This window comes from Acidobacteriota bacterium (genome assembly GCA_039030395.1).
Lineage (GTDB): Bacteria > Acidobacteriota > Thermoanaerobaculia > Multivoradales > JBCCEF01 > JBCCEF01.
In genome coordinates this window covers 114,188-171,262 of record JBCCEF010000006.1, presented here as the reverse complement: position 1 = coordinate 171,262, position 57,075 = coordinate 114,188, and the positions used below count along the sequence as shown (strand labels likewise).

Annotated in this window: 54 protein-coding genes, 1 tRNA gene and 1 other RNA gene (2 of these 56 only partly in view); 19 read left to right on the top strand and 37 right to left on the bottom strand. The window is 65.7% G+C overall.

The window, feature by feature from the left end; all coding sequences use genetic code 11:
* The 7 genes from AAF481_08615 to AAF481_08585 all read right to left on the bottom strand — a co-directional run.
* Positions 1-1,094: the 5' portion of an aldehyde dehydrogenase family protein gene (locus AAF481_08615; GenBank protein MEM7481221.1), read on the bottom strand. Its footprint begins 367 nt before the window's first position; 1,094 of the gene's 1,461 nt are visible here — the first part of the coding sequence; it begins with the start codon at positions 1,092-1,094; its stop codon lies off the left edge, out of view.
* Complete coding sequence (locus tag AAF481_08610) at positions 1,094-2,200, bottom strand: hypothetical protein (GenBank protein ID MEM7481220.1); 1,107 nt, start codon at positions 2,198-2,200, stop codon at positions 1,094-1,096. The genes AAF481_08615 and AAF481_08610 overlap by 1 nt, the downstream gene beginning before the upstream one ends.
* On the bottom strand, positions 2,197-3,732 hold the full coding sequence (locus AAF481_08605; protein MEM7481219.1) for a PQQ-binding-like beta-propeller repeat protein: 1,536 nt from the start codon (positions 3,730-3,732) through the stop codon (positions 2,197-2,199). Before AAF481_08605 ends, AAF481_08610 begins: the two co-directional genes overlap by 4 nt.
* Positions 3,733-3,737: 5 nt before the next feature.
* Positions 3,738-6,008, bottom strand: coding sequence for a PQQ-binding-like beta-propeller repeat protein (locus AAF481_08600; protein ID MEM7481218.1), 2,271 nt, complete (start codon positions 6,006-6,008; stop codon positions 3,738-3,740).
* A 166-nt stretch (positions 6,009-6,174) separates the two neighbouring features.
* Positions 6,175-6,711: a hypothetical protein gene (locus AAF481_08595; protein ID MEM7481217.1), complete on the bottom strand. Its 537-nt coding sequence runs from the start codon at positions 6,709-6,711 to the stop codon at positions 6,175-6,177.
* A gap of 5 nt (positions 6,712-6,716) precedes the next feature.
* A complete protein-coding gene (locus AAF481_08590) occupies positions 6,717-7,907 on the bottom strand; it encodes a DUF1579 family protein (GenBank protein ID MEM7481216.1) in 1,191 nt (396 codons plus the stop codon).
* Positions 7,908-7,947: 40 nt separating this feature from the next.
* The gene (locus AAF481_08585) at positions 7,948-9,174 is read right to left on the bottom strand and encodes a PQQ-binding-like beta-propeller repeat protein (protein MEM7481215.1); all 1,227 of its coding nucleotides are present in this window, start codon (positions 9,172-9,174) and stop codon (positions 7,948-7,950) included.
* A gap of 145 nt (positions 9,175-9,319) precedes the next feature.
* Here AAF481_08585 and pssA point away from each other — a divergent pair, with 145 nt between their 5' ends.
* Complete coding sequence (gene pssA, locus AAF481_08580) at positions 9,320-10,015, top strand: CDP-diacylglycerol--serine O-phosphatidyltransferase (GenBank protein ID MEM7481214.1); 696 nt, start codon at positions 9,320-9,322, stop codon at positions 10,013-10,015.
* Positions 10,016-10,126: 111 nt separating this feature from the next.
* Positions 10,127-10,735, top strand: coding sequence for a DUF1579 family protein (locus tag AAF481_08575; GenBank protein ID MEM7481213.1), 609 nt, complete (start codon positions 10,127-10,129; stop codon positions 10,733-10,735).
* 424 nt (positions 10,736-11,159) lie between these two features.
* Here AAF481_08575 and AAF481_08570 read toward each other — a convergent pair whose 3' ends face one another.
* The 4 genes from AAF481_08570 to AAF481_08555 all read right to left on the bottom strand — a co-directional run bounded on the left by AAF481_08570 (position 11,160) and on the right by AAF481_08555 (position 19,690).
* A complete protein-coding gene (locus tag AAF481_08570) occupies positions 11,160-12,275 on the bottom strand; it encodes a deoxyhypusine synthase family protein (GenBank protein MEM7481212.1) in 1,116 nt (371 codons plus the stop codon).
* Between the two features lie 1,692 nt (positions 12,276-13,967).
* Positions 13,968-15,356 (bottom strand): sodium-dependent transporter, encoded by a 1,389-nt coding sequence (locus AAF481_08565; protein ID MEM7481211.1) that lies wholly within the window; start codon positions 15,354-15,356, stop codon positions 13,968-13,970.
* Between the two features lie 174 nt (positions 15,357-15,530).
* The gene (locus tag AAF481_08560) at positions 15,531-17,165 is read right to left on the bottom strand and encodes a VWA domain-containing protein (GenBank protein MEM7481210.1); all 1,635 of its coding nucleotides are present in this window, start codon (positions 17,163-17,165) and stop codon (positions 15,531-15,533) included.
* A gap of 41 nt (positions 17,166-17,206) precedes the next feature.
* The gene (locus tag AAF481_08555; GenBank protein MEM7481209.1) at positions 17,207-19,690 is read right to left on the bottom strand and encodes an EAL domain-containing protein; all 2,484 of its coding nucleotides are present in this window, start codon (positions 19,688-19,690) and stop codon (positions 17,207-17,209) included.
* 260 nt (positions 19,691-19,950) lie between these two features.
* On the opposite strand from AAF481_08555, the gene AAF481_08550 reads away from it, so the two are divergent.
* A complete protein-coding gene (locus AAF481_08550; protein MEM7481208.1) occupies positions 19,951-21,816 on the top strand; it encodes an SDR family oxidoreductase in 1,866 nt (621 codons plus the stop codon).
* Between the two features lie 6 nt (positions 21,817-21,822).
* Here the strand turns inward: AAF481_08550 and AAF481_08545 are convergent, their stop codons facing one another.
* The 3 genes from AAF481_08545 to tsaD all read right to left on the bottom strand — a co-directional run bounded on the left by AAF481_08545 (position 21,823) and on the right by tsaD (position 24,012).
* Positions 21,823-22,137: a CD225/dispanin family protein gene (locus AAF481_08545; protein MEM7481207.1), complete on the bottom strand. Its 315-nt coding sequence runs from the start codon at positions 22,135-22,137 to the stop codon at positions 21,823-21,825.
* A 60-nt stretch (positions 22,138-22,197) separates the two neighbouring features.
* Positions 22,198-22,680, bottom strand: a complete 483-nt coding sequence (locus AAF481_08540) for a type II secretion system protein GspG (GenBank protein ID MEM7481206.1) — start codon at positions 22,678-22,680, stop codon at positions 22,198-22,200.
* 240 nt (positions 22,681-22,920) lie between these two features.
* Positions 22,921-24,012, bottom strand: a complete 1,092-nt coding sequence (tsaD, locus tag AAF481_08535) for a tRNA (adenosine(37)-N6)-threonylcarbamoyltransferase complex transferase subunit TsaD (GenBank protein MEM7481205.1) — start codon at positions 24,010-24,012, stop codon at positions 22,921-22,923.
* Positions 24,013-24,130: 118 nt separating this feature from the next.
* Between tsaD and AAF481_08530 the strand changes: the two genes are divergently transcribed.
* From AAF481_08530 to AAF481_08505, 6 genes are all read left to right on the top strand, one after another.
* Complete coding sequence (locus AAF481_08530) at positions 24,131-25,153, top strand: glyceraldehyde 3-phosphate dehydrogenase NAD-binding domain-containing protein (GenBank protein MEM7481204.1); 1,023 nt, start codon at positions 24,131-24,133, stop codon at positions 25,151-25,153.
* A gap of 33 nt (positions 25,154-25,186) precedes the next feature.
* Entirely contained in the window at positions 25,187-26,383 is a 1,197-nt protein-coding gene (locus tag AAF481_08525) for a phosphoglycerate kinase (protein MEM7481203.1), read from the top strand.
* The gene (gene tpiA, locus AAF481_08520) at positions 26,383-27,192 is read left to right on the top strand and encodes a triose-phosphate isomerase (GenBank protein ID MEM7481202.1); all 810 of its coding nucleotides are present in this window, start codon (positions 26,383-26,385) and stop codon (positions 27,190-27,192) included. The genes AAF481_08525 and tpiA overlap by 1 nt, the downstream gene beginning before the upstream one ends.
* Positions 27,193-27,237: 45 nt before the next feature.
* The gene (secG, locus tag AAF481_08515) at positions 27,238-27,696 is read left to right on the top strand and encodes a preprotein translocase subunit SecG (GenBank protein MEM7481201.1); all 459 of its coding nucleotides are present in this window, start codon (positions 27,238-27,240) and stop codon (positions 27,694-27,696) included.
* Positions 27,697-27,767: 71 nt separating this feature from the next.
* Positions 27,768-27,852 (top strand) — tRNA-Leu (locus tag AAF481_08510).
* A gap of 732 nt (positions 27,853-28,584) precedes the next feature.
* Entirely contained in the window at positions 28,585-28,791 is a 207-nt protein-coding gene (locus tag AAF481_08505; protein ID MEM7481200.1) for a cold shock domain-containing protein, read from the top strand.
* 49 nt (positions 28,792-28,840) lie between these two features.
* Here AAF481_08505 and AAF481_08500 read toward each other — a convergent pair whose 3' ends face one another.
* The 13 genes from AAF481_08500 to AAF481_08440 form a co-directional block, all read right to left on the bottom strand.
* Complete coding sequence (locus tag AAF481_08500) at positions 28,841-29,443, bottom strand: peptidylprolyl isomerase (protein ID MEM7481199.1); 603 nt, start codon at positions 29,441-29,443, stop codon at positions 28,841-28,843.
* Between the two features lie 102 nt (positions 29,444-29,545).
* Entirely contained in the window at positions 29,546-29,881 is a 336-nt protein-coding gene (locus AAF481_08495; protein MEM7481198.1) for a DUF971 domain-containing protein, read from the bottom strand.
* A 47-nt stretch (positions 29,882-29,928) separates the two neighbouring features.
* Positions 29,929-32,187 (bottom strand): diguanylate cyclase, encoded by a 2,259-nt coding sequence (locus tag AAF481_08490; GenBank protein ID MEM7481197.1) that lies wholly within the window; start codon positions 32,185-32,187, stop codon positions 29,929-29,931.
* Positions 32,188-32,276: 89 nt separating this feature from the next.
* Complete coding sequence (gene yidD, locus AAF481_08485; protein ID MEM7481196.1) at positions 32,277-32,639, bottom strand: membrane protein insertion efficiency factor YidD; 363 nt, start codon at positions 32,637-32,639, stop codon at positions 32,277-32,279.
* 4 nt (positions 32,640-32,643) lie between these two features.
* Positions 32,644-33,027, bottom strand: coding sequence for a DUF2752 domain-containing protein (locus AAF481_08480; GenBank protein ID MEM7481195.1), 384 nt, complete (start codon positions 33,025-33,027; stop codon positions 32,644-32,646).
* Complete coding sequence (locus tag AAF481_08475; protein MEM7481194.1) at positions 33,024-33,758, bottom strand: YIP1 family protein; 735 nt, start codon at positions 33,756-33,758, stop codon at positions 33,024-33,026. Before AAF481_08475 ends, AAF481_08480 begins: the two co-directional genes overlap by 4 nt.
* A 68-nt stretch (positions 33,759-33,826) precedes the next feature.
* On the bottom strand, positions 33,827-34,183 hold the full coding sequence (locus tag AAF481_08470; protein ID MEM7481193.1) for a DUF2752 domain-containing protein: 357 nt from the start codon (positions 34,181-34,183) through the stop codon (positions 33,827-33,829).
* 231 nt (positions 34,184-34,414) lie between these two features.
* Complete coding sequence (locus AAF481_08465; GenBank protein ID MEM7481192.1) at positions 34,415-34,849, bottom strand: hypothetical protein; 435 nt, start codon at positions 34,847-34,849, stop codon at positions 34,415-34,417.
* A gap of 288 nt (positions 34,850-35,137) precedes the next feature.
* Positions 35,138-35,737: a YigZ family protein gene (locus AAF481_08460; protein MEM7481191.1), complete on the bottom strand. Its 600-nt coding sequence runs from the start codon at positions 35,735-35,737 to the stop codon at positions 35,138-35,140.
* Complete coding sequence (bshA, locus tag AAF481_08455) at positions 35,734-36,906, bottom strand: N-acetyl-alpha-D-glucosaminyl L-malate synthase BshA (protein ID MEM7481190.1); 1,173 nt, start codon at positions 36,904-36,906, stop codon at positions 35,734-35,736. The genes AAF481_08460 and bshA overlap by 4 nt, the downstream gene beginning before the upstream one ends.
* Positions 36,906-37,664, bottom strand: a complete 759-nt coding sequence (bshB1, locus tag AAF481_08450) for a bacillithiol biosynthesis deacetylase BshB1 (protein MEM7481189.1) — start codon at positions 37,662-37,664, stop codon at positions 36,906-36,908. The genes bshA and bshB1 overlap by 1 nt, the downstream gene beginning before the upstream one ends.
* 13 nt (positions 37,665-37,677) lie before the next feature.
* Complete coding sequence (gene bshC / locus AAF481_08445) at positions 37,678-39,321, bottom strand: bacillithiol biosynthesis cysteine-adding enzyme BshC (protein MEM7481188.1); 1,644 nt, start codon at positions 39,319-39,321, stop codon at positions 37,678-37,680.
* The gene (locus tag AAF481_08440) at positions 39,278-39,997 is read right to left on the bottom strand and encodes a class I SAM-dependent methyltransferase (protein ID MEM7481187.1); all 720 of its coding nucleotides are present in this window, start codon (positions 39,995-39,997) and stop codon (positions 39,278-39,280) included. Before AAF481_08440 ends, bshC begins: the two co-directional genes overlap by 44 nt.
* A gap of 155 nt (positions 39,998-40,152) precedes the next feature.
* Between AAF481_08440 and AAF481_08435 the strand changes: the two genes are divergently transcribed.
* The 5 genes from AAF481_08435 to ssrA all read left to right on the top strand — a co-directional run bounded on the left by AAF481_08435 (position 40,153) and on the right by ssrA (position 43,996).
* On the top strand, positions 40,153-40,425 hold the full coding sequence (locus tag AAF481_08435) for a hypothetical protein (GenBank protein ID MEM7481186.1): 273 nt from the start codon (positions 40,153-40,155) through the stop codon (positions 40,423-40,425).
* A gap of 225 nt (positions 40,426-40,650) precedes the next feature.
* Positions 40,651-41,976, top strand: coding sequence for a tetratricopeptide repeat protein (locus tag AAF481_08430; GenBank protein MEM7481185.1), 1,326 nt, complete (start codon positions 40,651-40,653; stop codon positions 41,974-41,976).
* A gap of 143 nt (positions 41,977-42,119) precedes the next feature.
* Entirely contained in the window at positions 42,120-43,103 is a 984-nt protein-coding gene (gene dusB, locus AAF481_08425; protein ID MEM7481184.1) for a tRNA dihydrouridine synthase DusB, read from the top strand.
* The gene (locus AAF481_08420) at positions 43,100-43,627 is read left to right on the top strand and encodes a hypothetical protein (GenBank protein ID MEM7481183.1); all 528 of its coding nucleotides are present in this window, start codon (positions 43,100-43,102) and stop codon (positions 43,625-43,627) included. The genes dusB and AAF481_08420 overlap by 4 nt, the downstream gene beginning before the upstream one ends.
* 22 nt (positions 43,628-43,649) lie before the next feature.
* Positions 43,650-43,996, top strand: a transfer-messenger RNA (tmRNA) gene (gene ssrA, locus AAF481_08415).
* A 213-nt stretch (positions 43,997-44,209) separates the two neighbouring features.
* Here ssrA and mtnA read toward each other — a convergent pair.
* Positions 44,210-45,286, bottom strand: a complete 1,077-nt coding sequence (gene mtnA, locus AAF481_08410; GenBank protein ID MEM7481182.1) for an S-methyl-5-thioribose-1-phosphate isomerase — start codon at positions 45,284-45,286, stop codon at positions 44,210-44,212.
* 162 nt (positions 45,287-45,448) lie between these two features.
* On the opposite strand from mtnA, the gene AAF481_08405 reads away from it, so the two are divergent.
* Entirely contained in the window at positions 45,449-46,603 is a 1,155-nt protein-coding gene (locus AAF481_08405; protein MEM7481181.1) for a PLP-dependent aspartate aminotransferase family protein, read from the top strand.
* A 210-nt stretch (positions 46,604-46,813) separates the two neighbouring features.
* Here AAF481_08405 and cutA read toward each other — a convergent pair whose 3' ends face one another.
* From cutA to AAF481_08390, 3 genes are all read right to left on the bottom strand, one after another.
* Complete coding sequence (cutA, locus tag AAF481_08400; GenBank protein ID MEM7481180.1) at positions 46,814-47,197, bottom strand: divalent-cation tolerance protein CutA; 384 nt, start codon at positions 47,195-47,197, stop codon at positions 46,814-46,816.
* An 89-nt stretch (positions 47,198-47,286) separates the two neighbouring features.
* The gene (locus AAF481_08395) at positions 47,287-47,892 is read right to left on the bottom strand and encodes a GspH/FimT family pseudopilin (protein ID MEM7481179.1); all 606 of its coding nucleotides are present in this window, start codon (positions 47,890-47,892) and stop codon (positions 47,287-47,289) included.
* Positions 47,893-48,040: 148 nt separating this feature from the next.
* On the bottom strand, positions 48,041-48,400 hold the full coding sequence (locus AAF481_08390) for a helix-hairpin-helix domain-containing protein (GenBank protein ID MEM7481178.1): 360 nt from the start codon (positions 48,398-48,400) through the stop codon (positions 48,041-48,043).
* Between the two features lie 484 nt (positions 48,401-48,884).
* Between AAF481_08390 and lepB (AAF481_08385) the strand changes: the two genes are divergently transcribed.
* The 3 genes from lepB (AAF481_08385) to AAF481_08375 all read left to right on the top strand — a co-directional run bounded on the left by lepB (AAF481_08385) (position 48,885) and on the right by AAF481_08375 (position 50,823).
* Positions 48,885-49,556: a signal peptidase I gene (lepB, locus tag AAF481_08385; GenBank protein ID MEM7481177.1), complete on the top strand. Its 672-nt coding sequence runs from the start codon at positions 48,885-48,887 to the stop codon at positions 49,554-49,556.
* A 178-nt stretch (positions 49,557-49,734) separates the two neighbouring features.
* Positions 49,735-50,427, top strand: coding sequence for a signal peptidase I (gene lepB / locus AAF481_08380; protein MEM7481176.1), 693 nt, complete (start codon positions 49,735-49,737; stop codon positions 50,425-50,427).
* A gap of 12 nt (positions 50,428-50,439) precedes the next feature.
* Positions 50,440-50,823 (top strand): hypothetical protein, encoded by a 384-nt coding sequence (locus AAF481_08375; GenBank protein MEM7481175.1) that lies wholly within the window; start codon positions 50,440-50,442, stop codon positions 50,821-50,823.
* Between the two features lie 225 nt (positions 50,824-51,048).
* Here the strand turns inward: AAF481_08375 and pyrF are convergent, their stop codons facing one another.
* Positions 51,049-51,759, bottom strand: a complete 711-nt coding sequence (pyrF, locus tag AAF481_08370; GenBank protein MEM7481174.1) for an orotidine-5'-phosphate decarboxylase — start codon at positions 51,757-51,759, stop codon at positions 51,049-51,051.
* A gap of 112 nt (positions 51,760-51,871) precedes the next feature.
* On the opposite strand from pyrF, the gene AAF481_08365 reads away from it, so the two are divergent.
* Entirely contained in the window at positions 51,872-53,710 is a 1,839-nt protein-coding gene (locus AAF481_08365) for an alkaline phosphatase family protein (protein ID MEM7481173.1), read from the top strand.
* 50 nt (positions 53,711-53,760) lie between these two features.
* On the opposite strand, the gene AAF481_08360 is transcribed toward AAF481_08365, so the two are convergent.
* The 5 genes from AAF481_08360 to AAF481_08340 form a co-directional block, all read right to left on the bottom strand.
* Positions 53,761-54,180, bottom strand: coding sequence for a polymer-forming cytoskeletal protein (locus tag AAF481_08360; protein MEM7481172.1), 420 nt, complete (start codon positions 54,178-54,180; stop codon positions 53,761-53,763).
* On the bottom strand, positions 54,177-55,046 hold the full coding sequence (locus AAF481_08355; GenBank protein ID MEM7481171.1) for a ParB/RepB/Spo0J family partition protein: 870 nt from the start codon (positions 55,044-55,046) through the stop codon (positions 54,177-54,179). Before AAF481_08355 ends, AAF481_08360 begins: the two co-directional genes overlap by 4 nt.
* On the bottom strand, positions 55,043-55,801 hold the full coding sequence (locus AAF481_08350) for a ParA family protein (protein ID MEM7481170.1): 759 nt from the start codon (positions 55,799-55,801) through the stop codon (positions 55,043-55,045). The genes AAF481_08355 and AAF481_08350 overlap by 4 nt, the downstream gene beginning before the upstream one ends.
* A gap of 26 nt (positions 55,802-55,827) precedes the next feature.
* Positions 55,828-56,475 carry an RsmG family class I SAM-dependent methyltransferase gene (locus AAF481_08345; GenBank protein ID MEM7481169.1) on the bottom strand — a complete coding sequence of 216 codons (648 nt, stop codon included), beginning with the start codon at positions 56,473-56,475 and terminating at the stop codon, positions 55,828-55,830.
* 104 nt (positions 56,476-56,579) lie between these two features.
* Positions 56,580-57,075, bottom strand: partial view of a R3H domain-containing nucleic acid-binding protein gene (locus tag AAF481_08340; protein MEM7481168.1) — the end only. 509 nt of this gene lie beyond the right edge of the window; the window shows 496 of its 1,005 coding nt (coding positions 510-1,005); the start codon falls outside the window, past its right edge; the stop codon is at positions 56,580-56,582.

Below are 57,075 nucleotides of genomic sequence, written 5' to 3'. Positions count from 1 at the left end.
TCCTCGGCGCCGCCGGTGGCGAGGTGCTGGTCGACCATCCGGCTCATCGCTTCCGCTACCCGCCGGTCGCCGAAGCCGGCAAGGGCGGCCTGCGGATGATCGAGGGGGCGGGCTTCGATGCCCGCCAGGCGCTCGGCCAATGCCGCGGCGAACTCGCGTCCCCTTGCCGCGGCGCGGTCCACCCACACGCCCGAAGCGTTGACGCAGGAGCGGCCGCCGTTCGAGGCGACGGATTCGGCCACCACATCGAGGATCGCTCCCTCGTCGTGCGCTGAGAAGGCATCCGCCGCCAGCAGCACCTTGCTCCAGCCGGGGCCGTGGAGCTGCACCCGGTGGTCGTTCTTCCAGGGACGCACCGTGTGCTGATCGCCAAACAGCATCGAGCGGCCGCAGCCGAGCAGGATCTCGGCGCCACCGGAGTGGCTGGTGGGGTAGAAGGCCACCGCCTCCGGCGGGCAACCGGCGGCAAGGAATGCTTGGCAGGCGCGGAGGGGCGTCCAGGGCTCGCGCGAGCCGGGCTTCAAGGTCACCGGCGTCTTCAAGGCGATCGACGGCAGCCACAGGGAGTGCACGCCGGGCGAGTTGCTCGGCAGAATGATCCCCAGGGAATCCGCCTGGGCCAGATAGCTGACGGTGCGGCCGTCCTCCTCGATGAAGCCACGATCGAGAGCTTCCGGATCGAGGCCGCGGGACAGCCCGGCCAAGACCCGCTCCATCTCGGCGAAGACGAATTCGAGCTTCGCCATGTTGGCCCGGCACAGAGCCTCGGGCATGCCGGTGGTGGACGAAAGCTGCCGCACGTAATCCGCCGGCGACTGCCTCTCGCCGTCGATGCCGCAGGGCAGTTCGCCCTCCACGAAGAGCTTCGCCGCCCGGCCGCAGATCGCCAGCAGCTCCCGGCCGCTGAGTCCTTCGAGCACCCGCCGCCGCTCGGCGGAACGGGCCAGATCGCGGGCGATCAGGCCGGGATTGGCCTGGCTCACCTCCGCCACCGGTTTTCCGGTGACGACGTGCGGCAGCACCTCGACATTCAGGCTGCGGTAGGGCGCATCGCCCTGACCGACACCGCCGCGCAGGATGGGCAGGTGCAGCATCAATACACCCCCACCGAGACGGTTTCGCGCAGCGGCGCCCACAGGCGCAGATCCGACACGCCGTCCCAGGGGTAGAGCGGGATGGGCTCCGCCCGCTCCGCCTCATCGCGCTCCAGGAAGCGCGGCATGAAGAACTCGCGGGTGAGGGTGGTAAGCATCACCCGGCCGGTCTCGCCGTAGCCGACGGTACGGGTGGTGTCGTCCGGATCGACCAGCTCGATCACCGCCCGCGGCTGCGGCGGGTAGTAGACGATCGAGTAGTCCCCCACCGCCGGATCGAAGGGCCGCGAGTGGGCAAGTCCCATCAAGGTGTTGCCGTAGGTCGGCACAAAGTCCACGCCGGGCACCAATTCCTCGCGGGCAAAGCGGTGGAACTGGGCGTTCATCTCGGTGCCGCCGCAGAAGATTCCTTGGATGCCGGCCTTCACCAGGTCGATCTTCTGGCACAGCGCTTCGAGCAATTTAGGGGTAGTGAACAGGCAGCGGATATCGTGCGCCCGCAGCACCGTCAGGGCCTGGGAGATGACGTGGTCCTTGTAGGCCTCTAGCTCGCGCAGGCGGCCGTCCCCGACCAGCCGGTTGACCCAGCGCGGATCGAGGTCGACGAAAAAGCACACCCCGCCGCGGTGCTGCGCCAGGTGCTCGATGGCGAGGCGCAAGCGTCGCGGCCCGGTGGGACCGAGCATCAGCCAGTCGCCACCGCGCGGAAAGGTCTCGTCGGACAGGCTGTCCGAGAACTGCTCGTAGTCGATGCGGAAGTCCTCGATGTTCACCCGGCTCTTCGGCACCCCGGTGGTGCCACCGGTTTCGAACACCGAGATCGGTTGACCGGCGAGCCCCTTCGGCACCCAGCGGCGCACCGGGCCGCCGCGCAGCCATTCATCCTGGAAGTGGCCGAGGTGGACGAGGTCGGCGTAGCCTCCGATCTCGTCCTTCGGATCGAAGTCCAGGCCGTGGGCCCACTCCAGCCAGAAGGGCGAACCGGTGGCCTCGTCGAAGTGCCAGGCGACCATCTCGCGCACGTGGGCGTCGAGACGGTCGCGGGCCTCCGCGGCGGCCGCTTCGAGGTCCGCCGTCTTCGGGTTCGGGGCGTCGGCGGCGATCACTCCTCGCCGCCCCCACCAGCGTCACCGTCACCGCCGCTGTCCTTCTTCGCCGGCTTCTCAGCGGGCTTCGCCTCGACGCCGTCTTCGAGGGCGAAGAGGCGATTGCGGGCCATCACGTAGAGCACCCCGTCCTTCGCCACCGGGGTGGTGTAGACGGCGCTCCCCATGTTGATCTCGTGCAGCACTTCGAGTTTCTTGCCGGCTTTCAAAACGGCGATGTCGCCGTCCTCGTCGCCCAGGTAGACGCGGCCATCGGCGACGTAGGGCGAGCCCCAAATGGCGGCAAAGGCGTCGTAGGTCCAGTGGTGCTCGCCGGTGTCCGCGTCCAGGCAGTAGAGGCGGCCGGCGAGATCCGCGGCGTAGAGCAGGCCATCGTGGATGGCGACCGTTGAGATGGTGCGGCCGTACTCTTCGCCGCCGCGGTGCCAGACCACGCCGCTCTCGGTAATGTCGCCGTTGCCGGTAGCGTCGATCACCCACAGGTTGCCGGGGCCCTCGCCGTGCTCCGGATCCTGGCCAACGCCGATGTAGACGCGGTCCTTGTAGACCACCGGCGTGCCCACCAGATTGTTGCGGGTACCGGAACCGCCGAGCTCCCAGATGGAGTCCTTGGGGTTGGTGTCGAACTTCCACAGCAGCTCGCCGGTCTTCGGCGCAAAGGAGTACATCCAGCCATCGCCGCCGGGGAAGACGATCTGCGGCCGGCCGGCGATCACCCCGTAGGCGGGGTTCGACCACTGACCGTGCAGGATCTTGCCGCGCGGCGCGTCGTTCTCCCAAACCAGCTCGCCGGTGTTCTTGTTGACGGCGATGAAGCTCGGCGCCAGCGGCGTGGGAATGTTGATGTGCCCTTCGTCCACCCCGTTGCCGGTGACCGTGAAGAGGAGGTCGCCGACCACCACCGGATTGCCGGCGGCCAGGTTATGGGGAAAGACGTCCAGCTCGCCGATCATGTCGAGGCGCCAGAGGATGTCCTCGTTCTGCTCGCCCTTCAGGGCCTCGTCCTTGACGGCACCGTCGTTCTCACCGTCCCGGAACCCCTCCGTGTCGGCGGCGATCACCTCTGCTCGGTTCGACACGTAGTACATACGATCTCCTTCGACGTAGGGCGCCGAGCAGATGCCCTGCAGCGGCCAGTCGTTCACCCGGCCGGCGGTGAGCTTGTCGTGCACCCCCTGCCACAGGAACTCGCCGTCTTCGACCGCGAAGGCCATCATCACGCCCTTGTCGCCGACGATGTCCGGATTGCGCTGACCTTCGTTGTTGGTTCCCACGAAGACCTTGCCGCCGGCGATGGACGGACCGCCGTAGCTCTGGGAGCCGAGAGGTTGGCTCCAGCGGACATTGCGGCCGGTCTTGGGATCCCAAGACTCCGGCAGGCCGGTTTCGTCGGAGACCATGTTGCGCGACGGCGTGCCGCCGAACATGGCGACGTCTTTGGAGTCCTGGGCCTGGACCGGCGCCCCGACGAGGGCGACGCCCAGGGAGAAAACCGCCAGGGCGGTCGCTACTGTGGAAGGGGGGGTTCGCATATCCATCATCGGTTCTCCGTCACCTCGACATTGTCGTAATAGAGCGGGGTCGGCGAGTAGGCGATCAGTCCCGGGCTGCCGCTACGAATGGGCAGCGGGTCCTCGACGGTGATCGACCAGTCGGCCGGCTCCTCTTCATCCTTCTTCCACACTTTGCCCTGGATCCGCGCCGTGTCGCCGGAGGCGTCGACGCGCATCTTCATGGTGTACCAGACGCCCGGTACCCACCCGAAATCGGACTGCTGGGCCATGCGCAGGGCGGACGGCCAGGAGCGCACCTCCAGGCGCTGGTGGGCGCCCATCAGATCCAGGGTGTAGCCGCCATTGATCAGGCCGATGTCCGGCAACCGACGGCCGGTGCGGGTGCCGAGGATGTCCGCCTGGATGGTGTAGCCGCTCCAGGAAGGCGGTCCCAGGAAGGTCAGGTGGCGGTCGAGCTTGCGCGGCGAGGGATTCTTCGCCAGCACCTTGTTGCCGTCCCGGTCTTCGACCGCCCAGGCGGCCAAGTAAGCCATCTGAGAGGTCGGTTTGCCGCCGACCTCCAGGTCGTCGAAGTCGAAGCGCATCGGCAGCGGAGCGACCACTCGTATCCGCGCCTCGCCCATCACGTCGCCGACCTTGGCGACGATCTTGCCGGCTTGATAGGGCACCTCACGAGCCGCCGTGAAGCGGCCCGCAGCCATCGTGCCCTTGAGGTTCTCGACGGACCAGGAGGCCTTGCGGCTGGCACCCAGGAAGTTGCCCTTCGCATCGAAGGAGCGCACTTCCAGCTCCACCGCCTCGCCGGGCGTCAGCACGACCTCACCGGGCACCACCAACAGCTTGGCCGTCGAGCCCGAAACGGGCAACGAAGTCGGCGCGGACGAGGTGCCACCCTTTTCGTCAGCGGACGAGATGCCACCCTTTTCGTCGGCGCCCGCCATCGAACCACTCGCCGACGACGACGAGGTACCACCCTTTTCGCGGCCCAGGCAATACAGGCCCTCTTCGGTGGAGAAGAAGATCCGCCCGTCGGCGATGGCGACAGAGCCGTAGATCTCGGCATCGCGGTCCCCGATGGAGAGTTTCTCTACGTCCAGACTGGTCGCGCCGTCGGCAGCGATCTTCACGATATGCATCTTGCCGTTGACTTCCGTCACGTAGATCTTGCCGTCCGCCCACACCGGCGACGCCTTGCCGACGGTGCCGAGGGAAAACTCCCACAGCTCCTCCCCGGTGGCGGCGTCGAGGGCGTGGAGATCGGCCTTGTTGTCCACCACGTAGAGACGGCCGTCGTGCAGGGTCGGGGAGGCGAAGCCGACGCCCAGAGCTGCCCGCCACTTCTCGTGGGTGGCGGTGATGTCGCCGCTGCCGGTGCCGTCGATGGCGACCACTCGGCCCAGGGTCGGCTCATCCAAGTTCTCCTCACCGTGGGCGGCGTAGACGATGGTGCCGTCCACCAACACCGAGGTGTTGATGCCGCGCTTCGAGAGCTGGAAGCCCCAGACCTTCTCGCCGGTGCGGGCCTGTACCGCGAAGATGCCACCGCCGCCGTTGCCCTGGATCACCAGCCGCTGGCCGTCGATCTCGGCGATGGCCGGAGTGGACTGGGTGTTCTTGTCGGACATCGAGTCCGCCGGGGTCGACACCCAGATCAGGTCGCCGGTTTTCTTGTCGAAGGCGTGCATGCGGTGCAGCGGCCTCGACTGGGCGCCCCAGTTGGTGCTGGCGAAGGTGATGATCACCCGGTCCTCGTCGACCACCGGCGTCTGGGTGCGGCCACCGTAGCCTTCCATAAAGCCGTGCTCCTCAATCAACGACTTCTTCCACACCACGTCGCCGGTGGCCGAATCGAAGCAAAAGAACAATCCGCCCACGCCCTGGGCGTAGAGGTAGCCGGTCTCAGGATCGAGGGTGGGATTGGCCCAGCCCACGCGGGTCCAGGGGACCGTCGTGTGGTAAACATTCCAGCGCTTCTCCCACAGCTTTTCGCCGCTTTCGACGTCGAAGCAAGCGGCCATCTCCTGGCGCTCGATACCGTCGCCGACGCGACCCGTGGCGCACACTCGGCCATCGGCCACCACCGGGGTCGACCGGCCGACGAAGTCGACCCGCCAGAGCAGGTTTTCACCGTCCTTGGACCACTGGTCGATCAGCCCTGTCTCGTCGGACACACCGGTGCCCTGCGGCCCTCGCCAGTGAGCCCACTCGCCGGCCATCGCCGCAGCGGACCAGAGCATGGAAGTCAGTAGAGTGATAGCCAGCACGGCCACGGGCGTTGCTGGAGTCTTGAGCACTGATCTTGTTCCCAACATTTTTCGTGAATCTCCGGGGGGATTTTGAAAGCCGTCCGGCCATCCTACTACGGCTGTACGAAGTTTCTGGGCCGTATGTTTTTGTAGAACAGAGCTGGGCGTTCAGATATTCGATCCGAGGACGCGAGGGAGGGCTCGGGAAGAAAACCTAGGGTACTGCGGGAGGCGAGGGCTCCCGAAAGGTCCATACCGGACCGGCCTCGCCGCGCGGCAGGGAAGCCGTCTCCTCGGCCTCTCCGGCAGCCGTGCGGTGGAGGCTGAGAATGAGACCCGGCAGAGCGCGCGAGGGGGACACCTGAATCGTCTCTACGCCTTCCGGCGCCACTCCCCGCAGGATCACCCGGTCGCCCAACTCAGCTCCCGCAAGGTCCGGCAAGAGCACCTCCGGATTCGCCACTTCGCCATCGAGCCGCAGGCGCAGGCGCCGCTCCAAGAGCGCTTCTAGTCGCTCGATGGCAGCGGACCGCTGATCCGCCGAAAGGGCGGCAAACTCCCGACGGGCCTCCCCGCCGCCATGCCCCGGCGGCCGACCGGTCGCCAGAGGATAGAGGTCGAGCTTGACCTCCAGGTGATAGGCGTTCTCCGGCCCAAGGGTGAGCCGGGCCGGCACCGGCGCCGACTCGTGGGCGACGGCCGGCGTGATGGCCGCGCAGAGCAAGACCGAGGCCGACAGGGCTCGGAGCAAAACCCTCACTCTCGGCTGTAGGTTAAGCGTACGTTGTGGAACCAGTTCTCGCCACCGTCCGTCGACACCGAAAGATCCACCTGGAAGCCGTCGTCGGTCACCTCATAGAGCGACGCCCGCTGGTAAATCGGCGATCCCTTGCCGAGAGCCGTTCCCGTCTCCAGGTTGTCCGTCACGATGCGCTGGTCCTCGCCGCGTGTACCCCGCAGGATGTCCAGCAGACTGCTGAAGTTGTCGAAGCGGGTCCACTGGTAGGTCTCCCGAAAACGGTCCCAGGTCAGGGTGTTGAGGTGGTCGATCGCGCGACCCCCAAGCTGTAGGACAATCCGCTCTTCCAGCCGCGAACCGCCGAAGGACGACGTGATGGTGGAGGTCGTCTCCGCCTCGGCCCAGGCTGCTCCCGGGTAGGGGCGGGTTTCGACCTTCACCTGCCAGTCGCCGGCGAGAGAGGCCAGATCCTCCATCGGTGCGAGCAACGGCAGGTCGAAGACGGCGGGATCGATCGACGGATTGGCGACGGCCTTCGCCACTTCCATCACCCGGTGGCGCATGAAGAACTCTTCCTCCACCCGGTGAGGAATCATCACCCCGCCCACCGGCCGGAAGTCCGAGAAATACAGCCGCCCCTGGTGCCCGCTGCCAAAGTCGACCCGTGGAACCACCGCGCCGGCCTCCAAGAAGCTCGTGGCATCGAGAAACCAGGATTCGGCTCGCTCATCGCCTTCGCCATCGCCGTCACGGCGTAGATCAATGCGCCAGGAGTCCACTCCATCGAAGTCCTCGCGCCCGGCGAGCTCCAACTCGTAGCCTTGGTCGGCATGGCCCACCAACGGAGTGGTGAGATCCGAAAAAGCACGCAGCGACGCCCGCTCCGGCGGCAGCATGGGAGCCGGCCACTCCACGCCGGACAGCTCGTTGAAGGCCCAGCCCTCGGAGCCGTCGAAGACTTCGACCACCGGCTTTTCGAGCATCGAATACTCGAAGCGCACCGCCGACCGATCATCTCCCCGCCAGCGCAAGAGGGTAAAGGGAGCGGGCACACTAAACGCCGTGTAGTTGCCTTCGAGGTGCAACCCTTCGAGGTTCGCCAGGGCTTCGGCCCCTCCCTTGGCGGCGATGTGCTTCGCCAGCAGTTCGGCGAGCGAGGGGTCTTGCGAAAAGGCTGGCACCTCGACGGCGAGACAGGCAACGAGCACGATCGCCAGAGCAATCGGGCCTCTACGGCCGGCCTGGCGCCTAACCACGTTCACCCACCTCCAGGCAGAGAATCTCCGCCTGATCGCGCAGTAGCAGTCTGCCATCGGTCAGTGCCGGTGAACTCCAGGTCTTCGATTCAAAGGCGGTCATCGAACCCAGCTCCTTGTAGGCCTCCGGCGTCGCCTCGACCAGGGCGAGCTGCCCGCGGTCGCCGAGAACGACCAATTTGCCGTCGGCGGCAATCAACGAACCCTTGCCGAAGCCGCGCTTGGCCCAACACTGCTCGCCGGTGGCGGCATCGAGGCACTTTAAAGTTCCGTTGTCAAAGCCGTAGATCTCCCCACCCAAAACCAGGGAGGAACTGAAGTGGTTTTTGAGTAGCCGGTTGCGCCACACCTCCGTGGCGGCGAACTCGCCGTCCTGGCGAGCGATTTCCAACAGCACCGCACCGACATCCGCGGTGGCCGAGACCAGCACCCGATTCGGCGGCACGAACACCGGCATGGCGATGGTGCCCGGCGGCCATTCGTGTTTCCACAGGCTCTTGCCTTTGAGATCCACCCCTTCGATGAAGGGCACCGTCGAATGAGCGAAAATCAGCTGCTCGACCCCGTCGATGGTCGCCACCACCGGCGTCGAATAGCCGGTGCGGTACTCGCCGTGGCTCCAGCGGGCCTTGCCGTTGGCCTTGTCCAAGGCGACGATGCCGCGGCCTTCGGAACCCCCGATCTCGAGGATCAGCAGATCGCCCACCACCAGCGGCGAAGGGCAGAAGCCGCGCTGGGGCACCTTGGCCCCCCACGCCTCACCGGCATCCACCTGCCAGCGCACCGCGCCGTCCTTGAGGGATAGCGCGCTCAGCATGCCGGTGGAGGAGAGGGCGAAGAGCACATCGCCGTCCACCGTCGGGGTGGAGCGGGGACCGTTGCCAAAGGCCTCCTCGAAGAGCGGACCGATGGGGGTACGCCAATCCTCCTCGCCGCTGGCCGGATCAAAACGCACCGCGAACTCGCCCTCGGCGTCGCCGGCGAGCACATAGATGGCGTCGCCGGCCGCCACCGGGGTGGCGAATCCGTCGCCCAGTGCCTTGCGCCAGAGCACCTTGGGCCCAGCCTCCGGCCAGGAGGGGGACAGGCTCTCGTCCTCGGCCGCGACTCCCGATCCCCCGGGGCCTCGGAACTGCGGCCAGTCGGCCGCCGCCGGCAGAGCGCACAGGCACCCCAGGCTCACCCACACCAGCCACCCTTCGAGCTTCGAGTTCTTCATCTACCGTTCTCCCTACTGCGGTTCCAAACGATACGAGCGCGGGCCGCGACAAGCGGCCGATCCTAGACATCATACGGGGAGGCCGGCGACGAGTTACCCGGCGCCCCGCTCACAAGGCTCCGGCCTTGAGTTATGCTGCCGTTCCGTGTCCCATCCCAAACCCTCGCGGTTGATCGTTCCCGGCGCTCTGACGGCGGCCAACATCGTGACCGGCTTTCTCGCCATGGTCGCGGCGGCGGAGGATCGCTTCGACACCGCCGTTTATCTGCTGATGGCGGCGATCATCCTCGATATCCTGGATGGCCGAGTGGCCCGCATTCTCAAGGCCACCAGCAAGTTCGGACAAGAACTCGACAGCTTCAGCGACGCCTTGAGCTTCGGAGCCGCCCCGGCCTTTCTGGTGCACCGGGCACTATTCGCGGAGATCGGTCCGATCGGCATTGGGATCTCCGCCACCTACCTGCTGGCGGCAATTCTGCGGCTGGCGCGCTTCAATCTGACCTCCGATGTCCACCAAAAAGCGCCGCGCACCACGGGATTGCCCTCACCCATCGGAGCCGGCTACTTGATGGCCCTGACCCTGATGCGCGACGAGATTCCGCTCGCGATCTCCGCTTCGCTGGTGGTGGTGATCGCAGTCCTGATGGTGTCGCGGATCCCCCTGCCGGAAGTCACCAGCGGCCCGGCCGTCGCCGCCACCCTATTCATCGGTCTTGGCAACTACCTGGCGGTGGTCGTGTACCCCAACTGGTACACGGTGGGCTGGTGGAGCCTGTGGAACGTGGTCATTCTGCTGGTGGCCCGCGCCACCGGGCGGCGATCCGCGGATTCCACCGGTTGAGCCAGCTTGCGGTAGACTCTACCTCTGCACCGAACATTTCAGTGGCAAGATCAGCCGCTCATGCGGTGATTTCGGTGCCGGCACCCTGAACGCAGTCAAGGAGAAGATGAGATGAAGACAACCGCAAAGTTCCTCGGATTGACACTGGTGTTCGCCTTGCTGGCGATCCCGGCCTTCGCCGATCACCACGAGGGTGGCGAAGGCCACGGCGGGGAAATGGGCGACATGAACGAGATGATGGCCGCCATGCAAGAGCTCGCCACGCCGGGCGATTGCCACAAGACTCTTGGCGCCACCGTCGGCACATTCGATGTGAAGATGAAGATGTACCCGGCTCCGGGTGCTCCGGCCATGGAGTCCACCGGTACCTCTGAGGGCAAGTGGATTCTCGGCAATCGTTTTGTCGAGACCAACTATTCCGCCGAGGTCATGGGTCAGGACTTCCAGGGCCATGCACTCGACGGCTACGACAATCAGACCAAGAAGTACACCGGCGTGTGGGTGGACAACATGGGTACCTACACCTTGGTCTTCAAGGGCGAGTGTGATCCGGAGAGCAAGTCGCGTTCGATGACCGCCAACATCATGGACCCGATGGGGAACAAGATGAAGAACCGAGGCGTCACCACCGCCACGGATACCGGATACACCTACGAGTCCTACATCGTGACGGACCAGGGCGAGTTCAAGAACCTCGAACTCTTCGCCACCCGCAAGTAGGCATCCCGGTGGAAAGAAAATCCCGCCTCCCCTGCCAAGGGGACGGCGGGATTTTTCATGCGCCTGTCCTAGGTGCCGCGTTTTCCGTTTCCTAGGTGCTCCTTTTCCTAGGTGGGTGCCACCCTTTTCGCCCCGCGTGGTCCTAGATACCGTTTCCTAGGTGCCACCCTTTTCGCCGCCGCCACCGGGCGGCCCGGAATCGCTCGACGATCGCCCTTCGAGCACAGCTCGGATCAGCAACGGCCAAGCAATTGGCGCGTCCGAGTGAACTTCTGCAAACCGGCCACCCTCTTCCGGGCTCAAAAACTTGCCCCAGGAGACCCCTTCCGAGTAGGTGCCGTTTCCTAGGTGCCACCCTTTTCGCCGCCGCCGCCGCCCCGTTTCCTAGGTGCCACCCTTTTCGCCGCCGCCGCCGCCCCGTTTCCTAGGTGCCACCCTTTTCGCCGCCGCCGCCGCCGCCACCGGGCGGCCCGGAATCGCTCGACGATCGCCCTTCGAGCACAGCTCGGATCAGCAACGGCCAAGCAATTGTCGCGTCCGAGTGAACTTCTGCAAACCGGCCACCCTCTTCCGGGCTCAGAAACTTGCCCCAGGAGACCCCTTCCGAGTAGGTGCAGCCACTCAATCCGCCCCAATGCACCGGCTCCGGGCAGATACGCACGGCATATCGATAGCGAGGAAGCGACAGTTCCGAGCCCAGGCGAAGATTGACGACATCGATGAAGGGCGCAACCTGCTGTGCCCAGTTGCGCGGCACACCACCTCCGATGGTGAAGATTCCCAACCGTTTCGCCGAGACGAGGCGTTTGGTGATATCCAGCAAATCAAGAAATGGATTGAATACCGGTGCGGTCGAAAAAAAAGACTCTGAATCGGCCTCTGCTCCCGGCCGGTAGGCCTCGCGCAATGTCTGAGTCGCCACATCGAGACCGAGTTCCGAGTCCGTAAAGGCTGGGACATAAACCGGCACTCCGGCCCGATAGGCGTTTCCTAGAATGCTGGGAAGAGCCCCTTCCTCGGTCAGCTTCCGGCCCATCGCCTGGTGTAGCTCAAAGGAACAGAGTGGCTCCGCAGGGTCACGCTCCCTGAGCACTCGGGTGATGAGTCGCTCGGCTTCGCTGAGATTCGCTTCCATCTCCAAGGTGTCGTACACCCGGTTATAGCCCTTCTCGTAGAGTTCCTCATCGCTTTGCGATGGATCGTGTTTGTAGTGGACCCCGCCAATCGCTTCGGAGAGGCCGTGGGCCATCAGCGCACCAGTAGAAACGATGATGTCGGCCATGCCATGGTCGATCATCGTGCACAGAACCCGACCCATTTTGGCGATTGTCATGGCGCCGGAAAGGGTGACCACGATGGTGCAGTCGGGATCCTCCACCATCTCCCGCAGCACCTCGTAGGCCTCGCCCAGCCGCCGCCCGGCAAAGGCCGTGCGGGACATTCCCCGCAGCATTTCCGCGAAGCTCGAGATTTTCTCCACATCGAGTGGCTCCAGCGGCTCGAGGCCGTCCTCTCTTCCGTCATGAAGGGTTCGTTTCATAGCCAAATTCTAACTCTCGCTCTAGAAGCTCGCTCTAGAAGCACCGCTCTTCTCGTTCACCGGTCTCGAGGCACCTCCCTCTTCGTTCCGGGAGCACCACCCTTTTCGTTCCGTTCCGGTTCGGTTCTCGAAGCCATCCAAGGGTCTCAAAGAACCAAGATTCGACGCCTACGCAAGGCGATCGCCCGCATTTGCGTCCCCCTAGATATGGCCAGACCAATACTCTACGTACCCCCGCAAGGTGGCTTGTTTCTCGTCACCACTCGCACCATCCAACAGCGCTTTCTCTTGCGTCCGAGCCGGCGCTTCAACTCACTAGCCTTGGGAATCATCGGGCGGGCTCAACGTAGACATGGAGTAAAGATCCACTGCGGAGCCTTCCTCTCCAATCACTACCACCTCCTGATCTCGGTCGAGAACGCCCAGCAGCTGGCTGCCTTCATGAACCTACTCAACGGCAAGCTCGCCAAAGAAGTCGGGCGCCTCCACGGATGGAAAGATCGCATCTGGAGCCGGCGCTACCGACCAACTCTGGTCAGCGAGGAGCCGGTAGCGCAGATCGAACGACTGCGCTACCTCTTGGCTCACGGATGCAAAGAAGACCTAGTCTCCAGCCCTCTCGATTGGCCAGGCATTCCCTTCGCCAAAGCCCTTCTTTCGGGAGAGCCTCTGCGCGGCGCCTGGATCGACCGAACCCAGCAGTACAACGCCCGCCGACGGGCTGAGGTCGCATCCGACGAGGAATTCTCGGAGCCTGAATTCGTTGAACTCACTCCGCTTCCGTGTTGGCAGCACCTGACTTCAGAAGACTATCGAGCGAGAATCCAAGGCTTGATCGACGACGTGGCAAACGAAACGGCTAAGAGACAACGCCGGACGGGACGAAAACCCCTCGGAGTGTCGCGAGTGCTGACACAGAGCCCGCTCCAGAGACCCAATCAGACGACAAAGTCGCCGGCTCCGCGATTTCACTGTGTTTCGAAGGACGCGCGCCGACGCTTGACAGCGGCCTACCGAGAATTCTTGGAGGCCTACAGGCGGGCAGCCGAGCGCCTGAAGGCAGGAGACCGCGGTGCGATCTTTCCCGCGGGGTGTTTCCCACCACGTCTCCCGTTTATTTTTCATCAGCTCGCACCGGATTGACATTGACGCGACGTCACTTCAGCGACCAAAAGACTGTCCAGTGTGATCCGCCAAAGCGGATTTGAGGTGAGATGTAGGCTGAAATCTCACCGCTTTGCATTTTCCACAGCCAGCTTCCCCAATACGGCCGAGGATCGGCGGCTAGCTTCAAGATGGACCCGATGGCAGACCGTCCAGGCGATCTGTAGAGCTGTTGTTTTGCCTCTGGCTTCAAGAAACCCTACGAAATGGGTGCCTCCTCGTAATGGCTGCGCCGCCACCGCCGCCGCTACCGCCTACTCCACGAAAAGGGTGCCTCGTCGCTACGGTGCCTCGTCGCTACCGAAAGGGTGCCCCTTCGAAAAGGGTGCCTGTGCCGCGCCGCCACCGCCGCCGCTACCGCCTACTCCACGAAAAGGGTGCCTCGTCGCTACCCAACGAAAAGGGTGCCTCGTCGCTACGGCTACCGAAAGGGTGCCCCTTCGAAAAGGGTGCCTCGTCGCTACGGTACCCCTACGAAAAGGGTGCCTCGTCGCTACGTGGTACCCCTACGAAAAGGGTGCCTCGTCGCTACGTGAAGTCCGCGCCCAGGAAGATCACGGCCAGGATGATGGCGGCGACGGCCGCTGGGGAGATGTAGCGGATGAAGATCCGCCAGGATCCGTAGCTGAACCAGCCCGGTTGGGTACCGTCCATCAGTTCCGCCTCGGACTCTTTTCGGCTCAAGAACCAGCCGACCGCCAGGGTGATGAGGAAGCCGCCGGTGGGCAGCATCCAGTTGGCCGCGAGGTGGTCGAGGGTGTTGAACACACCCGCTTTGCCCTGGAAAACCTCGAAGGTCGAGAGCGGCTCCCAAGCCCCGAGCGAAAGGGCGCAGAGCAAGCTGATGGAGTACACGAATAAACCGCAGGCGGTGGTCGCTTTCTTGCGGCTCCAGCCACGTTCGTCGATGAAGTAGGCGACGACCACTTCGAGGAGCGAGATGGTGGAGGTCAGAGCCGCGAAGCCCACCAGCAGGTAGAACAGCGGCGCCAGGATTGCACCCATCGGAACCACCGTATAGAACAGCTCCGGCAAGGTGATGAAGAGCATGCCGGCGGTCGATCGGCTGATCTGCTCGGCCATGCCCGCCTTGGAGAAGATCACCGAGAACATGGTGACCGTCGCCGCCAGAGCGATGACCGTGTCGAGCACCACTACCATCCCGGCGGAGCGCACCACGGAGGTGTTTTTCTTGAGGTACGAGCCGTAGGTGATCATCGCACCCATGCCGAGGGACAGGGTAAAGAAGGAGTGTCCTAGAGCTTCGAGCACGCCGCCCCAGGGCAATTCCGAGAAGGTGGGGGCGAAGATGAAGGCGAGGGCCTCGCCGGCTCCCTCCATGGTCAACGCACTGCCCATTAGGATCACCAGGATGACCATCAAGGTCGGCAGCAAGACGCGCGCGATGCGCTCGATGCCTTGACCCACGCCCCGGAAGATCACCGCCATGGTGATGGCCATGAAGACGGCGGCCAGCGCCACCTGCAGCCAACCCTGGCCGATGAACCCCCCAAACACGTCCGCTGGCTTGAGAGTCTCCGGATAGCCGTTGATCGTCCAGTTCATGCAGCGCCAGAAGTAGGAGAGGGTCCAGCCTGCGACCACCGTATAAAAGCTCAAGATGACGAATCCGGTGAGCACCCCCCAACCGCCCACCACCCCCCAGGCCGGACCCACCGCCTCGCGCAATGCTCCGACGGCGCTGCGCTGGGTTTTTCGGCCGACCAGAATCTCCGCCACCATGATCGGAAAACCCACCGCCGCGATGCAAAGGAGGTATACCAGAACGAAGGCGCCGCCCTCGTTGTGCCAGGTGATGTAGGGGAACTTCCACAGATTCCCGAGGCCGATGGCACTACCGGCCGCGGCCAGTACGAAACCTAGCCGCGAACTCCAGTGACCGCGGGATTTCTGCATGTTTCTCCCCTCCAAGTCCTTCCGTGATCGGACTTCGTCACGACGTTGTTATGAGCTTGATGGCAAAGCCGATGGACAGTGTACACGCTGGGTGCTGCCCAGGAGAAGAGCGAGGAGCGGTACCCGAAAGGACCGAGTGCCGTTGGGGAGCCGTCGCGACACGGCTCCAGAGAATCAGAAAATAACGGCGCGGAGGATGGTTTCGCGGGTACCTACCAGGTCGTTGCTCTTCAACACGTGGCCATCGGTGGAGGCGAGGCCGTTGACCAGAGTCGGTGAGCGCTCGGAGAGATTGCGCAGGAAGACATCTTTCGCCACCTGGGTCAATTCGAACTGCTCCGGGGCGATATCCGCCTCGTCGGTCAACACGAGATCGCAGGTGGAACGCGCTCCGACCACCGCCCGGTCGCGCAGCAGCACCCGATATTCGCGCCCTTTGCGGCTGCCGCGCAGAACCACGAAGCGGACGCTGCGAGGATCGACCAGCCGCTCCCCCTGCATCGCCTCGAATTCGGAGGTGTCCGGAACGGTAACCGGCGGCAAGGTGACCCCGCCGCTGGCGTTCGCATCGCCCTCGGTTCCCTCGGGAGCAGGCCGACGACGCATGCGCAGGAGCAACCAGATCAGCAGAGCCAGGGCGAGAAGCGCCAACCAGAGGAGAGGCTGACGCCACCAGGGCGCGCCCACGCCTCTTCCGCCGACGCCGCGGGCGGCGACGGTTCCCGCCTCCCCGGCCTCTTCCCCGGGGGCCTGGTCGGCGAAGCGGTCGCCGGTACCGACGGCGGGCGCCTCCGGCTCCTCGTCCGCCGAGCGCTGATCTGCGGAGTCGACATCAACGGCGGGCGCCTCGCCCTCGGTGGCGGGCCGGTCTCCCGCCGTCGGGGTCGGCAGCAGGCGAACATCGGTGCCCTGGGAGAGCAGCCGGTGGCCCTGCTGTAGGCGGATCTGAAGGCGTCGGTTTTCGCCGTCGAGTTGACAGTCCGGACAGCTCACCTCGGCCACCCACACCCGGCGGATGGCGTCCCTGGCAGCACGGTATCCGTCCTCGAACCGTTCGCCGCCGTCGATGAAAGCACCACCGGAATTGGACGCCAGCCGGTGGAGCACGCCGAGGTATCTCTCGCGCTCCCCGGCCGGCTGCTTGCTCACGCCGATGGCGTAGATCGGCATGGGATCGGTGCGTAGCCGCTCCAGTACGTCGTCCGCCAGCAGGCCGCTGCCCTCGTCCTTGCCGTCCGTCAACACCACCAAGACCGGTCGTCCGGGGATTTCACGATCTCGCTGGCGACCGATCGCCAGGGCGTCGACCATCGCCCGGTGGAGGAGCGTTTGGTCGTCCGTCGGGCCGAGGCCGGCGAGACCCTCGCGCAGCGCTTGCGGATCGCTGGTGAAGTCCACCACCAGGCGACTGTAATCACCGAAGGCAATGATCGCCGCGCGATCCGTCTCTCGAAGATCTTCAAACCACAGCTCGAGGGCCTGGCGGATGCGGTCGAACTCCCGTTCGCTCAGGGATTTCGAGATGTCCACCAAGAAGATGTAGCCCACACCCTCGCCGGTATCGTCAAAGGGCTCGACGCTGGCAACGTCGGTCTGGTCGCCGCCGAGGGTGGCCTGTAACTGATCGGCGGAGACGTTCTCCACCGGCTTTCCCTCGTCGTCGAGTACGTCGAGGTAGACCCGCACGGTGGTCGGACGATCGCTGACCTGCCGGGCGTGGCCGAGGGACAGGCTCTGGCCGGGTTGCGCCACGGCCGCACCGGTCCCCAGCAGGATGGCGAGCAGGAGAGTCGGGAGGAGGCGTTTCATGGGTGTGGAGGTGATCGGCAACGGTGAAGAGAGCGGAAACTCTAGGCTTCCGCCGACGGTCCGGGCCCGGTGGAAACCGCTCGCGATTTCGGCGAGCCGACCCAGGAGCCCTGCGCAAAGTCCACCCGCATGCGTCGCAACAGGTCGAGGGTCGCGGCCTCGTCCACTCCTTCGGCGATGGTCTTGAGCTGCATCACGTGACCGATGTGGTTGACCGCTTCCACCAGCGCCTGCTGGGTCGGATCTGCCGTCATTCCGCGGACGAGATTGCCGTCGATTTTCAAGAAGTCTACCGGCAACTCCCGCAGCGTGGCAAAGGAACTCCGGCCGCGGCCGAAGTCCGCCAGAACGAAGCGAAACCCCTGCTCTCGCAGCTCGCTCATGTGGCGGCGGGTTTCCGGAGAGTCCGCGTCCTCGGTAATGATGAACAGGATGCGCCGGCGCTCAGTGTCTAACCGACGGGTCTGAGCACGCGCAAAGGTCACGAAGCTGGGGTCGGCTATCGATTGGCGGGACAGGGGAATTCCCACCCGCACCGGCCGTTTCTCGGTCACCAAGATCTCGCACGCTCGGCTCACCACCCAGCGATCGATCGCTGCCGACAGGCGATGCTTTTCGGCGATCGGAAGGAATTCTTCGGACTCCAGAAGTTCACCGCTCGCACCCACCATGCGAACGGACAGTTCAAACCGCTCACACCCCTCAGCGCCAGCGGACTCGCGATCCACCACGGGCCGAACGGTCTGCGAGAAGAGGCGTAGACCATCGCTCTCGAGGGCGTGATGGATGGCGCGCACGCGATCCACCAGGCTCCAACGATCGGAAAGCTCGTCGTCGTCGGGCCGGTATTCGCGGATCTGGTTGCCGCCCTTCCGGCGAGCGGCCGCCGCGGCCGCCGCGGCGGTTTCCATCGCCTGCTCGGCACCGCCGCGCAAACTCACAAAAACCAAGCCGAGGCTGGCGCGAACCTGAAAGCCGCGCCCGGCGCCGCCGAAGCGCATGCTCACCAATTCCCGCAGCAAGCCGTCGGTGATCTCCCGGGCCTTTTCCGGCGGGCAGTCGCGCAGCAGGATGCCGATCTGACTGCCCTCGAGGCGTCCGAGGACGTCCCGTCCGCTGAGCAGGCATTTGAGCAACGAAGCGCTCTGCGACAGCACCTCGTTGCCGGCCCCGAGGCCATTGACCTCGTCCACCAACTCCAGTGAGTCGAAGTCGAGATGACAGAGGGCGAGCGCTTCTTCCGGCTGACCTTTGGCCGCTTCTTCGATCACCGCCTGCAGCCGGCTCTCGAATTCCGGCCGACGGGCCAGGCCGGTCAGCTCGTCGTGAGTGGATAGGTAAGTCGCTTGGCGGGCGGCCGTCTGCTCTTCGGTGAGATCCCTTACGACCAACACCATGCCCTCGACGACGCCCTCGCCATCGCGCAGGGCCGACGCCAGCAGGCGGATGTCGCGTTCGCCACCGGGCCCCAGCAGCGAACAGTGCATCGCCCCTTCGGCCTGCAGACAGCGACGCAAAGGATCGGCCATCGGCTGCCGGCTGGCGGAATCGAGCAACCGGACGGCGCGCTCGAAGGAGCGGCCGCGCAGATCCACTCCACCCGTGCCCAGCAAGGTTTCGGCGGCGGTGTTCAGGAAGTCGATCTGCCCCGCCGCATCGGTCCGGATCACCGCATCACCGATCGCACGCAGGGTCACCTCCGCCCGCGCGCGCTCGACGCGCAGGGCTTCCTCGGTACGATGACGCTCGGTAACGTCCGTCGCCACGCCGACCACCCGGCGGCGCGGCCCGTCGACCGCCGCGCCGCGCAGCAGCACCCGCCGGTAGCCGCCCGGGTGGACTCCGACCGTTGGCGCGGCCGGCAGCAGGGTGTTGACCTCGATCGCAAGGGGTTGGCCGCTCTGCACGGTTCGCTGGAGGGCCTCCTGCAGCGCGGCTTGGTCCACCGGCTGGACGAACTTCACCAGGTCGTGGCGACGGAGCGGACCTTCGCCGCCGGTGAGCTGGCGCAGCGCCTCCTCCTCGCCCGGAGCCGAAACGTGATCCGCCTCGACATCCCAATTCCAGGTCACGCTGCGGCCGGCCCGCTGCGCCAGCTTCAGGCGAGTCTGCTGCTGGCGGCCGATCTGCTCCAGTTCCTTGAAGGCGGTGATGTCCGCCACGGCGAGCAGGATGTCCTCGGATTCGTCGACGCCCGGCAGCAGGCCCTTCGACAATTCGAACCAGCGCCTTTCGCCATCGGAGCGTTGGAAGGCGACTTCCAACGATTCTGCCGAGGGCGTCCCGTTGTCGCTCAGGAAGCACTCCAGCTCGGCGGCGCCGAAGGTTTCCGCCCAGGTGGAGAGGGGGCCGTCCAGCAGTTCCCAGCGGGGCCGGCCGAAGAGGTCCAGGGCACGGTCGTTGACCGCCACCGGTTGAGCCCCGCGGCACAACACCAGGGCGACCGGCGCGTGGTCGAACCACGCGCTGTCCAGGGTTTCGCTTTCCATCGCAGAGACCGGAGAATGAGAGTGCATCATCGCCATGGTCAAAACCCTCCGGGGACCTCAACAGAGACCCCAAGAACGACCTTCAAAAGGGCATCGGATGGTAGCACGCAAGTGACCAAAAATAAAGTACTTGATCCGGTCGCCAGGAGAGGTTTGAGGTCCTCAATGCGTTCATATTCTGACGAGCCGATAGCTCGCCATTACACCCTCCGATCGGGCGACACCGGCGCACGCACCTTGCACCGCCCTCCGGCAACGGGGTACCTTGGGTGAAACGAGCGCTAGGGAGACCGCCCATGCCGAGAAACGAACCGTCGGTTCCGGAAGAGATTTCACCTTCCCGCTATATCGAGAAGGTGAGCCTGATGACCGGCGAAGTCCAGGACGAAGAGTTTTCCCCCCATCGGCTGCTGGTCAACAGCCATCGCGACTACCACGTGGTGGACATGCAGGCGCGGCGCTTCATGAGCCGGGTGGTGGCGGCCACCGGCGACGAGGATCGCGCCCGGCGACGGATGAAGGAAGTTCGGCGCCTCGGACACAAGACGGCGCAGATGCTCGCCAAGGTCACCCGCCAGGATCCGGAGAAGATCGCCAGCGCGCTCTTTGGCTTGAAGGACCGCGAGTATTTCTTCCGCTACAAGCGCCACCCGCACACCCGCGAGGAGATCGACCAGACCCTCGAACGGCTGCGCGGCGAGGCCGAAGCGAGGCTGACGGCGGCGACCGGGCCAGAAGGCAAGGGCCTGCGGGTGCTCCTCACCGGCGGCACCGGCTTCGTCGGCCAGGAGATCCTGTGGCAGGCGTCCCACAACGATGCCGTGCGCGAGTTGGTGGTGGTGATCCGCCCGAAGGAGATTCGCGACCGCAAGACCAAGGAGGTGGTGCGCACCCTGTCGCCGGCGGAGCGCGGCGAGACGCTCCTCGACCGCCTGTGGCTTACCGAACCCGAACAACGCCAGAAGTTCCGCTTCGTGGCCGGCGACGTCGAACAGCCGAACCTGGGGATTTCCGACGAGGACCTGGAGGAGCTGACCCGCACGATCACTCACGTCATTCACTGCGCCGCCAGCGTGGCCTTCGACGACCCCTACGAGAAGTCTTTCCGGGCCAACGTCACCGGCACCTTGAACGCGCTGCGTTTCTCCCACGCCCTGCAGTCGGCGCCGGACAGCCGATTCATCGCCCATCTGGGCATCGAGACGTCCTACATCCACGGCCGCCAGACCAGCGACGTGGCGCGGGAAGACGAGATCATCTTCCCGCGCAACTTCTACAACAACTACTACGAGCTGACCAAGGCGATCGCCTCGATCGAAACGGAGCGCTTCATGCTGGACAAGGGGCTACGGGTGGTGCAGCTCAATCCGGCGATCGTGATCGGCGAGTCTCGCGCCGGCAACAACCGCGGCGACACCAAGGTGGTGAACGCCCCGGTCAACGCCTTCGGCCGCGCCCACCAGGCCCTCACCGTTCCCAAGGAAGACCAGAAGTGGTTTGACCGCTCGACGGCTTCGGTGATCGCCAAGATGGCCTGCATCTTCCCGGGCGACCCGACCGCAGAGATCAACCTGATCCCGGTGGACCGGGTGGTGGAGGGCATCCTCGCGGCGCTCACCAAGCCCAGCGCCGTAGGCGAGCGGGTTCACCTGGCGACGGACAACCGCCTGACCTCCGAGCAGATCCAAAAGACGGTGAAGGAGGAACTCGGCGTGGAGGTCACGCTGGCGGATCCCACCCTGCACCGAAACATCACCCTGCCGGTTCTGACCCGCCTGCTCAAGGGCATCAAGCAGCCCAAGCTCGCCCACGCCCTGGACAAGCTCGGAACGATTTTCGGCGGATACAGCGAATGGGGCCAACCGATCCACGAAGTCGGCAACGACGTTCGGGTGTTGGGTCTTTCCCAGGAGCGGCCGAACACCCGTCACGCTTTTCGCATGCTCTGCCGGCACAACCGCTACGTGCAGAACTACGGCCAGGTGCGCGATGCGGACGAGATCTCTCGACGGGAGAAAGTCTGGTGGGACTTCATCCTCGAACTGGAAGAAGAAACCGGCCGGCCGGCGGGTGCCATGTCCGCCGAAGAGTTCCGCACCGCCGTCGAAGAGCGCCTCGACCTCGCGACCTTCGAACGGCGAAAGGAAGTGCCGCCGAGCTGAAGGCCGCTAGGCCGAGTCGGCGATGATCGCCAGGAATACGAAGCCGAAGTACAGCACGAAGATCGACAGCCCGGTGAGGAAACCCGCCAGGGTCCAGTTCTTGGCCTTGCGGGACGACTCCTGGGCGCCCGGAACGTCTCCGGCCTGCAGCTTGGGGTTGACCTGCGCCGCGTAGACGATCCCGACGATGCCGAAGATCTGACAGCAGAAGAAGGTCACCAGAATCGACTGAACCAGATAGGTCTTGACCGGTGGCGGCGGCGGTTGGTTGTAGTCGGTGAAGTTGCCACAACTCGGACAGTTCCGGACCCCGGTCGCCAGCGCGTCACCACATTGCGTGCAGTACATTTTTCGATCTCCCTCAGGTTCGTTGCAGACCGTTCATCGGGGGGCCGGCTCGCGCAGCGGTCCCTCGGTGGCCATCACCAAGTCCTCGTCGTAGGCACCCCGTTCGATCAGCCCCGCCTCGTAGGACCACGGATCGTCGAACTCGAACACGCCGTCACGACCGGCGCTCACCAAGCGGAAGCCCTGGCAACCCTCCGAACCCCAGGGGCCGCTACCGCAGCGATACACAAAGGGCCTCTCCCAACCATCGGTGCGCGGCATGGCTTCGAGGTAGTCGGGCTCTAGTGCCGCCGACAGGGCGGCGATGGTGGTGACATCCGGGAATTGGCCGTTGTCCAGAGCATAGGCGTTCAAGGCGATGCCCACGTCCCGGAAGTCGGCCAGGGTACGCTTCTGCTTGGCCATCTGCAGGGCGTCGAGGAAATTGGGAATCAGAAGCGCGGCCAGGATGCCGATGAAGGCGATGAGGACGAAGCCCCCGATCACCGCCAGGACGACCTTGAGCCCGATCGACATGCCGGCAGAACCCGAACTACCGGCGGGCGTCCGACGGGCACCGCTCGGGTCCTTTCCGCACACCGGACAGAAGCCGGCGCCTTCAGCAACGCCCCGTCCGCAGTGGGCGCAAAAGCTCATCTTCCCCCCCTTTCTCTACCGCCCGGCGAGCGGAGACTCACATTGGCCCCTCAGTAGAAGAGTTCATTTTACCTGCGCCGCGGCGTACCTCAACCCATGCCGGACCAGCGGGCCCGAGGGTCACCTCGCAGCGGACAAGGGAATGCGGCTGGCCGCCTCCACTTCGAAAGGGTTGTCCGCGGCGCCGTGGCGATGGCGCAGCACGGCGGCGAAGGCGATCATCGCCGCGTTGTCGCCGGAATAGGTGAGCGGCACCGGCGACACCTCCACCCCGTTGCTCTCGCCCCAGCGGGCGACTTCCCGGCGCAGCAGGCGATTGGCGGCCACTCCGCCGGACACGGCGAGCTTTCGCGGCAACGCCGCCCCTTCGAAGAGGCGTTCCAGGCGATCGATGATCTGGCCCACGGCCGAGGCCCGGAATCCGGCGAGGAGGTCGAGCACCGGCTGGGGGGCGGGGGCGCCGGCCGAAAGATCCGTCGCGACGCCGGCGCGCTCCAGCCGTTCGATCGCCATCAGCGCCTGGCTCTTGAGGCCGGAATAGGAGAAGTCCAGACCGTCTCCGGAACAGGCGGCAATGGCGAAGGGCTGCTCCCCGGCCCTCCCTTGCTCGGCCAGTTCGTCCACCCGCGGGCCCTGGGGATAGGCAATCTGCAGACGCTTGCCGATCTTGTCGAACACTTCGCCCATGGCGTCGTCACGGGTTTCCGCCAGGGTCGAGGTGGCGCCGCGCATCACCCGGAAGAGATTGGTGTGCCCACCGGACACCACCAAACCCACGAAGTCCTCGGGCACCCGGTCGGCGGGCGCGGCGGCGGCCGAGTCGGCAGCCAGGAAGGGCGAGTACAGATGGCCTTCGAGGTGGTGCACGCCGTAGAAGGGCAGCCGGCGACTCCAGGCGAGGGCCTTGCCCAGGGACAGGCCGACGAGCAGCGACCCCATCAGGCCGGGGCCGCGGGTCGCCGCCACCGCATCGACTTCCGTCATCGAGACGCCCGAGCGTTCGAGCGCCTCGGAGGAAACCGCCGGCCAGTTGCGCAGGTGTTCGCGCGAGGCGATCTCCGGCACCACGCCGCCGAAGGGCCTGTGCGCTTCGAGCTGGCTCGACACCACCGAGGACAGCACCCGGCCGTCGCCGGCGAGCACCGCGCAGGCGGTGTCGTCGCAGGAGGTCTCGATGCCGAGAATGATGGGGCCTTTCCGCACGGTCGTCATGAAGCGATATTGTTGCACTTCACCGCCGCCTCGGGTTCGAAACAGCCTTCCCAGAGGGATTCCCTCCGAGCCGGCCGACGCCAGCGATTCAACCGCTCAAAAAGCCTCGATTCCCGCCATGCCCACACCCTTTGCCCTCAACGGACTCGGCCGCATCGGGCGCGCTGTTTTGCGCCTCGCCGCCGATCGTCCGGAGGTGCAGCCGGTGGCGATCAACGACCCGGCGCCGACGGCGAGTCTGGTCGCGCGTCTGGCCCACGATTCGGTGCGCGGCCCGCTGGCCCATGGAGTCCGGCCGGAAGGCGACGGACTGCGCCTCGGGGAACACTGGATCCGGCACTTTCGGCAGGCAGAACCGGCGGAGATTCCATGGCACCAAAGCGGTGCCCGGCTGGTCGTCGAGGCCAGCGGCCGCTTTCTCGGCGAGGCCGCCCGAAGCCACCTCGGGGAGTCCGTCGAGCGGGTGGTGCTGTCGGCCAACAGCGACCATGCGGACGTTACCCTGTGCCCCGGGATCAACGACCACGGCAACCTCTACGATCCGCGACGCCACCGGCTGGTCAGTGCTTCGTCCTGCACCACCAACTGCCTGGCCCCGGTGCTCGCCGTGCTCGATGCGGCCGGCGGCATCGAGCGAGCAGCCTTCACCTCGGTCCACAGCTACACGCCGAGCCAGAAGCTGTTCGACGAACCCGGCGAGGGAGAAGGGGATGACCGGCGACGGCGCGCCGCGGCGCTCAATCTCATCCCCCTCGCCTCGACCACCCCGGCGGCCATCGGCCGGGTGCTGCCGCACCTCGCCGGACGCGTCGACGGCCGGGTGGTGCGGGTGCCGACGCCGGCCGGCGCGCTGCTCGAGGTGACGGCCCACCTCTCGCACAACACCGAAGCGGAGGCTCTGCGAGGCGCCTTTCGGCGCGCCGCGGAGAACTCCCTGCGAGGCATTCTGGCGGTGACCGAAGACGCTCTGGTGTCGTCGGACTTCATCCATCGCCCGGAATCGGCGATCATCGACCTACCGCTTCTCGGCCTCACCGACGGCCGGCTAGCCCGGGTCGCCGCCTGGTACGACAACGAGTGGGGATACGCCCATCGCCTGCTGGATCTCATCGTCCGCCTGGGCGGCGACACCGAGGTCTGAGAACCGGATTTCGAGCACTGCTGAGGAAATGTCATGACCCGACTGCTGACCCTCGACGATCTCAAACCCTTGGCGGCCGGCACCGCCGTATTCGTGCGGGTGGACTTCAACGTGCCCCTGACGGATGAGGGGAAAGTGATCGACGACACCCGTATCGTCGAAGCCCTACCAACGCTGCGCGAACTGATCGACGCCGACTGCCGGCTGATCCTCGGCTCCCATTGCGGCCGACCGAAGGGGAACCCGGATCCGCGCTACAGCCTGCGGCCGGTCGCCGATGCCCTTGCCGAGCACCTCGGTCAGCCGGTGGCCTTCGCCGAGGACGCCGTCGGCGAGAGCGCCGAGAAGACTGTCGCAGGCCTCTCGAACGGTCGAGTGTGCCTGCTCGAGAACCTCCGATTCGAAAGCGGCGAAACGGCGAACGAACCGGCCTTCGCGGAGCGCCTGGCGGGCTTCGCCGAGGCCTACGTCAACGATGCTTTCGGTACCGCCCATCGCGCCCACGGTTCCGTCGTTGGGGTTGCCGAGCGGCTGGAGCACCGCGCCGCCGGCCGCCTCATCGAGCGCGAAGTGAAGGCCCTCGGCCGTCTCCTCGATGCGCCGGAGCGACCCTTCGCGGCGATCCTCGGAGGGGCCAAGATCGGCGGCAAGATCGACACCCTGCAGAACCTCCTGCCACGCCTTGATCTGCTGCTGGTGGGCGGCGGTATGGCCAATACCTTCCTGGTCGCCCAGGGCCACGATCTCGGCGATTCGCTGGTGGAAAACGAGCGGGTGGAAATGGCCGGCTCCATCTTGCAGGACGCCAAAGACCGCGGTGTCGAGGTGAGGCTGCCGGTCGACCTGGTCGTCACCGACGATCTGAATCAGCCCACCACGGTCACCTCCGTAGGGGTGGACGCGGTGCCCGGCGACTGGAAGGCCGTAGACATCGGAATGGAGTCCCGCCGCGCCTTCGCCGGGGCCGTCGCCCAGGCCAGAACGCTGTTCTGGAACGGCCCGCTGGGAGTGTTCGAGAAAGAACCTTTCGACCAAGGCACCCGCGCCGTGGCCGCTGCGTTGGCCGGCGGAGACGCCTTTACGGTGATCGGGGGAGGCGAAACCGTCGCCGCTGCGCGCCAAGCTGGGGTGGCCGACGAACTGGGCCACGTCTCCACCGGCGGTGGTGCTTCCCTCGAATTCCTCGCCGGCAAGAAGCTACCGGGCATTGCGGCCCTGGAGATCGATTGATGAGCCGCAAGCCGCTGGTCGCCGGCAACTGGAAGATGAACCTGTTGCGGGCCGACGCCGAGAACTTCTGCCGCCGCCTGGGGGCGGGCGACATCCGGGGAGTCGAAGTGGTGATCTTCCCGCCCTACCCACTGCTCGACACCGTCGCCCGCGGCCTCGGCGTTTCCACTGCCGAAACTGCCGAAACCGGTGCCACCCTCTTCGACGCCGGCGCTGACTCCGGTGAGGCCGGCTCCGTCGCCGCCTGGGGGGCGCAGGACCTCCATCCGGCGGACTCCGGAGCCCACACCGGCGATGTCTCCGGCCACCACCTGGTCGACGCCGGTTGCCAATGGGTGCTGTGCGGCCATAGCGAACGGCGCCAGGACCACGGCGAAAGCGATGACCTGGTGGCGCAAAAAGTCGCCGCCGCCGGCCGCCACGGCCTCACCCCCGTGCTATGCCTCGGCGAAACCGCCGACGAACGCCGCTACGGCAAGACCTTCGAAGTCCTCGACCGGCAGCTCGCCTCAGCCCGGGCAGCCCTGCCCGAGGGATTCGTACTCGCCTACGAACCCATTTGGGCGATCGGCACCGGCGATACCGCTTCCCCGGTCCAAGCCCAGGAGGCCCATGCCTTCCTCCGCCAAGGCCTGGCGGACCGCTTCGGGCCGGTCATCGCCGACACCACCCGCATCCTCTATGGCGGCTCCGCCAAACCCGCCAATGCCGGTGAACTCTTCGCTCAACCGGACCTCGATGGTTTCCTCGTCGGAGGAGCGAGCCTTGACCCGAAGCCGTTCCTCGCTATCATTGGCGCTTGCGCCTGACGGCGGAGGTTCGTCGGCGACGTTCAACCTCGGAGGTTCACAACGGTGATTTACCTACTCTCTACGATTCACGTCCTGGTCTGCATTTTTCTCATCCTGGTGGTTCTTCTCCAGCAGGGTAAGGGCGCGGACCTTTCGGTCTTTGGCGGCGGCAGCACGCAAACCGCCTTCGGCGCGCGCAGCGCCGCCACCGTGCTCCACAAGCTCACGGTGTTCTGCTTTGTAGCCTTCATCCTCACCACCATCGGCATCGCCTTCGTGCAGAAGGGCGGCAGCGCCTCGGTGGTCGGTGACGAAGCCCCGGCCCCGGTGGCGGAAGAAATCGACCCGGTTGACTTCGACGGCGGGACGGATGGAGAAGCGGTCTCCGTCGATCCGATCGCCGCCCCGGCCGATGGCGCCGAGGCTTCCGACGAGGCGACCCCTTCCCTCTCGGCGGTTGACGAAAGCGGTACTGAGCAAAGCGCGGCCGACGGACCAGAAGACCCGTCGAACAACCAATAGAACCGGTAGCCGGCATCGGCCAAGGAAAGCCGCTTCCCGCTGCCGAACACTCCTGCTACTATGACGTCCGCGCCGAAGTGGCGGAATTGGTAGACGCGCACGGTTGAGGGCCGTGTGGGGCAACCCGTGCCGGTTCGAGTCCGGCCTTCGGCACCATCTCCGAGTACCCCCCAAGATCGCAGGACAGTTCAGGGACACACGCCTTCTGCGCCCTTCGAAGGACCTCGCTCGAAAAGGGTGGCACCTCGATGAGCTCGGGACACAAGCCTGCACCTCGATGAGAAGCCCTCGACGAAAAGGGTGGTACCTCGATGAGGTAGCACCTCGATGAGGTAGCACCTCGATGAGGCACCTCGATGAGAAGCCCTCGACGAAAAGGGTGGTACCTCGATGAGGTACCTCGATGAGAGGGGTGGCAGATGTATTTGCATCCGCCGATGGCTGGTGGCATCGATCCGTGAAACGTTCATCGATCCAGCGCCCGCAATTCGCTCCCGCGCAGCCCTCGACGAAAAGGGTGGCACCTCGATGAGGCCCTCGACGAAAAGGGTGGTACCTCGATGAGGTACCTCGATGAAAGGGGTGGCAGATGTATTTGCATCCGCCGATGGCTGATGGCTTGGGTCGGTGAAACGTTCATCGATCCAGCGCCCGCAATTCGTCCCCTCGTCGCTCGATTACGCCTAAAGCACTATCCCCAATAGACTTGCATTCTGAATTCGGACTCCCGCCAGGCGATTCCCGAGACCCTTCCGGCGTCAAAATCGTTCAGGTGATATTGCCTTTTCGAATTTCCGGTGCAAGACTCTCGGGCCAGTCGGCGCACCAGAGGCGGCCCAGCAGTCCTCGCAGGGCCGCCCCGAGACAACCCGAGGAGGGCTCTTCACGATGTCTGAAACCGGAACCGTTAAGTGGTTCAACAACGCCAAGGGGTTCGGATTCATCGCCCGCGAGGGAGATGCCGACGTGTTCGTTCACCACACGGCGATCTCGATGGAGGGATTCCGCAGCCTGGAGGAAGGGGATCGCGTCACATTCGAGGTGACGGACGGTCCGAAGGGCCTGCAGGCGCGCAACGTGGTCCGCACCGAATAGAAGGCTTCCTCACCGGGAGACCCGGTGAGGAAGTCGGATTTCTAGATTGTCACTCGGCGGCCTCCGCTGCGGCCATCTTCGCCGAGTTGATCACCACCGCTTCCACCGGGACATCCTGGTGCCCGGCCTTGCCGGTGGTCTTGACGCCGCTGATGGCGGAGACCACTTCCATCCCCTCGACCACCTCACCGAACACCGCGTAGCCCCAGCCCTGGATGGACTTGTCCCGATGGTTCAGGGAGCGGTTGTTGGCGGTGTTGATGAAGAACTGGGCGGAGGCGCTGTCCGGGTTCATGGTGCGCGCCATGGCGATGGTGCCGCGGGCGTTCTTGAGGCCGTTGTCCGCTTCGTTGGCGATCGGCTCGCGGGTCGGCTTTTGCTGCATGTCCGCGGTGAAGCCGCCGGCCTGGATCATGAATCCGTCGATTACGCGGTGGAAGATGGTGCCGTCGTAGTGACCCGACTCTACGTACTCGATGAAGTTGGCGACGGTCTTCGGGGCCGCCTCGGCATTGAGTTCGAGGACGATCGGACCGAGGGAAGTGTCGAGCACCACCCGCGGACGGGCGGAGTCCCCGGCGCCCGAAGCACCCGCGGCGGAAGCGCCGACGGCGGCGAGGCCTACGATCAACAAAGGGATGGCTGAGCTCATGGGAGTGTCTCCTTGGGGTGAGAATCGTGGGTTCAGATCGGCGGCGCCGGTTCGCCCTCCGGTGTCCGCCGGCCGACAACCGGTGCGCGACGAACGACCGAGTCAGAGGTCGATCCGTTTCGCCCCGCCGCATTCGGAACAGGGGCAGATGGTGCGCAGAAAGTCGAATCGATAGATGCCGGTGCCATGACCGTCGGACCACAGGATCGACAGGGCATAGTTTCCGACCGGCTCAATAATATCCGCCGTCACAGCTCCTGCCGGGGGCCTGAAAACGATCGAAGTTCCGCCGTGGCCCTGACAGCCGGCACACGGACACCAACCCCGCAGGTACCGGTAATCGAAGTCACCGGAATGCCCGTCGGACCAGGTCAGGCGGAGAACCGACTCTTCGGGGAGGCGGCGCGCCTCGGTCACGTGCACGTCGGATGAGATCATGGCGAGGTGATCGGCGTCCCCGAGTATCTTCCGGCCTCGGGGATGACTCAGGCGCGAATCGTAGCACTCCGCGGCAGCGTCGAGGGACCCGCCACATCGGGGTACACCCGATCCCGCCCCTCCTCCTTGGCCGCATACAGGCTCTCATCAGCGGCGGCGATCAGATCCTCGGCGATGGGCGAAGCGGCACCCCCTTGCGAATTCCCGAGAGGGGCGAGATCTGCCAGCGAAGCCAGGCCGATGGAGACGGTCACCCGCGCTTCTCCTTCTTTCGCCGGAAGCGTTGTCTCGCGCACCGCCTTCAGTAGTTTCTCGGCCACCGCCGCGGCCCCCGGCAAGTCGGTCTCCGGCAACACCAGGAGAAACTCTTCGCCACCGTAGCGACCCACCGCATCGGTGTGGCGCAGTTCGTCCTGAATGGAGCGTGCCAACAACCGCAGCAGGCCGTCCCCGGCGAGGTGCCCGAAGCGATCGTTGATGCCCTTGAAGTGATCGAGGTCGGCGAGTCCGATAGTGAGCGGCCGGCCGTAGCGCAGCGCCCGGTCGAACTCCTCGTCGAGCTTGCTGAGGATTGCCTCTCTCCGCAGCATGCCGGTGAGGCTCTCGTAGGTGGCAGATTCAAACAGCCGGGCGTTTTCGAGAACTGAGGCCACCTGGTGGGAGAGCAGCGAGAGAAGCTCCACCTGTTCCGCCGTGAAGGCGCCGACGGGCCGCTCGCCCAGCAACAACAGCCCGACCAACCGGTCGCGGCTGAGAAGCGGAATCGCCAGCTCCGCCCGGACATTCTCGGCGAAGTGGGCGAAGGGCTCGCTCAGGGGGGCGAGCTGGTCGATGGGCAGCGCCCGGCGAGCCTTCTCGACCGCCACTACGGCGGGATCTTGCAGGGTGAGGAGCGGCCACAAACCGGAACCCGGCACGCCGCGCGATGACAAGGTGGTCAACAGGTGGGAGGCCGGATCGGCTATGGTGAGGGTGGCCGAGCGGGCATCGAAGATCTCTCCCAGGCCGGAAACCAACCGTTCGCCCATGCGCGGCAATTTGCCTTCCGCCGGAAGGTCCGCCGCCAGGTCGATCAATCGTTGGCGCAACGCTTCGCGCTCCGGAAAGAAGCGCCGTTCGATCATGTGATGAAGGGCCCGGCGCAACGGACCGAACAGCAGTCCCAACAACAGGGTGGCACCGGAGATCACCCATACCGAGCCGGCCTCGCCCACACCCCGCGAGACCAGCGCTCCTCCCGCCCCGATGGAAGCATAGAAGAGCAGCAGCAAGATGCCCGTCACCAGGTTGTAGACCAGGTCGCGCCGCACCGCCAGTTCGAGGTCCAGCAGGTGGAACTTGAAGATCGCCACGAACACCGCCACCGGGTAGAACAGCAAAACCAACGGTTCGAGGGTCTGCCAGCGCCCCAGAATCTCACCGGAACGAATCCACGGCGCCGTCGCCAAGACGAAGATCAACCAGGGCGTCATGCCGGCCAGCACCACCGCCGCCTGGCGACGGCCGACAGGCTCCGGAGACCGCCAGGCCTGGCTCGCCAACAGCACCGCCAGAGCCACCGCCCAGATGGGAAGGCCATAGCCCAGCAACGCCCGCTCGACCTCCAGGCTCGACCACGGCAGCATCCGGCGGCCCAGCACGTCCTCGGTCATCAGAGCGAAAGTGGCGAAGGCCGCCGGCCCGAGGCCGGTGACGTAGTAGCAGGGCACCACCCACCGGCGGCGCTGCAGCCAGTCCGGCCGACCGGGAATCAGCGAGGCGAGGTGGAGTTCGAGGCCGATCTGCAGGCCGGTGATCAAGTAGAAGAGACTCACCAACACGGCTGTCAGCAAGAAGGGGCCGGAACCCCCGGTGGGCATCGCGAGTTCCAACGCCACGGCGACCGAGAACGCCAGCAGGAGCCGACCTCGCAGATGATCGGACGATTGCACCAACACCAGCAAAACGAGGGCCCAGTAGGCCATGACGGTGATGACGACGAAAATGAACTCGGGCCAGCCGGCAGGCTCTCCCGGCGCGATGGAAAATCGCAGTCGGGCGCCCTCCCGCTCGACCTCGAAAGGGACCGGTACGCCACGCTCGAAGGTATTCGCTACCCGGTCCCAGTCGGCCAGTCGACGAATCTCTTCCGTTCCGATCCTCACCACCCGATCCCCGACCCGCAAGCCTCCCTCTTCGGCCGCGCTGTCGGTGCGAACCTCGGCCACATCCACCCCGGCGCCACCGGTCTGGGCCAAAGCAACGCCCACCCGCTGTCTGGAACTTTCGGCTCGCTCCAAGGCCTGAAACATCAGCAAGGCGAACATCAGCGAGCTACCGGCGACGGCGAATAGACTCCGCAGGCGTTCTCTCCGGCCCGGACGTGTCCGTGCGGAACCGACTTGCGCGCGACCGATCAAGGAAAGTCTCTGGTGCCCATCGGGGTCCATGGGCCACAGCGCACCAGCCGTCGGGCGGTCATCGCCGTACCGAGCAACGCACCGTGTTGGTGGATCGCCATCTCCCCGTAGCGGCTACAGGTCGGATGGAAGCGGCATCGCGTTCCTAGACGCGAAACGACCGGAGAAAGAAACTGCTGGTAGAAGGAGATGCCGCCGGTGAGAAGGTGCACGCTGACTTGCCGCTCCGCGGGACGGGCCCAGTCCACGAACAGGGCCAGAAGCAGGATCCAGGCGAACAGCCGCCCGCGCGACGGAAATTCGAGGAAGCGCTTTTGCCGCCGCACTTCGGTGGTCAACTCTCGCTCGGGGAGGGGCAACCGATCAGGCACCGCTCCAGATCAGATAGAGCCAGTTCGCTACCACCGTCGCGATCACCGCCCAGCGCTGCGGATCGGTGAGCGTGGCGGGAGGCATCGGCGGCTCCCGGCGGAGCAGAACCAACGCCCCGGCGACCAAACCGCCAACGATCAAGAACACCCAACCGAGGGTCGCCAGCGGCGAGACGGCCAGCGCCGCCAGGGGATCGAATTCCGCCAGGGCCAGCGCCGAGCGGGTGGTGCCGCAGCCGGGGCACGGCACCCCCGCCAAGAGCTTCCAGGGACAGGCCGGCAGCCCCGCGGCGATGCGGGGAGCCCACGGCGACAGCGCGACGAGCGCCACCGCCAAGGCCCCCCAGATCGAACCGAGCTGCCGGGCCGGACTCACCCTCCCGCCTGACCGATGGCGGACATCAGGGCCGCGCCGCCGAGGATGAAGGCGATGATGATACAAGCGCAGCACAGACCGATCGGGATGAGCACGCCAGCAGCCGCTTTACCCTCGGTCGTCTTGTGCATCCGAGCGATGCCGATGATCGACAGAAAGATGGTCCAGACCATGGCGATCAACCCGCCGACGAGGGGGACGATCTGCGCCAGCGATGCCGTCTGGGAGTAGGCGACTCCGCGGAAGGTTCCTTCGAATCCGACGTTAGCGTCCACCGCCTTCAAAAGCATCAAGATCAGATGGACAATCCCCGCCCAGACGAACATGAAGGCGGCGATATAGAACGGCATGAACACGATGGTGAGGATGATGCTGGCGCCGCCTCCCGCCATCATCGGCCCCATCATGTCCTGGTACTCCGCGGGCATCATCGCCATCCAACTTCCCTGGAACAGCAGACCCCAGATTTGGCCGACGATACCCGCGACGGTGCCGATGATCACCGCGTAGAGCAGCGGGCTGACGAAGTCACCCTTCTCCTGGGCGCGGGCGTAGGCCTCGCGCGGAGAGGTCACGAAAAGCTTGACCGAGTCGATCAAAGCCGGCATGAAGCCGACCTGCGAGCGGTTCTCCCAGGGCAGGGAAGAATCCGAGGTCGGGCCGTAGGGCGGTCCCCCGGCAGGAGGTCCTCCGGCCGGCGGCGGTGGCGGTGTGTGCATCGGTTCTGACATGGTTCCCCTCCTTCATTACTGCGTTTTGCCCGACGGAGCGGGCCGATTGATTTCCTGCCGCCGGACGCTCAGTGCGGCAAAGTACCGGTGGCCAGGCGACCGAGCCACAGCGCCCCGAGAACCGTCACGTGAGCCCACAGCAGCGGCTCCAGACGACCCGTCAGGGCGCTCACCGAGCGGCCGCTCAGATGAACGCCCCACAGCAGCCACCCGATCGCTATCTCGAGGGCCACGATCGGCGCCAGCGGGTGAAAGGCCCAAGCCTGCCACAGGTTGCCGGCGGCGAGACGGCCAAAGGCCCGGGTCATGCCGCATCCGGGACACGGAACGCCGCTCGCCACGCGGATCCAGCATGCCGGGCCGGCCGCGGCGATGTCGGCGGTGGCGGACCAGCGCAAAGCCAGGACGGCCCCGGTGGCGAGCACCGGGACTCCGGCCCACAGCAGCCATCGCCACCCCGACCGCACGGATTCCCGTCAGCCTGGATTTCTCGTCGGCGACCGTTGCGAGAGGCCGTAGGTCGCTGAAGATGCAAGGCATCCGTGGGTTCTGCCACGAAGGCGTACTGGTAGTACGTCGAGGAGCAGGTTCCGCGGATAACGCAGCAGATTCAGTGACATACGGACTCGCAGTAGGTTGCCGGTGAGAAAGGCAGTCTAGAAGCGATCCGCGTACTGGCTCACGCCCGGCACGATCATGCGTCCACCGTTGACGCCCTTGACGATACACATGATGTGCAGAATCAAGATACCGATCCAGGCCACGAACGAAAGCACCGTAGTGAAGCATCCGACAATATCGCCCACGAAGGCCAGCACGATGCCCAGGATGAACAGGCCGATCCACAGCACGATCTCGACGGCGAAGAGCACCAAGCCGTGCTTGGCGTGCCACTGCACCTCGCGGTCGTCCTTTTCCACCAGCAGCGGAATCAGGGCGAGGAGCCAGAGGTACGACAGCACAATCATCAGCCCACGATTCTGGCTCGGCTGACCACCGGACGAGGGCGGAGGTGGCGGCGCCGACGGGGGTGGCGGTGGAGGTGGCGAAGCACTATCGCCCGGGCTCGGAGGCACAGGAGGTTCGGTCAAGGTCCTCTCCTTTGATGCGAGTGAAATCGAAAGCTGACGATGGCTCTCAGTGTACCAGTCCCCACTTCAGACGGGCCGGGATGTACCGGATCGCGGCTGGAGCCGCCCGGTCGTTCCAAAAACGGCGGCCAAGACGGCTGCCAAACCCACTCCAAGAACCGGGATCTAGCCTACACCGATACACACCGCTTTTCGCCGCCTCGGCGATCAATTCTTTGCGCCCTTCCCTCGAGGCTCTTGAAACCGCGATCTCGATACACTTGCCTACGCGCTGGCCGGCTCCGAGATTCAATTCTCCGTCGCGACTTCGAAGGTGGCTCCCAGGTCCGCCAGGGCCGCCTCGAACGAGTCGAGCTGGTCTTCGCGTATCCGCAGGGTGAGGCGTACCCGCACGCCGTAGTCTTCACCGACGAGCGAAACCAACGGCGGATTCACCAGCCGCTTGAGAACCCCGATCTGCTGATAGCCCACGGTCACGCAGCCGCCGACGGTCGGCGCGCGGACGGTCCAGGCCACCGCCTCGGCGGCCTGCCGGGCGGCCGCCGCATAGGCCCGCGCCAGACCGCCCTTGCCGAGCTTGGTGCCGCCGTACCACCGCACGACCACCACCAGAACGTCCGAGCGATCGCCCCCGCGCAGCACTCGCAGGATCGGCTGGCCGGCGGTGCCGGAGGGCTCGCCATCGTCCGAGCTGCGCTCGACGGCGCGCCGGCCGATACGCCAAGCAAAACAGTGGTGAGTGGCGCTCGGAAACTCGCGCCGGACGGCATCGAGAGCCGCGGTGGCGGCGCCTTCGGAGGTCACCGGCAGGAGCACGCCGAGGAAGCGGGATCCTTTCTCGCGAATCTCACCTCGCCCGGAAGACCTCGGCGCACGGTAGGTCTTCACCCGCCGGAAGGGAGCACCGGTGAGGCGACGGCGGACGACGCCACGGACGAACCGGTCAGGGAACGTTCATACAGGCTGCGGTAACGGGCCACCACCTGATCCTGGCCGAACTCTTCCACCGCCCGGCGCCGGCCGGCGGCCCCGAAGCGACGCGCCCGCGACGGATCCTGGAGCAACTCCAGGCAACGCCCGGCCATCGCCTCGACATCACCCAGCGGACAGAGGAAGCCGGTCTCGCCTTCGGCCACCACCTCCGGCACGCCCCCCACCCGGGTCGCCACCACCGGCACGCTGCAGGCCATCGCTTCGAGCACCGCCAGGCCGAAGGATTCCGTTTCGGATGTCAGCAAAAAGAGATCGGCGCCGAGCAGGCCCTCTTCGACCATCGGCATGTTGCCGACGAAGGTGATGGCGTTGCAGATCCCGTGGTCGCGACAGTACTGCTCGGCGGACGCCCGATCCGGCCCGTCGCCGATCATCAACAGGCGGGTCGGTACCCGCTCGTGCACCCGCCGGAAGACCTCTAGTACGTCGAGTACCCGTTTGACCGGCCGGAAGTTCGAGACGTGGACCATCACCTTTTCGCCGGCGGCGGCCCAGCGGCGCGCCCCCGGCCGGCCGGCCGCCGGATCGAAGCGCTGGGCGTCGATGAAGTTCGGAATCACCTCGATCGGCAGGTCGCAGTGGATCTCGTCGAGGGTGGTGCGGCGCAGGGACTCGGACACGGTGGTCACGGCGTCGCTCTCGACGATGCCGAAGCGGGTGGTTTCCCGGTAGCTCGGGTCGATGCCGACCAGCGTGATGTCCGTACCGTGCAGAGTGGTCACCACCGGCAGCGGTTGCGGGTGGATGATCTGCCGCGCCAGCACCGCCGACACAGCGTTGGGGACTGCGTAGTGGACATGCAGCACATCGAGCCGGTGGTGGCGGGCGACCTCGACCATCTTGGTCGCCAGGGCCAGCGAGTAGGGCGGAAACTCAAACAGCGGGTAGCGCGGCACCGTAACCTCGTGGAAGAACAGCCGCGAATTGAGGAAGGAGAGGCGGGAGGGCACCGCGTAGCTGATGACGTGGACCTCGTCGCCGCCCTCCGCCAAAGCCATCGCCAGCTCCGTCGCCACCACGCCGGATCCGCCGTAGGTGGGGTAACAGCTAATTCCGATCTTCATCAGCGAACACCTCCCGGCAGCAGCGCGAAGAGGTCCGACACGGCCAGCGCCTGGCGACTGCCGAAGGGCTCTCCAAATTCCGCCCCGATCACCTCGCCGAAGTGCCGGGCGCGCCCCTCGACGGCGCGCGAGAAAGCCGGCGTCGCCACCTTGGTCATCGGCTCGTCGCGCTCCTCGCCATCGTCCCCTTCGGATCCCCCCTGAGATCCAAAGTGGAGCTGGCTGCGATAGGCCGACAGGGCGGCGACCTTGCGCTCCCAGACCGGCGAGACATCGACGATAAAACGCGGCTCGAATAGGTCGTGCTGCATGTAGTGGAAGAAAGCTCCGGGTCGGTGAGCCTCGCCCCGGCCCCGGGAACGGGAGCGCAGCCCGGCATAGAACACCGCTGCGGCCACCAGTTCGTGCGCTCGGCCGTGGTCCGGATGGCGATCGGCCGGCGGCGGTCCGAGCACGATGTCCGGCCGGCGACGGCGCAGCAGAGCCATCACCTGCTCTTCCTCCGTCAGGCCGCGCCGCAGGGCACCGTCGCCGCAGTCGAGGATGTCGAGGTGTGCCGCCCTCAGCACCTCGGCGGCGGCCTCCGCTTCGCGCCGGCGCTCGGCGGCGGTGCCGCGGGTGCCCGCCTCACCGCCGGTGAGATGGGCGATTCCCACCCGGCGACCGGACGCCTCCAGCCGAGCCAGAGTGCCGCCGCAGGCCAGTTCCACATCGTCCGGGTGGGCTCCGATAGCCAGGACGTCGACGGTTTCGCTCATCGCACGGCGGTCCTCACGGCGTGATCACCTGCAGGATTCCGCCGTCCAGGGTCATCTGCCGCCAGTAGCTCTCGACGAAGCGGTCGCCGTATTTGCCGGGATAGTGCGCTGTGGAGACCACCCGCTCCTGTAGCGCGCCGGCCGGCAACAGGGTGTCGCGCAGACGCTCCACCCGCTGCAACCGCACCTGGTCCGACCGCGCCGCGGCGGCCATGGTCTTCTCGGACAGCCTGTCGAGGGCGCGCAGAATCTGTTGGCGGGTTTTCTCCAAGGGGCGCTCTAGATTTCGATCGACCTTCAGCGCTTCACCTTCGAGATCGTCGAGAATCTCCTTCACCCGTTGGCGGGGCTCCACCGTCGGATCCGCTGCCGAACCACCGGCCAGGCGGTGGTCGAGGCGCGAGCGATCCCCCAGCAGCTCCGCCAGCGACACGTTCAAGCCCTCAAGGTGCTCGAGTTGATGGCTTTCGATCACCAGCGCCTGGGGGCGCAGGGTGGTCCACGGCGCCGCCACACCGATCGCCCGGTACACCGCCGCAGCCTGCGGCATGTAGGACATCTCGCCGGGGCCGAGCAACTGGAGGTCCGACCCCAGGAGCACGTCCTGAATGGCCGGCCGGGCCAGCACCCCGGGACTCACCACCGTCGGGTTGTCGGCGAGGATCTCGAGCAGGTCGTCGATCGAGCCGCCGGCGTCGCCACTGCCCCGCAGCCGGTAGCCGTCGCCCCTCCATTCGATGCGCCGGCGCTCCCCTTCATGCAGCAGGAAGAGCGGCGAAACATCCTTCTGGGGGGTGACCTGGAGAGGATAGCCGCGCTCCTCGATCGCGGCCTCGGCCGCAGCGATGGCTTCGCCCACCGCTTGGCGCTCGCGGACCAACCGCTCCAGCCAGGGCTGCTGCAGGCGCTTCAACTCCGGCTGCATGGCATCCAGGAACAGCGGGCTGTGGTCGCCCAGCAGCCGGCTCATCAGGCGGCAGAAGGCCTCGCCGAAGCGGGCGTCGGGCCGGTACCAGCGCGCCACTTCTTCGAACCAACCGGTCCAGCGGTCTCCGCCGAGTACCTCCGCGGTCCGTTCGAGCACACCGGCCAGCGGCGACCCGAAGGTGCGCATGCCCACCGGCGTCAACGGTAGCGGATCGTCTCCCAAGTCCAGGCGCTCGGTTTCCTTTCGGCCGAGCAGGGTGGTCGCCGCCACCTCCCGGAAGTCGTGATCCTCCGTCGCCACCCAGAACACCGGCACCGCCGGCTCGCCGCGCTCTTCGAGGGCCGTCGCCCAGCGCGCCGCCGCCACCGCCTTCGACAGGGTGTAGAGAGGGCCGCCGAAGAGCCCCGGCTGCTGACCGGTGACCACCACCCGGGTGGCCGGATCCGCCAGGCGATCCGCCAGGAGATCGGCTCGGGGGTTGCCGAAGGCGCGGTTGGAAATCCGCAACGCCTCGGCGACGGCGGCGCGGTCCACCAGCGGCCGGCCGGCTTCCGGCCGCGGTGGCAAAGGCTCCCCGGGAGCGAGAAATCGGAGCGGCTCCAGCAGATCGCGGTCTCGGCCGGTGATGAACGCCGCCGGCAAGGGCGGCAGGAGGCCGTTGGCCGCGAGGTCGACCCGCGGGTCGTCAGGCGCCTTTGCAAGCGACGAAGATGAGGCGTTCGCTGTCACGATCGTAGGGGTCTCCCCGGAAGTTTCCGAAAATATCCAAGACATCCAATCCAGCCCAGCGCAACCCGACGACGACCTCGTCGAGATCGTAGGCCCGCACGCTCTCCAAGTATGTACGTGCCGGAGCGGCGTGTGGCCGGAGGGTGATGCGTTTATTGATGCGGCAGGTGGCGGCGTCGTACCAGCGCTCGATCTCGACCTTCCGGTCTTCCTCCCGGCGCAGCTCGTGGGGTTCTAGTTCCGCCAGCACCCGCTGCCGGTTCATCAGATCGATCATGAACCGCCCACCCGGCGCCAAGATCCGAACCACTTCCTGAAGCACCCGGAAGTTCTCCCGCTCGCTCTCGAAGTAACCGAAGGAAGTGAAGAAGTTGAGCACCCAATCGAAGGAACCTTGGGCGAAGGGCAGATCGCGCATATCCACCCGCACCCGCGGCAGAGCCGGCCGGCGCAGCAGCAGGGTCAACGAAAGATCCACCCCCAAAGCCCGGTAGCCGCGCTGCCGCAGGGCCTCCGTGTGGCGCCCGGCGCCACAGGCTAGATCGAGCACCGCCCGCGGGCGGTGAGGCCCCAACTTTTCGACCACGAAGTCGATGTTTCTCTCGGCTTCCTCTTGGTCTCGGTGGGAATAGAGATCGAGGTAGTCCTGGCCGAACCATTCTTTGTACCAGGCCATCCGCTGGATGATACCCGAGGCACCTCTCTGCCACGGATCACGACTATTCCGGCCTAAAGAATCCCTTTCAGCGCACTGTTATGAGCAGGGGCGTGAGATTGCCCTGCAACTCGCAGCCCCATCCACTTCTTCCATGCCTAATTAGGAGGCTACCCATGACTCAGAACCACACCTTCACGACCCTTCCCGCCCTGCGAATCGTCGCCACCTTGGTCCTCGCCGCCTGCTTGGCCTTGCCGATGGCAGCCTTGCCCTCCGACGAACCCGAGGCGGCGACCCTGTCCGAAGCCGGCTGGTTCGATCAGATCTGGACTTCCGCCACCCAGTGGTTGACGAAGATCTGGAACGAGGACGAAGAGGCGGCGCCGCTCTCGATCCACGGCGAAGGCGAGTTGGGCCCGATGCACGATCCCAGCGGCCGACGGTAGCCCGTCCCACTCACCCACTTCGAAGAGAGGGCGCAGGCGCCGGCAGTACCCCGCCGGTCCCCTGCGCAAGCTCTTCTGAAAATTCTTCATGAAATCTTTTTGGGCCAAGAGAAATGCCTTTCTCCACAACCTTTTTCGGCCCCCTGGGGCGGTGGTTCGGCGACCCTGTCCTTTCCGGAACTGCCCCTCGAAGGAGTATGCTCTCCGAGAGGAGGGGTACTTGACGTGTCTGATGTCCATGTAAATACCGAACTTCTACAGGCGATCACCCGCGGGGAAATCCATCCCTCGGCGCTGGTGGAACTGATCGTCGAACATCTGCTGGAAATCTGCCCGGCCTGCAGGTCCGAGATCGAGGCCTGGCGGGAGAACCCCACCGGCGAGGTGCCGAATTACGAAGGCATCTTCGACCGACTGATTTCCCACGCCAAAACCCACGAAGGGCAAGTGGCGGAAGAGCGCCAGGTGGTGGAGCGAGACTTTGCCGACCTGTTGGCGATGGAGCCCACCGAAAGGGAGGGCAAGATCCTGCGGGCCCACAAACGATTCCGCGGCCACATGCTGGCGGATCGGCTGCTCGCCAAAAGCAGCGAAGGGCTCCCGGCGGACCTTCACAACGCTCAGCACTTTGCGGACCTGGCGGTCCTCGTCGCCTGCCGCTCCGAACCTTCGACCTTCACCACCGAGGTTCATGTGCGAGCCCTCGCCCACCAGGCCAACGCCCGGCGTGCGCAGGGCGACTTGCCCGAGGCGGACTCCCTGTTCAAGCAAGCGCGAGCCCTGATGCGAGCCAAAGGGATCACCGACAAACTGGTCTACGCCGAGGTCGACTTCTTCGAGGGCTCCCTCAAGACGGATCAGCGGAAGTTCCGCCAAGCGGACATGATGCTCCGCCGGGCCACACTCCACTATCGCCTGGCGCGGGACAACCGGCGGGTCGCCGAGTCCCTCGTCAAGCTCGGCAACCTGCACTACTTCCAGCAGAACTTCGACCAGTCCATCGACGCCTTCCGCGAAGCTCTGCGCTCCTGCCGGCCGGCGGACAACCCGCGGCTAGTGGCCGCCATCACCAGCAACCTGGCGACGGTCCAGACGGAGGCCGGACTCCTCGACGAAGCGCAGGAGACCCTCGCTCGGGCCAAATCCCTGGGCCGGCATTTCACCGATGGCGCCATGCAGCGGCGGCTCACCTGGCTCGAGGGCAAAGTCGCCCGCGAGACCGGCGATTCGGAGAACGCCGAGGCCGCTTTTCTGGAGGTCCGCCAGGACTCCATCGCCGTCGGAATCGGCTACGACGCCGCCATGGTGTCCATCGACCTGGCGTTGCTCTACGCCCAGCAGGGGCGTCACCGGGAGCTGGCCGCCTTGGCAGAGGAAATGCTGCCGATTTTCCAGAGTCAGGATGTCCACCGCGAAGCGATGGCCGCTCTCATCCTGTTCCAGGAAGCGGCCCGCCAGCAGACCGTCAGCGCCTCCATGGCCCGCGAACTCCTCGACTACCTGGACCGCGCTCGGCAGGACCCCACGCTCAAGTATCGCGAGCCGTCGTAAACCCTGGTTTCCGGAACCGCGTGCCTCGGAGGTGCTTCGCGAGGCGTTCCCGCCCTCGATGGCGCTGCAAGCGGGCGCCTCGCGAGGCGCGCGTACCCCCACCTGCACAGGCGAATTCTCCAAAGAGCGCATAGAATCGCCCCGTGTTGCGCCTTGGCTCGGTACCCGTTGACCCGCCGCTGATCCTCGCCCCAATGGCTGGGGTGACAGATCGGGACTTTCGCCTGATCGTCCGCCGCATCGGAGGCGCCGGTTTGGTGACGATGGAGTTTCTTTCCTCCCGCGGCTTGGTCGAGGGCGACCCCCGGGTGCTCCGACTGCTCCACTTCTGCGAGGAGGAGAGGCCCCTGTCGGTGCAAATCTACGGCTCCTGCCCGGACACCATGGCGGAGGCCGCCGGGCAGGTGGAGGCAATGGGCGCCGACCTGTGCGACATCAACATGGGCTGTCCCGCCAACAAGGTCTTGAAGGGCTGCGCCGGCGCCTCCCTGATGGCCGATCTCGATCTCGCCGAGCGCATCATCCGAACGGTGCGCCGGGCGATCTCGATTCCCCTCACCGTCAAGTTCCGCCTCGGCATGGACGATCACCGGACCAACTACCTGGACCTGGGCCGCATCTGCCAGCACCAGGGGGTCGACGCCGTCGCGATGCACGGCCGCACGGCGAAGCAGATGTTTCGCGGCGAGGCGGACTGGTCGCCCATTGCCCGTCTCAAGGAAGCGGTCGATATCCCGGTGTTCGGCAACGGCGACGTGCGCACCGCTGACGACGCCGTCCGCATGCTCGCCGAAACCGGCTGTGACGGGGTGATGATCGGCCGCGGCGCCACCCGCAATCCTTGGCTCTTTCGGCAAGCCGCAGCGCGCCTGGCCGGCGGACGCTACCGAGATCCCACCCTGGAGGAACGCCGACTCTTGATTCTCGACCACTTCCGCACGGTGATCGAACGCGAAGACGACGTCTTCGCCCTGCACAAGGTGCGGAGCTTTACCGGTTGGTACAGCCACGGCCTGCCGGAGGGCTTGAGCTTGCGGCGCAAGCTCAGCGGCTGCGCCGACGCGGCGGCGGTGGTGACGGCGGTCGAAGAACACTTCGAGCGCATCGCTCTCGGTGCGGCGGCGTGAGTACCCCACCGGCGGCCGCCGAGGAAGAAGGAGTCTTCACCCAGCGGGTCGAAGTGAAGCGCGATGCGGCTCTCAGGGCGGTCAGAGAAGCGGCCGAAACCTGGGGGGCCGACTGGCAGCAGGAGGGTTCCGGCGGCCGCCTGAGCCTGCCGGTCCTGGCGGGGATTCGCGTTGGTGTGGCGCGGGGCTTTCTGCGGGCGGACCCGACCGGCGACCACACGGACCTGCGCCTCGACCTCGAAGAAACTACCTGGCGGGTACAAACGGCGGCAGCGGGGATCCTGGTGTTTGCGGGCGTCGGCGGACTGTCGACGGTTCTGTGGCCCTTCTTTCCGGCTCTCTTGCCGCTCGCGCCGCTGGGGGCGATCCTGGCCCTTTCCGGCTGGTTCCTGGTCATCACCCGGCTGCAAACCAGCACGCCGGAGGACTTTCTGGCCCTGGTCGATCAGGTGCTGGCCGAGGATGCGCCGGATGGCGAAGAGGCCGACGGCGGGAATTTCGCCCCGCCTCCGTCCGTTGTATAGGACGCGGTTCTTTGGCAACTGAGGGGGCGTACCGGCTTCGACGGGGAACAGAGCGAGCCGGTGGTAGCGTGTCGAGTTTTCTCTCGATAAAAGAAAAAATAACTGCGAACGATAACTTCGCTCTCGCGGCCTAGAGCCGCGCGTGATGACGGGAGCCTGATCCGTGGCGCTCGTCCATCGCGACGCTAATACGGATCTAAGGGTTCGGTCGGCCTCGTGCCGTTCCCGGATTACTCAGTGAGGCTGGTCCCCGCGCCGGAAGCCTGATTCCAAAGCGCGATGGACGAGATCCTCAAAGTCAGGCTACACACGTAGAAGCTGCCGGAACGCGTTTCTCGGACGCGGGTTCGATTCCCGCCGCCTCCACCAATGCCTTGGCTAGCAGAATGCTGAAAAACGGCTTCGCCGATGAGTTCAGCATGCCAGCTAGCTGTTCATTTCCAGGGAGCTGGGCGCCCCCTCGCCCTACGGGCTCACCCCAGCCTCGGCGGGCAAGGCGCCGCCTCGCCTCAGAGGCTCGGTCGCAGGCCGCTACAGCGCATTCCACTCTCCAAGACCCACCCCCGAACATAGGAGTTCACTCTACGCCTCCTTCGCCGCGAAGGCCTGGGCGATCGCTTCGCCGAAGGGTGCTTTGAGCACTCCGACCTCGGTGATGATGGCGGTGATCAGCTCCGCCGGGGTGACGTCGAAAGCGAAGTTCGCCACTGCCGTTTCGAGGGGCGCGGCGCGGCGGCCGAAGAACTCGGTGACCTCGTGCCCCTCGCGCTCTTCGATCGGAATGTCGGCGCCGGTGGGGGTGGCGCGATCGATGGTCGAGAGCGGCGCCGCGACGTAGAACGGTACGCCGTGACGCTCGGCCAACACCGCCAGCGGATAAGTGCCGATCTTGTTGGCCGTGTCACCGTTGGCGGCGATGCGGTCGGCCCCCACCACCACTCGCTCCACCAAGCCGCGGGACAGTAGCGCCCCGGCGCTCGAATCGGTGACCAGGCGATGCGGAATGCCGAGGCGCTTGAGCTCCCAGGCGGTCAGGCGGGCGCCCTGCAGGAGGGGGCGGGTTTCGTCCACCCACACCTGGGCCACTTTGCCGCTCTCCCAGGCGGAGCGAATCACCCCGACGGCGGTGCCCCAGCCGGCAGTGGCGAGGGCACCGGCGTTGCAGTGGGTCAAGGCCCGGTCGCCGGCGGCGAAGAGGGCGGCGCCGTGGGCGCCGATGCGGCGGTTGGTCGCCACATCGTCCGCGTGGAGACCCTCGGCCCACTCGAAGAGAGCCTGCCGCACCGCTGGTCGGCCGGCCGGCCTGTGCTCTCGGAAGACCGCCTTTCCTCGATCCAGCGCCCATCGCAAATTGACCGCCGTCGGCCGGGTACCGGCGAGGTACCGGGCCGCATCTTCGAAGTGAGCGTCGAACTCGCCGGCCGTGGCATCGGCCGGCACCTCGTCCAACGCCACCACCAGGCCATAGGCCGCCGCTACCCCGATCGCCGGCGCGCCGCGCACCGACAAGCGCCGGATCGCCCCGGCAACATCTTCCGTTCGACGGCACTCGAGCCAGACCTCTTCGTCCGGCAGCACGGTCTGGTCCAGCAACTCCAGGTGGTCGTCCGGCCAGCGGATGGGGGAAACATCTGACGCCTTCGAATGGTTGTCGCTCATGTGGGCCATGATACCCACCCACCCTTGGTTTTCGATAAGGAGAACGGGCTACAATGCGATGGCGATCCCACCGGGGCGAAGACGGTCCGTTTTTCTCCCCATCCAGTCTCCACCGGCTGCTCAGATCCAATTGCTGGTGTCCGTTGTAGGGAGGATGATTCTTTGAAGGGCGATCCTAAGAACCTCGGCTTTTCCACCCGCGCCATCCATTCCGGACAGGCGCCCGATCCGCGGACCGGCGCCGTCGCCGTGCCGATCTACCAAACCTCCACCTACGTGCAGGAAGCACTCGGCCACGACACCGTCTACGAGTACGCCCGGGGGCAAAACCCGACCCGCGACGCTTTAGAGGAGAACGTTGCGGCCCTCGAGGGGGGCCTCACCGGCCACGCCTTTGCGTCCGGCATGGCGGCGATCACCGCCATCATGACGCTGCTCGAGGCGGGCGATCACACGGTGGCCTCACGGAACGTCTACGGAGGCACCTTTCGCTTCTTTCGTCACATCCTGGAGCGCCAGAACCTAACCTTCACTTGGGTCGACTCACAAGACCCCGAAGCGGTGGCGGCGGCGATGACCGAAAACACCCGCATGGTGTTCGTCGAAACGCCCACCAACCCGTTGATAGAGATCACCGACATCGCGGCCATTTCCGACATCGCTCACCGGCACAACGCTCTGCTGACGGTGGACAACACCTTCTTGTCGCCCTACCTGCAGCGCCCCATCGAGCACGGCGCGGACCTGGTGGTCCACTCGACCACCAAATTCCTGAACGGCCACAGCGACTCGATCGGCGGTGTGGTGGTCAGCGCCGACGAAAAGGTCAGCGAATGGCTCTACTTCAACCAGAAGTCCTCCGGCGGCATCCTGTCGCCCTTCGACAGCTTCCTGGTGATGCGCGGCATCAAGACCCTGCCGGTGCGAATGGAGTGCCATGAACGCAACACCCGCCGGATTGTCGACCTGTTGATCGACCATCCGCGGGTTCTCAAGGTGCTCTATCCGGGCCTACCGGACCATCCCGGCCACGAGATCCACAAGCGCCAAGCCAGCGGCTTCGGGGCGATGGTCACCTTTGACATGGGCAGCTACGACGAGGCCAAAAAGGTGCTCGACCGAGTGCAGGTGATGAGCCTGGCGGAAAGCCTAGGCGGCGTGGAGACCCTGATCTCCCACCCGGCCTCGATGACCCACGCCTCGGTGCCCGAAGCGCGCCGCGAGTCCATCGGCCTGACGGACGGCCTGGTGCGCATCTCCGTTGGGCTGGAAAGCATCGAAGACCTCTTGGCCGACCTCGGCCAGGCGCTCGGCTAGCGCCTGATTCGCTAGGGGTAATTGGGGCAATCCGGGAGCTAGATGCCGCTCCACTTCACGATCCGAGCCCGAACAGGGTGAGGCGGCGGAGGAGCCGCCGAAGATGGGGTGAGGCTCGATTCATCGAGCCGAGGGGGCGCAGCCCCCTGAAAACGAAAGCAAAAAGGCTGCTGAAATACGCGAAGCGTATTTTTTCAGCAGCCTTTTTTGCTAGAAGTCCGTGTCGTCGGGGTTGCCGAACTGGTACTGCTCATCTTCGTCGTCGGTGAAGTCGGCGGTCTTGTCGACGCTTTCGCCGATCCAGGCGAGGAAACCCGCATCGCCGTCGGTCACCGAGAAGGCCAGGATCTCCGGCAGCTCGTAGTTGTGGAGTTCGCGGATCGTCTCGGCGACGGCCTCGAACTCTGAGGCGGCAGTCTTGACCACCAACATCAGCTCGCCGTCGGTGCAGATCTTGCCTTGCCAGCGGTAGGTGGAACGAATTCCAGGAAGGACGTTGACGCAGGCCGCGCGACGCCTCACCAGCAGTTCGCGGGCGATGAGGTTGGCCTGTTCCTCGGTACCCACGGTGGTCACGACGACGATGGCGCGCATCGCCGGAAACCTTACTCCAGTCGTTTCGAGGGAGTCAATCGACGCCCGTCGATAAACCCCCGGGGCGGCTGCAGGCGGTCGATCGAACATCATTCTCTCCAGGCGTCCTTCGCCGGATCCCACAGCAGCACCCGGATGCGACCGCTCGCTCCGGCGACCCGCACCGCCGCCAGCCGGAATTTGCCGTCGGTCAAATACACGGAGCCCGGGGTGGCGCTTCCCAGCGGGTCGAAGGAGGCGATGTCGGACCGGTTGAAGCGAATGGGATCGTCGAGGCGATCGAGGCGCCGGCTCGGCCGACCAGGATCCCGCGCCGGCGCCCCCGGCGGAAAGCCGAAGCGCGCGGCCGGACCGAAGCGGGACAGCCGCTTGCCCAGCACCCGGGGATCGATCCCGGAGGCGATGTCGTCCCGCCGCACGCCGTCCCCGTCGCCGTCATAGAACATCTCCCAGGTCACGAAGTCCTCTCCGGGCAGAAAACGTACGCCGACGTTGGCGCCGTAGCGCACCGCCCAGGCGCGAGCCTGGTGGAAGGTATGGGCGACTTCCGCCGCCGCCAAACGAATTCTCGACTCCGCAGCGGCTCGCATCAGCGGCGGCACCGAGATGCTGGCGAGAAAGGACAGCACCGCCAGCGCCACCACCATCTCCACCAGATTGAAACCGCCTTGGGCCGCCCATCCGGATTTGGGCACACCTCTCCTCACCGGGAACCTCCTTTGCTTCGTTTTTTCGCGCCATGGGCGGCGGGCTGCCGCCCGCCGCGGGCTGTCGATGGGATGAATCAACGAGGGTAGGGGAGCGACCTCCGGCGCGCTCCCCTACCTCCTCGCAAGAGACGCTCTAGCTGTCGGCGCCTTCCCTCGCCCGCTGAGTGCGGACCTTTTCGCTCAGGGTGGTGTCGCCCTTCAGGGTGATGTAGGGCAGCATCTGCTCGAAAGTCTTCTCACCGATGCCGCGCACCAACATCAGCTCCTCGAGGCTCTTGAAAGGCCCGTTGTCTTCGCGGAAATCGACGATGCGCTGGGAAACCGCCGGACCGACCCGCGGCAGCAAGGCGAGTTCCGTTGCGCTCGCCGTATTGATGTTGACCTTGTCCTCGGCCGCGAAGGCCGGCAGGCAAAGGCACGAGAGGATGGACAGCATGAGGACGATGGTCGCGGAACGGCGGATCGAAAGCTGGTCAGCGTTGCTGTGAAACATGGTTTCTCCTTTTGGCAGCCCGAGACCCTCGGGCCGTTGGTCAGTTCTTGCCGTTGAGCGGCTCCGGCCGGGATGGCATTTCCGACCGGGGTCCTGCGATGGCCCTAGGCCGGACCCACGCGGTCCGGCCGTAGAGCGGCCTTGTCGAGAACTTCGTTGCGGCTTTCCTTGAGCGCCCCCTTTCTCCGATTGACGTTCGGGTGGGGGTAGATCAAGCCTCGAGCCACTTCGCAAAGATTCACGCAAGATGCTGAAATAAATGAACTTGTGTGGCTTCTCATCGTCGGATCGACGGACCGCGCCGTACAACGCCCTTGCCGCCGCCACACCGGAGAAGGTGGGGGTCTCCGAGGGGAGCGGTGCCAGGCCTGGTCGTCCTGCGACGTCCTACGAATTGGACAAGTGCCAGTTGGTTTTTCAGCCGAGTCGGCGGGCCGGGAAATGCCTTGGGATTCCCTCTGGATTGCTGTAGATTGGACCCGCCGTGGCAAAGAAAAGATCGATGTTCCGCGAGTACTCCGAGGCGATCCTGATCGCCGCGCTCTTCCTACGCTTCGCCAACACCTTTGTCGTACAGACCTTCTACATTCCGAGCAGCTCGATGGAGGAAACCCTACTGGTGGGGGACCACCTGTTCGTCAATCGCTTCATCTACGGCGACACGGCGATGGGGATCGAGCAGTCGCTCCTGCCAGCGCGGGACCTACGGCGCGGAGATATCGTGGTGTTCCGGTCGCCGGAGGATCCGAACATCGACGTGGTGAAGCGCTGCGTCGGCCTGCCCGGCGATCGAGTGGAGGTGGTACGAAAGCAGCTCTGGATCAACGGCTCGCCGGTGGAGGATTCGAGCTACGCCCGGCACCGGGACAGCCGAATGATCCCGATGCGCGACTTCATGCGGCCGATCGTGGTACCCGAGGACCAGTACTTCTGCATGGGCGACAATCGCGACTTTTCGCACGACTCGCGGTTCTGGGGCACCTTGCCGGCGGAGCTGGTGAAGGGTCGGGCGGCGGTGGTGTACTGGTCCTACGGCGGAGAGCCGCCGCCGGAGACCTGGCCCGGCTTCATCGGTAAGCTGCGGCAACTCGGCCGCACGGCCCTCGGCTTCTTCACCCGCACCCGCTGGGAACGAACCCTCCATCTGATCCGGTAGCAGAGTGCCGAGAAACTCGTCAGCACTCTGCTTCGGGTCCGAAGGGCGAGGCGGCGCCGTAGGCGCCGCGCAAGGGGTAATCCGGCCGATCTTCCATCGCAAAGCCGCAGGCTTCCCGGGGGAGCCGGGGATCGGCCAGCGGACCGTCGCCGGCTGGTGGGAGATCGGGTAGCGCTCCGTGCGTCGCCGATCAGCCATCGCCCTGGAGATTTGCGAGGCGGTTCTCATCGCCCTGGTGCTGGCGACCTTCGCCAAAACCTTCGTGGTGCAGGCCTACCAGATCCCTTCCGGCTCGATGGAGCAGAACCTGCTGATCGGCGACCACATCCTGGTCAACAAATTCATCTACGGACCGAGCCCGTCGATTCTGGAGCAGGCGCTGCTGCCGGTACGGCCGATCAAGCGCGGGGATGTGGTGGTGTTTCGTTTCCCGGAGGATCCGCAGCGCGACTTCATCAAGCGGTGCGTCGGTCTGCCGGGGGATCGAGTGGAGCTGGTGGACAAGGCGCTGGTGGTCAACGGCCGACCGGTGGACGACACCTCTTACACCTATCGGGTGGACCCGCGAACCTACCCGTCGTCTCGCTTTCTGCCGGAGGCACAGCGTTTCCGGGACAACTTCGGTCCCTACTCGGTACCGGCCAACGGCTACTTCTTTCTCGGCGACAACCGCGACAACTCGAACGACTCCCGCGCCTGGCAGTCCGTTCCGAATCAGTTGATCCGGGGGCGGGCGTTCATGATCTACTGGTCTTTCGAGCCGGAGGAACAGGCCAACCCATCGGAGTCCGAGGGAGGATTCCAATGGAGTGATCTATCGGTGATGTTCCGAGAGATTCGATGGGATCGAATTTTTTCCATTGTTCGCTAGAGGGGAAGTTTTATGAAGACAAAATTTGGCATCGCCGATAAAGAGCGCGGCGAGGGACGGATCGGCTGCATCTTCTGGTGCCTGGTATTGATCGTGGCGGTGATGGTGGCCTGGGAAATGGTCCCGATCAAGATCCGTAGCGCCGAGTTCTACGACTTCATGGTCGATCAAGCCGCCGTCGCGACCCACGACCGGTCGTCCGAGAACATCAAAAAGCGGCTCCTCAACAAGGCCCACGACCTCGACATTCCGCTGGACAAGAAGAACCTCTCGGTGGAGCGCATCGGCGACCGCATCAAGATGCGGGCGACCTACATGATTCCGGCGGAATTCCCCGGATACACCTACGAGTGGGAGTTCGAGCACGAGGTGGACCGCAACCTCTATATCTTCTAGCAAACCTGCGGAAGATGCGCTTCGCGCATTTTTTCAGCAGGCTTGCTAGATCTGTTTTAGGGGGGCTCGACGCTTCCCTTTCCCGAATTTCTTCGGGCTCACCCCCGTCCTCGGCGCTTTCAGCACCGCCTCGCCCTCTGGCTCGGAACACCTTGCTGAAGCGGCCTTTGCGGGTGATTTCCGCGCGCCGATTGGGGAGTCGCCAGGCGATCCCTGCAAGGGATGCTAGCGGACAGCAGAGATTTCGCGGCGGAGGGAGGCGAGGGCAGCTTCCGGGTCTGGAGCCGCGGTCAAGGGGCGGCCGATGACCAGTAGGTCGGAGCCGGCGGCGAGGGCGCCGGCCGGATCGGCCACCCGCTTTTGATCGTCCGCCGAGGCGCCGCCCCAGCGGATGCCGGGGGTGACGAGGGTAAACGGCCGCGGCAAGCGTTGCCGCAATACCGCGACTTCCCGGGCGGAGCACACCACGCCATCGCACCCCGCCGCCCGTGCCAGACCCGCCCAGCGCTCGACGCGGTGAGCGCTCCCGCCGGGGAGATCGAGTTCCGATAGGGCCGCGGCGTCGAGGTGGGTGAGTACCGTGACAGCGAGGATATTCAGCTCCCCGGCCGCCGCTTCGGCGGCCGCTTCAAGCGTCGCGCGGCCGCCGCCGGCGTGGACCGTCAGATAGTCCACCCCCAGCTCCTTCGCCGACCGCACCGCACCGGCAACGGTGTTGGGGATGTCGTGCAGTTTCAAATCCAGAAACACCGACCGGCCGTGGCGGCAGGCCGCGGCGACGGCTGGCGCCCCCCACCGGACAAAGGCTTCGAGACCGACCTTCAGCACTCCGACGCGCGGGCCGAAGTCGGTGCACCAGCGGTCGAAGATCTGGCGCTCGGGGGTGTCGAGCGCCACTGCTACGCAATCGAGACTCGGCTCAGTTGTCACATCGATCTCCTCGCTCGCGTCCTCGGCCGGTCATAGCCGCCGACGGATCCGGGGCGACGATTCTGGCCTTCATCGGCGCGGGACTTTACCATTGGAGGCGCCGCCATCGACCGGATCCATGACCGACGCTCGCCACACCGCACACCCCGATTCTCGTCCCTGGCGCACCCCCGCCTGGTTCGATGTCGTGGCGGCAGGTTTCTTGCCCGGCCTGCTCTTCGGTATCCAGCTCACCGGCTTGATCTTCTTTCTCAATCCGGGCTTGCCCTTCGACGTCGCCCCGGTGGCCCGGGGCGCTGGAATCTACGGTGGCGGCCTCGGATTGCTGACCCTAGCGGCCAGCCTGCCGTTTCTGTGGGGCCGGCGCCAGCGGGCGCGTCGTTTCCTGCCCTGGGCGCTGACCGTCGCCCTCGCCGCGGCGGCGCTGTTTCACTGGATTCACGCCTCGCGGTTCAATTTCTTCCTGCCGCCGGGCATCAACATCCGCTTGATCAAGGCCTCGGCCCTGTTGTCCTTTTCGGCCCTCGTCGCCTTCTACACGGCGCTCCTCCACTCCCTCCAAGACCGCCGCTACGGAGTGCGCAGCCTGGCGGGCTTCGTCATCCTCTCTCTCGCTTCGGTGTACTTCGTGATGGAGCGCCGGGATGCCTTTCGGCCACGTATCGGGCCGGCGCCGCGAGTTTCGACGGTGGCGGAAATCCAGCGTCCGCGTCTCCTGCTGGTCGGCCTCGACGGAGCGACCCTGGACGCCCTGCTGCCCGCCGCCGGTCAGGGCAACCTGCCGTTTCTCGACCACGCCCTGCGCAACGGTGCCTACGGCCGCCTGACCTCCTTCGGCCCCTTCCGGCGCAAGTCTCTGTGGACCACCCTGGCGACCGGTAAGTTGCCCTACAAGCACGGTCTCGTCTCGGAGCGGATCTACCCCGCGCCCCTACTGGCCGAGGGCGGGCAGATCGCCATCCTGCCGGCGGGTCTCGCCTTTCAACATTGGGGAACCCTCGGTCGGAGAGGTAGCCCATCCGACGGCACCGAACGACGGGCGCTTGCGCTGTGGGAGGTACTTCCGCGCCTGGGCATGACCAGCAGCATGCTCGGCTGGCCGGCGAGCGCACCGGTTTCGGAAGATCCGAATCAGGCGATTTCCGAGCGGTTTTTCTCGGCGCCGCGGCAGGCTGGGGTCGCCCGGCCGACGGACATTGCCGAACGCGCCCGGATCTTCCGGCTACGCCAAGACGAGCTGGACCCACAGCTCACCGCCCGCTTCGGACCATCGCCGAATTCGGAGGTGCTCACCGCCCTCGCCGGCGACCTCTGGCGAGACTCGCTGGGCCAGTTCTTCCTGGCGGCGGAACCGCCCCCGGAGGCTCTGATGATGGTCCTGGACGGCCTGGCGGGGGTTTCCGAGAGCGCCTTCGGAGGCTTCGCCGCCGCCCGCATCGAAGGCCTTCACGACGGCGCCTACAGCGACGCGGCGGAGACCCTGGAGGCCTACTACGCCTATTGCGACCAGGCCATTGCAGGGCTGTGGGAGGCGATCCCCGAACCCAAGCTCCTCGCCGTGGTGTCGGCCTACGGCGCCGGCGCCCCGGCGGGCTGGGCTCGCAACTGGCGGGAACTGGCCTCCGAGCCGTGGATCGGCGGCAGTTTCCGGGGTTCGCCGGATGGCGTGCTGCTGCTCTACGGCGAGGGCATTCGGCAGGGCTCCCTGCTCACCGGCGCCGGCCTGGTCGACGTCCTGCCGACCCTGATGTATGGGCTGGGCCTGCCGATCGCCCAGGATCTGGACGGCCGGGTGATCACCGCCGCCTTCGACCGTTCCTTCCTGGCGGGCAACCCACTGACTTTCCTACCGTCCTATGAAGCCCTGACCCCGCCTTCGAGGAGGCCACCCCCGGCCGCACCCTTGACACCCTTGACACTGCCGGTCGCGGCACCGGGAGGCACGAACACAAGATGAATTCGGTCCCCTTGCCGAACCATCAAACGAAGTCTAAATTCTTTAAAATCTTACGATTGCGCGGCTTTCGAGACCAGCTTGGGGCCACGGTCGGCGGTCTGGTCAGGGGTCGGATCCTGCCTCGGTTGCCGATCCATTGAGCAGCTTCCCTCGAAGAAGGCACCGTCCTCGATCACCAGGGCGGGGGTCGAAAGGTCCGCGTACACCCGCCCACCGGCGGCGACGTGGATGCGCTTGCGGGCGGTGACGGCGCCGCGCACCGTGCCCGAAACGAACACCTCGTCCACCTCCGCCTTGCCGTCGATCTCGCCGCTCTCGCCGACGATCAGGATGCCCCTCGAGGTCACCGTACCGGTGACCTTGCCATCGACCCGAAAGGAGGTGTCGAAGCGCAGTTCGCCCTCGATGTGACTTCCACGGTCGAGAAAACCGTTCAGCTCGCTGGCGGAGCTGTCATTCTTGAAAATCATGGGCCCTCTCCCTTGGAAATCAGCAGGTCGTACAGCCGGATCAGCTCCTCTTCAGTGTGAAAGTGGAGAAGAACTCGGCCCCCTTTTCCGCGGCGGCGAATCTCGACCCGAGTCTGGAGCTTCTGGGTGAGCGTCTCCTCGGCGGCGGCGGTGTGGACCTCGATCGATCGCGCCTTCGGGGTCCTCCCTTTGCGGCCACCCTTGGCCGATCGTACCAGCCGCTCGAGATCCCGTGCGCTCAGGCTCTTGTTGACCGCGCGTTCAGCCCAGCGGCACTGCTCTTCCCGCGAGTCGAGGGCGAGGAGCGGACGCGCCTGGCCGGCGGTCAGACGGCCGTCGCGCATCAGGTCGGTGACCTCCGTCGGCAGCCGCAGCAGCCGCAGGGAGTTGGCGACCGTGGTGCGGGCCTTGCCCACCCGCGAAGCGAGTTCGTCCTGAGACAGGGAGAATTTGTCCTGCAGGGTTTGGTAGGCCTCGGCCTCTTCCACCGAGTTGAGATCCGAGCGCTGAAGGTTCTCGACCAGCGCCAGCTCCAGGAGTTCCTGGTCGCCGGAAATCTCCCGCACCAGAGCGGGCACTTCCGCCAGCTCGGCGCGCTGGGCAGCCCGCCAGCGGCGTTCGCCGGCGACGATGGTGTAGCCGCCGGCCGAGCGGGCGGTGACGATGATCGGCTGGATGACCCCCTGAGCACGGATCGAATCGGCAAGCTCTTCGAGACCGGTCTCGTCGAACCGGCTGCGCGGCTGGTCGCGATTCGGGTGTAGCTCGCCCACCGCGAGCTGCCGGGCTCCGGTCGGCGCCGTTGGCGCGCTCTGGATCAAGGAGTCGAGGCCGCGCCCCAGGCCGCGTTTCTTGGCGGCGCTCATGCCGCCCTCCGCAGCAGCTCCCGGGCGACGGCCAGATAGGCTTCGGCGCCGCGGCAACGGATGTCGTACTGCAGGATCGGCATGCCATGACTCGGCGCTTCGGCGAGGCGCACATTGCGCGGTACCACCGTGTCGAACACGGCGCCGCCGAAGTGGCGCCGAATCTCATCGGCGACTTCCTTCGAAAGGTTGGTGCGATCGTCATACATGGTCAGCAGAACTCCGGATATCTCGAGGCGCGGATTGAGGGCACCGCGCACCCGGCCGACGGTCGAGATCAGTTCGCTGATGCCCTCCAAAGCGAAGTACTCCGCTTGGAGCGGCACCAGCAGGCCATCCGCCGCGGTCAATGCACTGACCGTCAGGTGGCCGAGGGACGGCGGGCAGTCCACTAGGATCACGTCGTAGTTCTTACGAACTGCGGAAAGGGCCGATTTCAGCCGATTCTGCCAGTCGTCCTGATCGACGAACTCGACCTCGATACCAACCAGATTGCGATCCGTCGGCAGCAAGTCCAGGTTTGGAAAGCCCGAATTCTTGATCGCGCTTTCGGCGGAAGCGGAGCCTCCCAGGACCTGATACAGGTGCGGCGACGAGGCTTCGGCCCCGAGGCCGCGAGTGGCGTTTCCCTGGGGATCGCAATCGACCAGCAGAACCCGCTTCTCGAGCGCGCCGAGGGCGGCTCCCAGGTTGATGGCCGTCGTGGTCTTGCCCACGCCACCCTTCTGATTCGCGATCGCCAGGATCGTCCCCATCGATTACGACCTCACAAGAAAAAGGGCTACGCCGCCCTCACCACCTCTAGCACCCGCCGGGAGCGGCTACCGGTCAAGGGAAGCTCCCGACCCGGCCGCAGATCCGGAGGTAGCGGTGGATCTTCCGCACCGACCCAGAACAAGAACCGACCCGTCGCCGTCCATCGGGTAGCGAGCAGCGAGAGGATTTCTGGGGGTAGGCGAAGGGCTCGGAGCGTGATGCAGTCAACAGTCTCCGGGAATCCCCGGGGCAACGGATCGCCGACTCTAGCATTGAGGCACTGGCAGAACAAAGAGGGCAATGCCGCCGAGGCGGCACGAGCCGCGGCCATCAGGAAGGACCACTTCTTGGCCCGCGCCTCGATCAAGGTCACCCGCAGTTCCGGACGCGCTGCTGCCAATACGAATCCCGGAAAACCGGCGCCGGATCCGATATCCACTAGGACGCCTCGCCGGGGGACGAGGGGCAACGCCGCCAAGGCCTCGCCGTAATGTCGCGGCAGAACCTCGTGGCTCGATGCCGGTCCGACCAGCGCCAGGCGGTCACTCCATCGGCGTAGTTCTTGGTAATGGCGGGCAAGTGCCGCCAGGGATTCAGGGGAAAGAGGTTCCGGCGACAGAGCCGACAGATCGTCGGACAACTCTTGCGGGTGGATCTCGGGAAGCTGGGTCATGTTTCACGTGAAACATCGGCGGCCGGCGACGGGTCCCACTCTGCTCTTCGACCGCCGGCGCCACGCTTGTGTTTCACGTGAAACATCCGCTCTAACCTGCGGTCTTATGCAGGCCGTAGGGTGACCTTCTTGCGGAAGCCGCGGCCATCGCTACGGGACACGATCTCCTGATCATGCTCTACCGCGATGTGGACGATGCGCCGGTCACTCGGCTCCAAAGGGCCCGTCGAGTGAGGAGTTCCTGAAGCCTTGACCTCCCGCGCTAGCCGCAGGGCCAACTGCCGAAGTTCTTCTTCGCGGGCGGCGTGGAAGCCGTCGCTGTCCACCCGCACCGCCGTCGTCTCACCGGCAACACCGCGGATCAGGCGCGGCATCAGGTGCTCGACCGCCTGAAGCAGCTCACCCTTCTCGGCCGTCAAGAGATCTTGGTCACGACCACTGAAGTCGATCTCCAGTCGCTCCTCGCCCTGAAAGATTGCCGCTTCGATATCGAGACCGGCCACTTGCAGGAGGGGGATCAGCGCCTGGTCCGCCGCCTTGGCGAAACGCCCGGTGGCTTCTTCGGCGGCCGCTGCCGGGGGAGCCGGGGTCGATTGCGGA

Coding starts and splice junctions, on each gene's coding strand:
- AAF481_08575 (MEM7481213.1), top strand. CDS start 10,127: ATGAAGACAACCGCAAAGTTCCTCGGATTGACACTGGTGTTCGCCTTG.
- AAF481_08555 (MEM7481209.1), bottom strand. CDS start 19,690: ATGGCGATGATGCACTCTCATTCTCCGGTCTCTGCGATGGAAAGCGAA.
- AAF481_08495 (MEM7481198.1), bottom strand. CDS start 29,881: ATGATCTCATCCGACGTGCACGTGACCGAGGCGCGCCGCCTCCCCGAA.
- AAF481_08475 (MEM7481194.1), bottom strand. CDS start 33,758: ATGTCAGAACCGATGCACACACCGCCACCGCCGCCGGCCGGAGGACCT.
- AAF481_08350 (MEM7481170.1), bottom strand. CDS start 55,801: ATGGGGACGATCCTGGCGATCGCGAATCAGAAGGGTGGCGTGGGCAAG.
- AAF481_08440 (MEM7481187.1), bottom strand. CDS start 39,997: ATGGCCTGGTACAAAGAATGGTTCGGCCAGGACTACCTCGATCTCTAT.
- AAF481_08540 (MEM7481206.1), bottom strand. CDS start 22,680: ATGTCGATCGGGCTCAAGGTCGTCCTGGCGGTGATCGGGGGCTTCGTC.
- AAF481_08525 (MEM7481203.1), top strand. CDS start 25,187: ATGACCCGACTGCTGACCCTCGACGATCTCAAACCCTTGGCGGCCGGC.
- AAF481_08375 (MEM7481175.1), top strand. CDS start 50,440: ATGAAGACAAAATTTGGCATCGCCGATAAAGAGCGCGGCGAGGGACGG.
- tpiA (MEM7481202.1), top strand. CDS start 26,383: ATGAGCCGCAAGCCGCTGGTCGCCGGCAACTGGAAGATGAACCTGTTG.
- AAF481_08435 (MEM7481186.1), top strand. CDS start 40,153: ATGACTCAGAACCACACCTTCACGACCCTTCCCGCCCTGCGAATCGTC.
- AAF481_08585 (MEM7481215.1), bottom strand. CDS start 9,174: ATGAAGAACTCGAAGCTCGAAGGGTGGCTGGTGTGGGTGAGCCTGGGG.
- AAF481_08605 (MEM7481219.1), bottom strand. CDS start 3,732: ATGCGAACCCCCCCTTCCACAGTAGCGACCGCCCTGGCGGTTTTCTCC.
- AAF481_08390 (MEM7481178.1), bottom strand. CDS start 48,400: ATGTTTCACAGCAACGCTGACCAGCTTTCGATCCGCCGTTCCGCGACC.
- AAF481_08500 (MEM7481199.1), bottom strand. CDS start 29,443: ATGAGCTCAGCCATCCCTTTGTTGATCGTAGGCCTCGCCGCCGTCGGC.
- AAF481_08570 (MEM7481212.1), bottom strand. CDS start 12,275: ATGAAACGAACCCTTCATGACGGAAGAGAGGACGGCCTCGAGCCGCTG.
- AAF481_08355 (MEM7481171.1), bottom strand. CDS start 55,046: ATGAGCGCCGCCAAGAAACGCGGCCTGGGGCGCGGCCTCGACTCCTTG.
- bshA (MEM7481190.1), bottom strand. CDS start 36,906: ATGAAGATCGGAATTAGCTGTTACCCCACCTACGGCGGATCCGGCGTG.
- AAF481_08565 (MEM7481211.1), bottom strand. CDS start 15,356: ATGCAGAAATCCCGCGGTCACTGGAGTTCGCGGCTAGGTTTCGTACTG.
- AAF481_08360 (MEM7481172.1), bottom strand. CDS start 54,180: ATGATTTTCAAGAATGACAGCTCCGCCAGCGAGCTGAACGGTTTTCTC.
- AAF481_08530 (MEM7481204.1), top strand. CDS start 24,131: ATGCCCACACCCTTTGCCCTCAACGGACTCGGCCGCATCGGGCGCGCT.
- AAF481_08560 (MEM7481210.1), bottom strand. CDS start 17,165: ATGAAACGCCTCCTCCCGACTCTCCTGCTCGCCATCCTGCTGGGGACC.
- tsaD (MEM7481205.1), bottom strand. CDS start 24,012: ATGACGACCGTGCGGAAAGGCCCCATCATTCTCGGCATCGAGACCTCC.
- AAF481_08505 (MEM7481200.1), top strand. CDS start 28,585: ATGTCTGAAACCGGAACCGTTAAGTGGTTCAACAACGCCAAGGGGTTC.
- bshB1 (MEM7481189.1), bottom strand. CDS start 37,664: ATGAGCGAAACCGTCGACGTCCTGGCTATCGGAGCCCACCCGGACGAT.
- cutA (MEM7481180.1), bottom strand. CDS start 47,197: ATGCGCGCCATCGTCGTCGTGACCACCGTGGGTACCGAGGAACAGGCC.
- AAF481_08345 (MEM7481169.1), bottom strand. CDS start 56,475: ATGACCCAGCTTCCCGAGATCCACCCGCAAGAGTTGTCCGACGATCTG.
- AAF481_08490 (MEM7481197.1), bottom strand. CDS start 32,187: ATGTTCGCCTTGCTGATGTTTCAGGCCTTGGAGCGAGCCGAAAGTTCC.
- AAF481_08550 (MEM7481208.1), top strand. CDS start 19,951: ATGCCGAGAAACGAACCGTCGGTTCCGGAAGAGATTTCACCTTCCCGC.
- AAF481_08365 (MEM7481173.1), top strand. CDS start 51,872: ATGACCGACGCTCGCCACACCGCACACCCCGATTCTCGTCCCTGGCGC.
- mtnA (MEM7481182.1), bottom strand. CDS start 45,286: ATGAGCGACAACCATTCGAAGGCGTCAGATGTTTCCCCCATCCGCTGG.